Source organism: Rugosimonospora acidiphila, from assembly GCF_039543385.1.
In the GTDB taxonomy this organism is placed as follows: Bacteria; Actinomycetota; Actinomycetes; order Mycobacteriales; family Micromonosporaceae; genus Rugosimonospora; species Rugosimonospora acidiphila.
This window is the reverse complement of the sequence record NZ_BAABJQ010000025.1, coordinates 1-56,301: the sequence shown is the minus strand read 5'-3', so window position 1 is coordinate 56,301 and position 56,301 is coordinate 1. Positions and strand designations below refer to the sequence as shown.

The window sequence follows — 56,301 nt, the reverse complement described above, 5'->3', positions numbered from 1 at the left end:
CGTCACCACCACCGGCGGCCGGTCGACCCCTGCCTCATAGGGGAGAACGCAGAACGGCAGGCCGCCGGGCGAACGCAGAACCGCCCAGTCGCCGTACGGTGCGGCGACCGTCGCACCGAGCGCGCGGGCCCTGGCGACGGTCGCCGACACGTCCTCGACGTTCAGATCCAGGTGCGCCCCGCCCTCATCGCCCACGCCCTGCAACTTCAGGCACGCATCGCCTTGCGACGGCAACAGCGTCACGAACTCACCGCCGGTGCCGCGCCTCTCCGACAGGTGCGTGGCGGTCGCCGCCGTCCAGAACTCGGCGGCGCGGGCGAACTGGTCCATCGGACGGTCGATGAAGGCGTAGCTCCAGCGGATCACACCGGCCCCCGTTCCTGCCCCTCCGATCGTGACAGTCTCTCACGCGTCCTGCGCGGAGGCCGGCTCCCCTGCGTCAAGGGCCGGGGACGTCCGGGTCCGGAGTCTCCGGGAACCCGCCACACGCCCGATCGCGTGGCGGGTTCCCGGAGATTGGGTGGCGGCTCCGCGGCTACGCCGCCGCGCCCCACATCGCGGCGAAGGCGACCGCCTCGCCGGCCAGCCAGCGCTCGACGTCGTCGGGGCGGGTCTTCGGGTCCGGCCGGTGCGACTCACCCCGCCGCAGGTCGACCAGCACCGGCTCGGCCTTGGGCAGGATGCGCGGCATGTGCCGGTCCATCAGGTAGAGCGTGGCCACCACCAGTTCGGGCGGGGGTGGCTGCTCGTCGAAGTGCAGCCGCACGGCCTCGACGCGGCCGTCGGCATAGCGCAGCCCGAACTGCGGGTTGACCTTCACGGTCAGGCCGCCGATCACGCCGAGCGCGTCGCGGGCCTGCGCCAGCTCGACCTGCGCCGGGTCGCCGAGGGACTCCAGGTAGCGCGCGCCGCCGGCCTCGAGGGCCGCGTAGAGCGACCGCCAGCGGGGCGCGACCGCGTCGACGGCCGCCGCGATCGCGGTGCGCTCGCCACGGTTGCGGAACTGAATGTCGGCCTTGAGCGCCTTGACGAACTGGCCGTGCGGGTTGAAGCCGGAGTGGGCCTGCCGCGCCCGGCGCAGGCCCCCGACGAAGGTCGCCTTCGCCGGTCCGGTGCGACCGATGTAGCGGCTGAAGGAGAGCAGGGTGGCGTAGGGAGCGGGGGCGGTGGTGGGGGTGCCGGCAGCGGGAACCATGCGAGTCCTCCCAGCTAGGGAGCTGTTTTAGTACACCCATTCTAATAGATGACGGCCACGTTTGCCCACTCAACTTCCGTGATGAGCACCAGGTCTGGCACCGGACACCGGGATCAACGCCGACAGCACCGTAGGGCCCCTACTGCACCCGTTCCTCTCACCGGCGGACGCCGTCCCGCGCGGCGCGCTCGACGGGGCACCGGAGGTGCTCCCCGGCTTGTTCCGCTCCGACCGGAGGGGTGACATTGTCCTGGAGACCCGTGGCGCGATCGGTGACGTGCTGTTCGGGGTGCGCGGGCTCATCGACACCGATCGACCCTGATCCCTCGTGGCCGACCGTCACCGCGGCCCTCGTCAGAGCTCGCCGTCCTCGGCCCAGCGCTCCCAATCGACCTCGGCGAGGCCGGCGGCGGCCCGATCGGCGGTCGGCAGCGCGGCGTCCTCCTGAAACCAGGCGATCACAAGCTTCGAGCAGTACAGGTTGCGGTCGATGGCGCTCGAGGAGAACCGACCGATCACGGTCACGGCCGGGAGCAGTTCGACGGGCCCGAACGATGGGCGGACAGGCTGCTCGCCGTCCCGCCGGGTACGCGGCGGATCGATGACGTGAACCGGCGCGCCGGGCAGGACGCTGGCGGCTCGCCGTGCCAATCGATCCACGATCCGGCCGTTCAGCCCGGCGTTCGGGTAGCCCTCGAGCAGGCCCCCGTACGTCATTGACAGGTGCGCCTCGGTCAGCTCGATCCGGCGCCCACTCCGCAACATCAGCCGGGCCAGGAACACGGGACCGAAGAGTACACCGACCGCCGAGGACAGGCTTGGCAGCCGGGTGCGGATCGTCTACCTTGCATGGAAGCGCTCCCATCGATGCTCGCCACTACGTCTCTCGAGAGAGGTAACCCACGTGTCCCAGCACCCCATCCGCAGACCCCGGCGCGCGGCGGCCATCGCCGCGGTCGCCGTCGGCTGTACCGTCCTGGCCGGAGCCTGGCTCAACGCCGGCTCCGCGTCGGCGGGAGCGATCTCCGGCAGCCTGTACCGCGACCCCAACTCGCCGGTGGCCCGGTGGGTCGCGGCCAACCCCAGCGACTCCCGCACGCCGGTGATCCGCGACAAGGTCGCCAGCCAGCCCGCGGCGCACTGGCTGAGCACGTTCAACCAGTCGACCGTGCAGTCCGAGGTCGCCACGTACGTCGGCGCGGCGGCGGTCGGCCAGCTCCCGGTCCTGTCCGTCTACGAGATCCCCAACCGCGACTGCGGTGGCGCCAGCGCGGGCGGCGCGCCGAACCTCACCCAGTACCAGAGCTGGATCTCCAGCTTCTCGGCCGGGTTGGGTGGCCGGCCGGTCATCGTCATCCTGGAGACCGACGCCATCGCCCTGCAGACCTGCCTGTCCGCCAGCGACGTCACGGCACGGGACCAGGCCCTGGCCACGGCGGTACAGACCATCAAGGCGGCCGACTCCGGTGCGAAGGTGTACCTCGACGGCGGGCATTCGGCGTGGAACAGCGCGTCCGATCAGGCCAACCGGCTGAAGGCGGCCGGTGTCGGGGCCGCCGACGGGTTCTTCACCAACGTGTCGAACTTCAACTCCACCGCCAACGAGGCGGCCTACGGGCGCTCGATCATCTCGGCGCTCAACGGGCTCGGAGTGCCGAACAAGCACCAAATCATCGACACCAGCCGCAACGGCGGCGCCAGCGGCGACTGGTGCGCCGATGACAACACCGACCGGCGCATCGGCCAGTACCCGACCACGAACACGGGCGACGCCAACATCGACGCGTACCTGTGGATCAAGCCGCCGGGAGAGGCCGACGGCTGCGCGTACGCGGCGGGATCCTTCCAGCCCAACCTCGCCTACAGTCTGGCCAGCAGCGCCCCGTACCCGCCGAGCGCACCTCCGACCACCACCCCGCCGACGACGACCCCACCCACCACGACGCCACCGACCACCACCCCGCCCACGACAACCCCGCCGACCACCGTCCCACCCACCACTACCCCACCCACCACGACGCCACCGACCACACCTGGCGGCGGCGCCTGCACGGCGACCTACCAGGCGACGAACTCGTGGCCGGGCGGGTTCCAGGCACAGGTGACGGTGACGGCGGGCGGCTCGGCGATCAACGGATGGACGGTCCGCTGGACGCTGGCCAGCGGCCAGTCCATCGCCCAGCTGTGGAACGGCACGCTGTCGGTCAGCGGCTCCGCCGTGACCGTCAGGAGCCTGTCCTACAACGGGGCCCTCGCCGCCCACGCCTCCATCCAGTTCGGCTTCACCGGCAACGGCGCCGCGTCGACGCCCGCGCTGACCTGCACCAGTCCGTGATCCTTCGACGGCCCTGAACGGGGCGGGCCCGGCACCGCGCGCCGGGCCCGCCACCGGGTCCGCCCGGCGCACCCGATCACCGTCGGGGTCGGCCGCGCTCAGGCTGTGCCCCCGCTCAGGCTGGCCGCGGCAGCAGGTCCTCCAGCGTGATGGGCAGGTGGCGCGCCCGGTACCCGGTGGCGTGGTAGACGGCGTTGGCGATGGCCGCGGCCACCCCGACGATGCCGATCTCCCCCACGCCCTTGACCCCGAGCGGGTTGACCACGTCCTCCAGCACCTCGACGGTGTCGACCACGACATCGGGCGCGTCCGCGTTGACCGGCACCAGGTAGTCGGCCAGGCTCGCGTTGGCCCACCGGCCGCTGCGCGCGTCCATCCGGGTGGCCTCCTGCAGCGCCTGGCTCAGCCCCCAGATCATGCCGCCCATCAGCTGGCTGTGCGCGGTGGCCCGGTTGAGCACGCGGCCGGGCGCGAACACGCCAACCAGCCGCCGTACCCGGATGAGCCCCAGATCGGCGTCCACGCCGACCTCGGCGAACTGCGCCCCGAAGGTGTGCATGCCGTGCCCGGCGTCCTGCGCGGGCGGGATCCAGTTGCTGACCGCCTCCAGATCCGGGAGCATGTGGCGCTGCAGCAGCTCGGCGTAGGCCTCGCCCGCCTCGGGCCGGTCGCGCCGGCACATCCGTCCACCCTCCACGATGACGCCGGCCGGATCGGCGCCGTGCAGCGGCGACTTCTCGTCCGACACGGCCAGGCCGATCAGCTGCTGGCGCAGGGCGGTCACCGCCAGATGCACGGCCGCGCTCGTGGCGCCGGCGCCGGCCGAGCCCACGGCGGCGGTGATGTTGGGCAGGTCGGTGCTGCCACCGAGGAACCGCACCTGCTCCAGCGCCGCTCCGAGGCCATCGGCGGCGACCTGGGTCATGGCGGTGGTCACGCCGGTGCCGAACTCGGAGACGCCGGCCTCCACCACCACGCTGCCGTCCAGGTAGATCCGGGCCCGGGCCCGCTGCGGGTTGACCGGCTGCGCGTGCGGGTACGCGGCGGCGGCCATGCCGGTACCGATCAGCCAGTTCCCCTCGCGCCTGCGCCCCGGCCGGGAATCGCGCCCCGACCAGCCGAACAGCTCCATCCCCCGCTGGTAGCACTCGCGCAGGCCGCAGGAGGACCACGGGTCGCCGGTGGCCGGGTCGGTCTCGGTGAAGTTGCGCAGCCGCAGCTCCACCGGGTCGACGCCGACCCGCTCGGCCAGCTCGTCGATCGCGGTCTCCAGGCCGAACATGCCGCTCGCCTCGCCCGGGGCGCGCATGAACGTGGGGGTGTTGGTGTTGCCCCGGATCAACCGGTAGACGCCCTCGTAGTTCGGGCAGGCGTACATGATCGCGGCTGACTGCAGCGACGGCTCGGCCCAGTCGTCGAAATGGGAGGTCACCGAGAGCTTGTGGTGGCGCAGCGCGGTCAGCCGCCCGTCGGCGGTGGCGCCGAGGGTGACGACGTGCTCCTGCTCCTCGCGGTGCCCGCAGGAGGTGAACATCTGCTCCCGGCTCAGCGCCAGCCGTACCGGCCGCCGGACGTGCCGGGCGGCGAGCGCCGCCAGCGCCGCGTGTGGCCAGATCATCGCCTTGGACCCGAAGCTGCCCCCGACGAAGTGGCTGACCACCTTGATCATCGCTGGCGGCATGCCCAGCAGCTGCGCCAGGGTCATCTGGGTGGCGGTCGGCCCCTGGGTGGAGTCGTAGACGGTCAGCCGGCCGCTGTCGTCCCACTCCGCCGTGGTGGTTGAGGGCTCGATGGGGTTGTGGTGGTTGGCGGCGAACCGGTACGTCGCGTCGATCCGGATCTCGGCCTGCTTCAGGCCGGCCTCGACGTCGCCGCGCGCGTCCTGGCCGGGCAGCAGCCCGCCGAAGATCTTCTGGGGCACGTACGCCTGATCCCGTGCCTGGTCGATGAGGGTGGTCGGCGACGACTGCTGGTAGTCGATACGGACCAGGGTGGCCGCGTGCTCGGCGCGCTCCAGGGTGTCGGCCACGACGACGGCCACGTGCTGCCCGGCGTAGTGCACGGTGTCGTCCTGCATCGGGAAGAAGGACTGCCCCGGCGCGGCCATGCCGGCCAGCGACGGCAGCAGCGACGGCTGCGCCGCGACCTTGGGCAGGTTGAGGTGGCTCAGCACGGCCAGCACTCCCCCGGCCCGCTGCGCCTCGGAGCAGTCGATGGCGGCGATCCTGCCGCTGGCGACCGGCGCGCCGATCAGCACCGCGTGCGCGAGGTTGGTCAGCGGGATCTCGCCGGAGTACCGGGCCGCGCCGCTGACCTTCGCCCGGCCGTCGACCCGGGCCACGGTGGCGCCGATCGCCGGGCTCATCGCGCCCCCGCCCCGTCACCGGAAGGGCCGCCGGCGACGGTCTCCAGCACCCGGACGATGGTGCGCCGGGCAAGCTCGATCTTGAACTCGTTCATCCCGTGCGATACGGCGGAAGCCAGCTCCTCCCGGGCGGCGGCGGCGAAGTTCTCGGTGGTGGCCGGGCCACCGGTGAGGATGCGCTCGGCGCGCCGGGCCCGCCACGGTACGGTGGCCACGCCGCCCAGCGCCAGCCGCACCTCGCCGACCGTCCCGCCGTCCACGCGCATGGCGACCGCGGCCGAGGCCAGGGCGAACTCGTAGGACTCCCGGTCGCGGACCTTGAGGTACAGGCTGGTGGCCGCCGCGGGCGCCGGCGGTACCTCGACGGCGACGATCAGTTCTCCGTGATCCAGCGGGTGCTCGACGTCGGGAGTGTCCTCCGGAGGCAGGTAGAAGTCATCGATCGCGACGCGGCGCCGGCCATCCGGGCCCTCGGTGACGACCTCGGCGTCCAGCGCCACCAGGGCGACGGCCAGGTCGGAGGGGTGGGTGGCGATGCAGTGCTCGCTGGTGCCCAGGACGGCGTGCCCGCGGTTGATCCCGTCGAGCGCGGCGCAGCCGGTGCCCGGGGTGCGCTTGTTGCACGCGGTCGAGATGTCGCGGAAATACGTGCACCGGGTGCGCTGCATCAGGTTGCCGCCGATCGAGGCCATGTTGCGCAGCTGCGGCGAGGCTCCCTGCAGCAGCGACTGCGAGATCAGCGGGTGCCGGTCGGTCACCGAGGGATGCTCGGCCACCTCGCTCATCCGGGCCAGCGCCCCGATGCGCAGGCCACCGCCGGGAAGCTGCTCGATCTCGCCCAGCGGCAGATCGTTGATGTCCACCAGCCGGGCCGGCTGCTCGACGTAGATGCGCAGCAGGTCGACCGCGTTGGTCCCGCCGGCCAGGAACGCACTGGCCGGATCGGCGGTGACCGTGCCGACCGCGGCGGACACGTCGGTCACCCGGGAGTAGCTAATGGGTCGCATCGGACCGGGCCCCGCTCGCGCCGTCGCGGACCTCCCGGATGGCCGCCCGGATGTGCGGGTACGCCGCGCAGCGGCACAGGTTGCCGCTCATCCACTCGCGGATCTCCGCGTCGTCCGTGGCGTGCCCTTCGTCGAGCAGTGCCACCGCCGACATGAGCTGGCCGGGGGTGCAGTACCCGCACTGGAAGGCGTCGTGGCTGATGAAGGCGCTCTGCATGGGGTGCAGCGTGTCGTCGTCGGCCAGCCCCTCGATCGTTGTCACCTCCCGGCCCTCGCAGGCGATGGCCAGGGTCAGGCAGGACAGCACCCGCCGCCGGTCGACCCAGACCGTGCACGCCCCGCAGGCGCCCTGGTTGCAGCCCTTTTTCGTGCCGGAAAGGGCGAGCCGGTCGCGCAGGGCGTCGAGCAGGCTGACCCTTGGTTCGATCGCCAGCCGCCGGGCGACCCCGTTCACCGACAGCCGGACCTCGACCTGGTCCGGGCCCCGCACCACCGCCGTGTCCGGCACGGTCGCCGTGGTGGTCGTCTGTGCATGCGATCTCAACGCCCCTCCTCGCAAGCCGCGCTTCAGCCTACCGACGAACATCACCAAATCATCCAATATCGCCTTTTATTCGACGGTGACGCGGGTCATGCCCGATTCGGAGGAGGAGGGGAATTGAGTCTGGTCGGCTCAAGTTGTAGCCACTGACGCGCCGACGAGGCCGGCGCGGTGAGACTGAGGAGAAACAGCATGAGCACCTTGTCGCTGTGGGCGCGCCGCGATCCCTTCGCCGAGTTCGACGCCCTGGTGCGCAACGCTTTCGGGCCGGTCGCGACCTGGCCGGCGCGTCGGACGACGGCCTTCACCCCGGCCGCCGAGGTCAGCCGGGACGGCGACGACGCGGTGGTCCGCGTCGAGCTGCCGGGCCTGGACCCGACCAACGACGTGACGGTCGAGCTCGACCGGGGCCGCCTGGTCATCCGCGGCGAGCGCCGCGATGAGCGGACCGAGGAGCAGGACGGACGAGGCCTGCGCGAGGTCCGGTACGGCTCGTTCCAGCGCTCGTTCGACCTGCCGGCACACGTGGCGGCCGACGCCATCAGCGCGTCGTACGACGCGGGCGTGCTGAGCATCCGGGTCGCCGGGGCGTACGCGGGCAACCAGGCGCAGCGGATCACGATCGCGTCCGGTACCCCGAGCACCAACCTCGCCGTCGAGGCGGCCGACCAGCCGACCGCCTGACGGCCGGGCACCGATGAACACCGCGAAACGCGGGCCGGCGAGCAAGCCGCCCGCGTTTCGGCCGTTCCGGGCCCGGCAGCCGGTAGCTCGGGGTGCCGCGGGCGATCCCAACCCCCGGCACCCCGACCCCCGGCGGTGCCGGCCGGGGCATCCCACCGCCGCGTTCCCCGTACCCGCTTTGGTGAGCCCCCGTACTCCTCACCAAGGCGGCATAGCCGCTGTCCGGCAGGCGGCCCGGCCGTCCCCTCAGCCGATAGTCTCGCCCGGCCGACTGGATCCGGACTGGACGGCGACTGGACCACCGGGGCGGGGTGGGTTGGCGCGCCTGTTGAGCACGCCGTCAGAACTGCGCCATGAGGTACGGGCGCCGGTGCGGGAAGATCCCGCGCAGCTCACCGGCCGCGTCGTCGGGTACGGTGCCCAGGCCGCGCAGCGCCAACTCGGCCGGGTCGAGGACTCCATAGACGAGGCCGGACAGCCCCGGAACGGTCAGGGTCGCCGCCGGGACCCGTGCCCCCGGCACGGTAGCGCCCACCCGGGACACGCCCAGCTCGCCGGAGGCACCGTCCAGCAGGTACTCGCCGGCGATCAGCGGATCGTCGACCACCGTGACCGTGACGCGGCCCGGGCCCACCGGCATCCCCGCCAGCGCCTCGATCGACAGCACCCGGGCCATCGGCGCGGCCGACATGGGGAACGCGACCCGCGACTCGCTGACGAAGGTCAGGTCGGTGAGCCACTGCTCGGGTGCCTCATCCGGGTCCACCGTGACCGACACCCGTGCCACCTGGTCGACGTGCCGGGCGAAGAACTGCAGCAGCAACGCCCTGCCCAGCGGGCCGGTGGTCAGCAGGTCGTCGCCGATCAGGTCGGCACCGTGATCGGAGATCCGGTACGTGAGGGCGCCGACCAGTTCGCCGTCCACCCGGGCGGTCACCAGCCACCGGTCGACCTTGTCGCGCAGCCGGGCCGCGTGGTGGTCGGGCAGCCGACCGAACCCGTGCCGCCGCGACAGCAGGTGGTCGACGAATCCGCGGTAGCCGTCGAACCCGTCCCTGATGTGTTCCCAGCCGATCTCGCCGGGCAGGTCGGCCCGCAGCAACGGAGCGAGGTCGGCCGGCGAGAAGCTGACCGTCGGGGGCTTGGGCAGACCGATATAGCCAAACCGTTGATAGAACGAGGACCTGAACGGGTACAGCGCGCTGATCGGGTGCCCGTCGTCGCGCAGCTCGCCCAGCAGCCGGGGCAGCAGTGCGCGGATGTGCCCCTGCCGGCGCGCCAACGGATGGGTGGACACCGAGGCGATGCCGGCCATCGGGTACACCCGGCCGCGTACGTTCTGCCGCATCGGTATGGCGGTGACCGTGGCGACCGTGCGGCCGGCCTCCTCGGCGATCAGGGTCACGTTTCCGGCGCCGTACGACACGTGGTCCCTGGCCTGCGTCGCCAGGGTCTCGGAAGGCACCGGGGAGGGAAAGAACGCGTACGCGCTCAGCGGGAGATTCGTCACCGGGCGCTCTTCCGCGGATACCCGCCTGATCTGCATGCCCCCATTCCACCGGCCGCGCCCGTCCGGATCAATGATTTTCGGGCGGTGGCCGACCGACAGAATGCCGCGCCCCACGCGAACGTGGGGCGCGGCGCTCGTCGCGTCAACTAGTTGACCGCGTCCTGAAGGTTGTTAGCGGGCGCGCCCGGGGCGAAGGCTCCGTCAGCGGAACCCTGCCCGTAGGTCGAACCCTGGCTGTCGGTCGAACCCTGGCCCGTCATCGGACCCTGGCTCGGTGCCGGCGCCTCGCTCGCGGTCGGCCCCTGGCCGGTCATCGGGCCCTGGCCGGTCATCGGGGCCTGGCTCGGTGCCGGCGCCTGGCTCGCGGTCGGCCCCTGGCCGGTCGTCGGCCCCTGGCCGGTCGTCGGCCCCTGGCCGGTCATCGGACCCTGCTGGTCGGATCCACCCTGGCCGTACTGGCTCCACGGACCCTGCTGGTCAGATCCACCCTGGCCCCACTGGCCATGCTGGTCGGATCCACCCTGGCCATACTGGTCGGACGGACCCTGGCTGTCGGACGGACCCTGCTCGTCGGACGGACCCTGGCTGTCAGACGGGCCCTGGCTGTCGGACCCACCCTGGCCATACTGGCCACCGTTGTCGCCGCCCGGCGCCGTGCCGTGCGACTCGTCCTCGGAGCACGGAGCGCTTCCGCCCCACGAGCCCTGGCCGTGGTCGTCGCCCTGCATCTCGGACGCACCCTTGCTGTGGTCAGCGTCGCTGCCGCCACCCTGCGGGTCCCACGAGCCCTGGCCGTGGTCGTCGCCCTGCATCTCGGACGCACCCTTGCTGTGGTCAGCGTCGCTGCCGCCACCCTGCGGGTCCCACGAGCCCTGGCCGTGGTCGTCGCCCTGCATCTCGGACGCACCCTTGCTGTGGTCAGCGTCCTGGCCCTTGTCATCCGACTTGCCCTTGTCGTCCGACGAACCCTTGTCCTCGGTCGCACCCTTGGTCTTGTCGTCGGACTTGCCCTTGTCGTCGGACTTGCCCTTGTCGTCAGACTTGCTCTTGTCGTCAGACTTGCTCTTGTCGTCAGACTTGCTCTTGTCGTCAGACTTGTTGTCCTTCGGGTCCGACGAACCCTTGTCCTCGGTCGCACCCTTGGTCTTGTCGTCGGACTTGCTCTTGTCGTCAGACTTGCCCTTGTCGTCGGACTTGTTGTCCTTCGGGTCCGACGAACCCTTGTCCTCGGTCGCACCCTTGGTCTTGTCGTCGGACTTGCTCTTGTCGTCAGACTTGTTGTCCTTCGGGTCCGACGAACCCTTGTCCTCGGTCGCACCCTTGCTCTTGTCGTCGGACTTGTTGTCCTTCGGGTCCGACGAACCCTTGTCCTGGGGCGCACCCTGGCTGTGGTCGTCGCCCTGCATCTCGGACGCACCCTTGCTGTGGTCAGCGTCGCTGCCGCCACCCTGCGGGTCCCACGAGCCCTGGCCCGGGTCCTCGCCCTGCATCTCGGACGCACCCTTGCTGTGGTCAGCGTCGCTGCCGCCACCCTGCGGGTCCCACGAGCCCTGGCCGTGGTCGGAATCCGCCGAGCCGCCGCCCCATGGGGCCGCCCCGTCCGGTGTCGTCGCGTCGCACGAGGGCGCTCCGCCCTGGGCCACCGCGTTCGTCTGCGCGCCGCCGACCGGGTCGCTACCCGCCGCGGCCGCCGCACCGGCCGCGCCGCCGATCGCCACTGCCGCGGAGACCGCGATCGCCAGCATCCGCCTACGTGTGTTGAACATGCTGCTCCTTCCGATGAGCCTTGTCGGGGGCCACGGTCCGTCCCGTCAGCGAAGGTCCACTTCGGACACACACCAGACGCGCACGCTGGGCAGGAGGGTGTTTGTAGCGATTCAAGCCACTAGTGTCGACTAGCCCCGTATGACAGGAGTGTCACAGACCGGAGGCGCGGGCATCGGGGTTTCTGAGAGATTTACGCGTTCTCGTCCTGACATGCCCCCCGTGTGGGTGATGCGGGGCGTCTCGGCCGTCCGGAGGCGTCTGGGTGCGACGGCGGAGTCTGGATCACCCCGCGTGGTTCCGGAGGCGGCGGCCAGGTTGAGCGGGATGGCGATGTTTGGGGGGACGCGACAGAGTCAGGACAGGGCAATGATGGATTGGGTGTTTTTTCGGGGACACGCCGCAGACCTCACCGGATGTGGTACGGATTCGTCAGCCCCGCGGCCACGAAGATGCCCGCGAGCAAGATCCAACCCGGTACTCCAACGCGATCACCAGCGCGGTCAGCAGGGGCGGCGCGGCCATATGGCCGCCCATTCTGCATCAAGTGTCATCGATGCGCCGAATTCGTCACTATGATTCGCCTGGCCTTTGAGCCGTTTCAAACACGCTTAACGATCTCACCGGATCGCCGTCCCTGAATTGCCTCGGCGGACGGGATCGCCGGCCGCCCGGACGCCCCCACCCGAGGGGTGGCGGCAATCGCAGGGTGGCAACGAGGGTCGCCGGGGTTTCCCGCTCTTGTGCAGTTGAGCACCGATGTGCGATCGTCCCTCCAATCGTCGTTAGTCGATAGATGGAGGACGACCGGCGGATCGGCGCGCGCCCGCTTGGTTACTCAACTGACATTGATTAACGTCATTTAACTAATTCCGGCGCGGGGGCCCGCAACAGCGGTGACCCGCGCCGTCTGGGAAAAGGGGCACCCTTGAAGTTCACACCACGCTTCGCTATGGCAGCGGGTGCGCTCGCGGTCGGGCTGGCTACCGTCGGCACCGCCGTAGCTGTCCAAGCCTCGCCGCCGTCACCCACCAGCACAGCGGCTGTCCAGGCCCAGGCCGCGAGCGCGGCCACCGCGTTCCTCTCCACGCGCCCGGCCGTCGTACACCCGAGCGCCGACGACGCCTTCATCCAGCACCCGGTGATCTCGTCGGGCACCATGCAGTACGTCCCCTACGACCGTACCTACAAGGGCCTTCCCGTCGTCGGCGGTGACTTCGTCGTGGTCACCAACGCGGCCGGCCAGGTCACCAACACCTCGGTCGCCCAGCAGCAGTCGATCGGCAGCCTGTCGGTGACGCCCACGATCACCCAGGCCGCCGCCCAGGCGGTGGCCCGCAAGCAGGTACCCACCGCCACCAGCGTCGAGGGCACCAAACTGGTGGTCGACGCGCTCGGCGCTCCCCGGCTGGCCTGGGAGACAATGGTGGACGGCACGAACGCGGACGGCCCGAGCCGGTTGAGCGTCGACGTGGACGCCGTCACCGGTGCGGTCCTGAACACCCAGGAGCACGTGCTCTACGGCTCCGGTACCGCCGCGTGGAACGGGCCCAACCCGGTGCACATCGACACCAGCGGCTCGGGTAGCAGCTTCTCGATGACCGACCCCAACATCCACAACCTCAGCTGCCAGGACTTCACCACCCACGCGACGCTGACCGGCACGGATGACAACTGGGGCACCGGCAACGCGACCAGCAAGGAGACCGGCTGCGTCGACGCGATGTTCACCGCCCAGACCGAGTACAAGATGCTGGCCAGCTGGCTGGGCCGCAACGGCATGGACGGTAGTGGCGGCGCCTGGCCGATCCGCATCGGCCTCAACGACGAGAACGCCTACTACGACGGCACCCAGGTCGCGGTCGGCCACAACACCGCCAACCAGTGGATCGGCGAACTCGACGTGGTCGGCCACGAGATGGGCCACGGCGTCGACGACCACACCCCGGGTGGCATTTCCGGCAACGGCACCCAGGAGTTCGTCGCGGACACGTTCGGCGCCGAGACCGAGTGGTACGCCAACGAGCCCTCCCCCTACGACACCCCGGACTTCCAGGTCGGCGAGAAGGTGAACCTGGTCGGCTCCGGCCCGATCCGGTACATGTACAACCCGTCGCTGGCCGGCGACGACAACTGCTACTCCAGCTCCACCCCGCGCGAGGAGGTGCACGCCGCGGCCGGACCGGGCAACCACTGGTTCTACCTGGTCGCCGAGGGCACCAACCCGAGCAACGGCCAGCCGACCAGCCCGACCTGCAACAGCACCTCGGTCACCGGCCTCGGCATCCAGACCGCCGCGAAGATCATGTACAACGCGATGCTGATGAAGACGACCGGCGCCTCGTACCTGCGCTACCGCGTCTGGACGCTGCAGGCGGCCAAGAACCTGACCCCGGGCAACTGCGCCGCGTTCAACACGGTCAAGGCCGCCTGGAACGCGGTGAGCGTACCGGCGCAGTCCGGCGAGGCGACCTGCACCGGCGGCGGTACCCCGCCGCCCACGTCCTCGTCGCCCACTCCCACCCCGACCGGTGGCGGCGGAAACTGCTCCGGCCAGCGGCTGACCAACCCGGGCTTCGAGTCGGGCACCTCCGGTTGGACCTCCAGCACCGGTGTCATCGGCCAGAACGCCTCCTCTGGCGAGCCGGCGCGCACGGGCACCTGGAACGCGTACCTGGATGGCTACGGCACCACCCACACCGACACCCTGACCCAGTCGTTCTCGATACCGGCAGGCTGCCACGCCACGCTGTCGTTCTGGACGCACATCGACACGTCCGAGACGACCACGACCACGGCATTCGACAAGCTGACCGTCCAGGCCGGCTCGTCGACGCTGGTGACGCTGTCGAACCTCAACCGGGTCACCGGCTACGCGCAGCGCAGCTACGACATCTCGTCGCTGGCCGGCACCACGGTGACGCTGAGGTTCACCGGCACCGAGGACTCCTCGTTGCAGACCTCGTTCGTCGTCGATGACACGGCGGTCAACCTGAGCTAGCACTCGGTAATCCCCGGAGGATGGTGGGGCCCGTGGCGCGCACGGGCCCCACCATCGCGCTGACCGCTGACTACTCCGGGTCGTACGCGAGGTTGGGGCGCAGCCAGCGCTCGATCTCGGCGACCGTCACGCCGCGCCGTGCGGCGTAGTCCTCCACCTGGTCCCGGCCGATGCGCCCGACCGTGAAGTACCGCGACGACGGGTTGGCGAAGATCAGTCCGCTCACGGCGGCGGCCGGGGTCATCGCGAACGACTCGGTGAGCCCGATGCCCACCTGCTCGGCGCCCAGCAGGTCGAACAGCACCCGCTTCTGGGTGTGGTCCGGGCTGGCCGGGTAGCCGAGGGCGGGGCGGATGCCCCGGAACCGCTCGGCGTGCAGGTCCTCGATGGCGGGCTCGGCGTCCGGCTCGAACCAATCGCGCCGCGCCTGAAGGTGGATGTACTCGGCGAACGCCTCGGCGAGGCGGTCCGCGAGAGCCTTGACCATGATGGCGCGGTAGTCGTCGTTGCGGGCCTCGAACTCGGCCGCGAGTTTCTCGGCGCCCTGAATGGCCACGGCGAACCCGCCGAGGTGGTCCCCGGCCGGGGCCAGGTAGTCGGCGAGGCAGCGGTTGGGCCGGCCCTCGGGCTTGACCGTCTGCTGGCGCAGCATCGGCAGGCTCGGCGACTGATCCGTGTCGATCAGGATGTCGTCGCCGTCGGAGTGCGCGGGCCAGAACCCGTACGCGCCGCGGGCATTCAGCAGCCCGTCGGCGATGATCCGGTCGAGCAGGGTGTTGGCGTCGTCGAACAGCTCGCGGGCCACCGGCTGGTCGAGGATCGCCGGGTACTTGCCCTTGAGCTCCCAGGCGAGGAACAGGAACTGCCAGTCGATCATCTCGCGGAGGGCGGTCAGGTCCGGCTCGACGATCCGCACCCCGGTGAAGGCGGGGACGGGCAGGTCCTCGAACGGGACGCGCTCCGGGTTCGCGCGGGCCTGCGCGATGCTGAGCATCGGGGTGCGCCGGGTCGCCGCGTGCTGTTCGCGCAGCCGCTCCTGATCGACGCGGTTCGCCTCGATCATCTCCTCGACGCGCTCCGGCGCGAGCAGGTCCGAGACCACGCCCACGACCCGCGAGGCGTCCAGCACGTGCACCACCGCGTTGTCGTACGCCGGGGCGATGCGCACCGCCGTGTGCTGGCGGGAGGTCGTCGCGCCGCCGATCAGCAGGGGCAGCTTCAGGCCGCGCCGCTGCATCTCGGTGGCGACCGCGACCATCTCGTCCAGCGACGGGGTGATCAGGCCGGAGAGCCCGATGGCGTCGGCATTCTCGGCCACCGCGGTGTCCAGGATGTTGGCGGCGGGGACCATCACGCCGAGGTCGATGACGTCGTAGTTGTTGCAGCCCAGCACGACGCCCACGATGTTCTTGCCGATGTCGTGCACGTCGCCCTTGACCGTCGCCATCACCACCTTGCCCTGGCCCCGGCTGACCTCGGCGCGCCCCTCGCGCAGCGCCTGCTCCTTCTCGGCCTCCATGAACGGCTCGAGGTAGGCGACCGAGCGCTTCATCACCCGGGCGCTCTTGACGACCTGCGGAAGGAACATCTTGCCGGAGCCGAACAGATCGCCGACGATCTTCATGCCGTCCATCAGCGGGCCCTCGATCACCTCGAGTGGGCGGGCCGCCTCCTGCCGGGCCTCTTCGGTGTCCTCCTCGATGAAGTCGACGATGCCGTGCACGAGCGCGTGCGCCAGCCGCTGCCGAACCGGCGCCTCGCGCCAGGACAGGTCGACGGTGCGCCGGGTACCGGTGCCGCTGACCGTCTGCGCGAACGTGACGAGCCGGTCGGTGGCGTCCGGACGCCGGTCGAACAGCACGTCCTCGACGAGTTCCAGCAGGTCGGCGGGGATGTCCTGGTACACGGCGAGCTGGCCGGCGTTGACGATGCCCATGTCCAGCCCGGCGCGCACGGCGTAGAACAGGAACGCCGAGTGCATCGCCTCGCGTACCACGTCGTTGCCGCGGAACGAGAACGACAGGTTGGAGATGCCGCCGCTGGTCCGGACGCCCGGGCAGCGCTGCTTGATCAGGGGCAGCGCGTCGATGAACGCCTTCGCGTACCCGTTGTGCTCGGCGATGCCGGTGGCGACGGCGAGCACGTTGGGGTCGAACACGATGTCCTCGGGGGCGAACCCGACCTTCTGCGTGAGCAGGTCGTAGGCGCGGCCGCAGATCTCCACCTTGCGCTCGGTGGTGTCGGCCTGCCCCTGCTCGTCGAAGGCCATCACGACGACCCCGGCGCCGTAGCCCCGGATGCGCCGGGCGTGCTCGAGGAACGGCTCCTCGCCCTCCTTGAGGCTGATCGAGTTGACCACGCCCTTGCCCTGTACGCACTTGAGCCCGGCCTCCAGCACGCTCCACCGCGAGCTGTCGATCATGATCGGGATGCGGGCGACCTCGGGCTCGGTCGAGATCAGGTTCAGGAACTTGGTCATCGCCCGCTCGCTGTCGAGCAGGTCGGCGTCCATGTTGACGTCGAGCAGGTTGGCTCCGCCGCGCACCTGCTCCAGCGCGACGTCCACCGCCGCCTGGTAGTCGTCGGACTCGATGAGCCGCCGGAAGCGCGCCGAGCCGGTCACGTTGGTGCGCTCGCCGATCATCACGAACCCGGTGTCGGGGCCGATCGCGAAGGGCTCCAGGCCGCTGAACCGGGTGGCGGCCGGCGGCGCCGGCACCGGGCGCGGGGCCTGGGCGGAGACGGCGGAGGCCAGCCGCGCGATGTGATCGGGCGTCGTGCCGCAGCACCCGCCGACGACGTTGACCATCCCGGACCCGGCGAACTCCGAGACCAGGCCGGAGAACTGCTCGGGCGTCTGGTCGTACCCGCCGAACGCGTTGGGCAGGCCGCCGTTGGGGTGACAGGCGGTGTACGTGCCGGCCAGCCGCGCCAGGTCGGCGACGTACGGGCGCATCTCCTCCGCGCCCAGGGAGCAGTTCACCCCGACGACCAGCGGGTGGGCGTGCTCGATCGAGCGCCAGAACGCCTCGACCGTCTGCCCCGACAGGGTGCGCCCGCTCAGGTCGACGATGGTCACCGAGATCCACAGCGGCAGCTGTGGCGCGACGTCGCGGGCGGCGGCGATCGCGGCCTTGGCGTTGAGCGTGTCGAAGATCGTCTCGATCAGCAGCAGGTCGACGCCGCCGTCGGCAAGCGCCTGGATCTGCTCGGCGTACGCGGCGTAGACCTGGTCGAAGGTGACCGCCCGGTAGGCCGGGTCCTCGACCCGGGGCGACAGCGACAGGGTCACGTTCAACGGACCGATCGAACCGGCGACGAAGCGGCCGCCGAACTCGTCGGCGGCCTGGCGCGCCAGCTGGGCGCCGCGCAGGTTCATCTCCCTGACCAGCGGCTCCAGGTGGTAGTCCGCCTGGCCGATGCTGGTGGCGGTGAACGTGTTGGTGGTGGTGATGTCCGCGCCGGCCGCAAGATACTTACGGTGTACGTCGAGAATGATGTCGGGGCGCGTCAGGTTGAGCAGATCGGGATCGCCGGCCACGTCGTACGGGTGGTCGGCCAGCCGATCATTGCGGTAGTCGGCCGGGGTGAGCCCGGCGCCCTGCAGCATCGTGCCCCAGGCACCGTCGAGCACTGCTATCCGCTGATCCAGCAGCCGCCTGAGGGCCTGCGTTGCGTCACGATCCACCGATGTCGGCAACTGAACCACCTCCGATGTGTCGGAGGCGCCCTTGCCGGAACACTCAGGCCGAGCGTGGCGGACCCGAGTCCGTTGCAGCGCCTCTCGGCCTGGGCCAAGAATACCAGAGCCGATGCGGCATTCCGGGCCATGCGACCCCTAACCGGCGGCGCCCTCGATAGGGGGCGGCGGGCTGTGAACGCCCTCACTCGCCGGGCGGGCCGCCTCGTCGGAGCGGCCGGACAGCTCGAGCAGGTGAGCCCGGGTCGCGAACAGCCGGTGATGGCGCGCCATCCGGCCGTCCGCCGCCAGCGGGGCGATCAGCTCCAGGGCCGGCGCCGGCCCGTGCACCATGGCGAGCGCCACCGCCCGGTTGAGGGTCACCATCGGGTTGGGCGACACCCGCTCCAGCAGGCCGTACAGCGCCAGGACCTGCGGCCAGTCCGTGTCGTCCAGGTGCCTGGCCTCGTCGTGTACGGCGGCGATCGCCGCCTGCAGCTGGTACGGGCCCACCGGCCCGGCGGGCAGCGCCTCGGTGATCAGCGCTACCCCCTCGGCGACGCGGTGCCCGTCCCAGGCGCCGCGGTCCTGCTCGGCCAGCGGCACCAGGCTGCCGTCCTGGCGTCCTCGCACGCGTCGAACCGCCCGTACCGGCGCACGGGCGCGCCGAGTACCCGCGGCGCCAGCTCGCGCAGCAGGTCCTCGACGCGCCGATCCTGATCCACGTGCCGATCCTGTTCCAGGTGCCGCCCTACGCGGACTCGTGCAGGATCGGCCACAGCTCGACCGGCTCCGCGTCGGCCCAGGGCATGTCCGCCGCGATCCGCAGGGCACGCTGTTCGCTCTCGCAGTCGACCAGGTAGAAGCTCGCGAGATACTCCTTGGTCTCCAGGTACGGCCCGTCGGTGACGACCGGCATCCCGTCGGCCCGCCGGACGAGCCGGGTGTTGACCGCGTCGGCCAGCCCGTAGGCCCCGAGCAACTCCCCCGTCTCGCGGTACCTGGCGTTGAACGCCTCCTGCTTCGCGATCGCCTCCGGCCACTCCTCGGCCGGCAGCGAGGCCCACTTCTCCTGGTTGCCGTAGGTCAACAGCAGGTACTTCATCTCGGGCTCCTCAGGATCCGCGCGCCCGGTGGCGCGCCCACACCCCTTGGTCGGAGTGGGCGCCCCGCCCTCGACATCCGCGTACCGCGATCCCGGCGCCGGTTACGGCCGACCCGGCGAGGCCGCCTGGTCGGGCTGGGCCGCCTGGTCGGGCTGATCGGGCTGGGCGGCCGGGGCTGGCTGCGCGGCGCCGTCCCGGGCGAGCCGGTACTCCCGCCACCGCCGCTGCATCCTGGGCATCTCCTGGCGCAGGAACTCGAAGAAGTCCAGCGTCTCGGCCAGCCGGTCGCCGGCCAGCGTGTCGGCTCCCACCGCCGCGATCCCCTCCTCGAGGGTGCGCTTCCAGCGGAGGAGCATCTGATCACGGCTGATCACGAGCTCGTACCAGACGTCCTTCTCGACCCGGTAGACGTCGCGGCGTCGGGCCGGGTCGCGCTCCCGGGTGATCAGGTGGACCTGGAGCAGGTAACGCACCGCGCCGGAGATAGCGGCCGGGCTCACCCGGAGCAGGTCGGCGAGTTCGGCGGCGCTCAGCCGGCCGGAGTCGGTGGCGAGCAGGCCACAGAAGACCCGGGACGGCATCCGGGCCATGCCGGCGTCGATGAGGGCCGACGCGAACCGCTCGATGAAGCCCAGGACCGCCTCGGGGTCGCGCTCGACCCCGCCACCACCCGTACCGCCCGGCCCGGCGCCGCCGGGCGCGGCGCGCCACGGATCCGTGCCGCTCGGGGTCCCATTCGGGCCGGCCGCGCCGTCGCGCGCCGGGTCGGGCAGGGCGGTCATGGACACACCATCTCCTTCGGATCTTCCCTCGGCATCTTGACAGACTCTATATGTTTCAGAATCTTCACGGATTTGTGAATCAAGTGTAGCTTCGCGAATATGACTACCGCGATTGACGTATCGGGGCTGGTCAAGTCGTTCGGTCGCACCCGCGCCCTGGACGGCCTTGACCTGTGCGTGCAAACCGGTGAGGTGCATGGCTTCCTGGGGCCCAACGGGGCCGGGAAGTCGACCACCATCCGCGTACTGCTGGGCCTGCTGCGCAAGGATGCCGGCTCGGTTCGGCTGCTCGGCGGCGATCCGTGGCGAGACGCCACCACCCTGCACCGCCGGCTGGCCTACGTGCCCGGCGATGTCATGCTGTGGCCCAATCTCTCCGGCGGGGAGGTCATCGACCTGCTCGGCCGGCTGCGCGGCGGCCTGGACCCCGGCCGCCGGGCGCAGCTGCTGGAGCGCTTCGACCTCGACCCGACGAAGAAGGGCCGCGCCTACTCCAAGGGCAACCGCCAGAAGGTGGCCCTCGTCGCCGCGCTCGCCTCCGACGCGGAGCTGCTGGTCCTCGACGAGCCGACCTCGGGGCTGGACCCGCTGATGGAGGCGGTCTTCCGCGACTGCGTCGCCGAGGAGCGGCGGGCCGGGCGCACCGTGCTGCTGTCCAGCCACATCCTGGCCGAGGTGGAGGCGTTGTGCGACCGGGTCAGCATCGTGCGCAACGGCCGCACGGTGGAGACCGGCACGCTCACCGAGCTGCGCCACCTCACCCGCACGTCGATCTCGGCCGAGCTCGCCGCCGTGCCGGCCGGCCTGGCCGGGCTGCCCGGGGTGCACGACCTGGACGTTCAGGGCGACCGGGTACGCCTCGAGGTGGACAACGCGCACCTGTCCGAGGTGCTGGTGGAGCTCACCCGGTCGGGGGTGCGCGGCCTGGTCAGCCAGCCGCCCACCCTGGAGGAGCTGTTCCTGCGGCACTACGAGCGGGACGGCGCCGCCACGGCGCCCGCCGGCCTGACCCCGACCCAGTCCCCACGCCCCGGCACCCAACCGCCGGACGCCCAGTCGCCGGTGAACCGGTCTTCGGCGGGCCGGCGATGAGCGCGCTGGCCGGCACCGGCACGCTGACCCGGCTGGCGCTGCGCCGCGACCGGCTGATGATCCCGGCCTGGGTGGCGGTGCTCGCCGTCGTCATGGTCGGCTCGGCGTCCAGCGCCGTGTCGCTCTACCCCGACGCCGAATCTCTGCGCAAGCTCGCCGCCGGGCTGGCCGGGGACTCGTCCGTGCTGGCCATCTACGGGCCGGCCACCGCGCTGGACACCATCGGCGGCATCACCATGTGGAAGCCCGGCGGCCTGGTGTTCGTCCTCGTCGGGCTGATGAGCCTGCTCATCGTGGTCCGCCACAGCCGGGCCGAGGAGGAGAGCGGCCGGCTGGAACTGGTCGGCGCGGGGGCGGTCGGGCGGTACGCGCCGCTGACCGCCGCGCTGCTCACCGCGCTCGTGGCCGACCTGGTGCTGGGCGCGCTGATCGCGCTGGGCATGATCGCCATCGGTACCCCGGCCACCGGTTCGATCTCGGCGGGGCTGTGCTTCTCCGCGTGCGGCCTGGTGTTCGCCGGGATCGCCGCGCTGACCGCGCAGCTGAGCGAGGGCGCCCGGGCCGCGAACGGCCTGGCCGGCGCCGCGCTCGGGGCGTCGTACCTGCTCCGGGCGGCCGGCGACTCGGCGGGCGCGAACGGTCCGTCGTGGCTGTCCTGGCTCTCCCCGATCGGCTGGTGCCAGCAGGTCCGCTCGTACGCCGACGAACGCTGGTGGGTGCTCGCCCTGCCGGTGGCCTTCGCACTGCTGGTACTCGGGGTCGGGTACGCGCTGGCCGCCCGGCGGAACCTCGGCGCCGGCATGTTCGCCGCGGGTACCGGCCCGGCCACGGCTTCGGCCCGGCTGCGCACCCCCATCGCGCTGGCCTGGCGGCTGCAGCGGGGCGCACTGCTCGCCTGGACGGTCGTATTCGCCGTGGTGGGCGTGGTGGTCGGGTCGATCGCCAACGGCATCAACGGCCTGCTGAGCGACAATGCCGACATCACGGACGTGCTGTCCCGGCTGGGCGGCAAGGGCGACGCGATCAACGCCTACCTGTCCGTCGTGCTCGGCGTGCTGGGGCTGGTCGCCGCGGTGTACGCGGTGCAGGCCACGCTGCGGCTGCGCGCCGAGGAGACCGGGCTGCGCGCGGAGCCCCTGCTGGCCACCCGGGTGAGCCGGATCGCCTGGGCCACGAGCCACGCCACGTTCGCCGTGGTCGGCAGCGCGTTCCTGCTCGCCGTCGCCGGGCTGCTCGCCGGCCTCACCTACGGCGCCGAGGTCGGCGACGTGGGCGGGCAGCTGCCGCGCCTGCTCGGCGCCACCCTCGTCCAGGTGCCCGCGGTGTGGGTACTGGCCGGGATCTCGCTGGCCATGTTCGGTCTGGTGCCCAGGCTGGCGGCCGGGGCGTGGGCGGCCTTCGGGCTGTGCGTGCTGCTCGGCGAGTTCGGGCCGCTGCTGCGGCTGAGTCACTGGGCGGTGGACGTCTCGCCGTTCACCCACCTCCCGAGGTCACTTGGCGTCGCGCCGGCGGCCGGGCCGCTCATCTGGCTGCTGGTGATCGCCGCGCTGCCCGGCGTCGACGGGCTGGCCGGCCTGCGCCGCCGCGACATCGGCTAGTCCGCCGCCGGCCCGGCCCCGAACGGAAGGCCGGGCCGGCGGCATCGGGCCCAGATCGGGCGCGGCCACGGGCGGTCAGTCGCGGCCGGTCAGTCGCGGCCGGTCAGTCGCGGCCGGTCAGTCGCGGCCGGTCAGTCGCGGCCCTGCCAGGTCGTGACGCACACCTCGTTGCCCTCCGCGTCGGCGAGCACCCAGAAGGCCGGCGCTTCGAGGTCGGACACCAGCACACCGCCCGCGTCGAGGGCGGCCCGGATCCGGTGTCGCGCCTCGTCCTGCGGCACCGAGATGTCGAAGTGGATCCGGTTGCGCTGCGGGCGCGGCGCGTCCATCTGCTGGAACCAGACGGCCGGGCTCTGCCGGCGGGCGTCGATCAGCGCATCCGTCGGCCCGGACGCTCCCGCCTCATCCACATGGCCCAGCACCGCCTTCCAGAAGGGGCGGATCGACGCGATATCCAACGCGTCGATCGCGATCTCGAGGACCTGGATCGAGCGCGGGGCGTCCGTGCCGACGTCGGGGCTGGTGCCCAGCCCGCGGGCGGCGAGCGCGGCGTTGACGGCGGCGGCGAGCCGGACGTCCACCGGCGTCACCCCCGCGAGGGCCAGCGTCTGCAGGTGGAGCAGCGCCCGGTCGGCGCGCACGTCCACCCACAGGTGGCCGTCGGCGTCGTCGCCGCACGCGGCACCCGCGATCGCGGCGACCTCGGCCGCCTGCGTCACCGAACGCACGGGCACGCCGGTGCACGCGATGCCCAGGATGTAGCGCCAGCCCAGCGGGTCGAGCGCGGCGGCGGCCTCGGGCCGACGCAGCACGGTCGTTGTCGCGTCGTCAGTCATGGGGGCATCATCACACCCGCCCCCGACAAGTTTGGGCGCCGCGACCCGCCGCCCAGCCTCGACCCGGCGCCACTCAACCGTTGCCGCGGATCGCGGGCAGCACCAGCTCGGTATCGACGCCGTAGTGGTCGGACAGGTACCCCGGCCGGCCGTCGGCCAGCATCACCGCGTCGCGGAAGACAATGCGGGACCGGGCGGTCAACTCACGATCCGGGGCGGGCCGGACGAGCACATGATCGAACGCCGGTGGCGCGGGCAGCTCCGGGGTGGGCCGGTACGTCGGTTCGGCGCTGCCGGCCAGGGCATCGCGCAGCCGCGCGGCGGCCCGGAACCGCGCCAGTACGGGCGAGTCGCGCGGCAGGTTGAAGTCGCCGGCGACCACCACGGGCAGCGCCGGGTCGATCCCCGACATCAGGGCGCCGAGCCGATCCAGTTCGTCGGCCGCGACCCGGCTGTACCGGTTGCCCGCCGACCAGTCGTGGTCGCGGTTGGCGGACAGGTGGGTGTTCACCACGGCGAGGTCGCCGCCCGGCACCGCCACCCGGGCCAGTTGGGCGCCCTTGCGCATGAGCAGCTCCGGGCGCAGCGGCCGGGATACCGGGTACCGGCCGAACCGGCACCGCACGATCGGCCAGCGCGACAGGATGACCAGTCCGCCGCCCAGCGCCACTGCTCCGGTGCTGGCGTGGTGCGGGTACGACCGGGCAAGGCGCCACAGCAGGCGGGCGTGGTGGCGGTACATCACCTCCTGCAGGCAGACGACGTCGTACCCGGCGCGGTCGAGGATCCCGCCCAGCGCTCGCAGCCGCGCCCGGACGTCGCCCCGAAACAACGCGTTGAGGGTCAGCAACCGGAGGGTCGTCGGGTCTGCCGTCACGCCACCCATTGCATCATCCGACCCGTGGGTCCACCGGGGGCCGGGCCGGCGTTACCGTCTGTCCATGGACGTGGCGCGCGACGGTGAACGGGTGGCGGCCTCGCTGACCGACTGGCTGGCGGCGCTGACCTTCGCCGAGCGCGGCCCGGACGAGGTGACCGCGCTGGTGGTGAACTCCATCGTGGAGTGGGCCACCGGCCAGGGCTGGCGGGTGTACCGGAGGGCGCCGAGCGTCCTGCCGCTCCCGCCGCCGTACCAGCACCGGCACTCGTACCTGGACGTGGCGTGCGCCCGACCGGGCGGGGCGCCTATCGCGATCGAGGTGGACCACACCGACCGCCGGCGCACGGTCGACAAGCTGCTCGCCGAGGCCGCCGAGGGGCGGATAGCCATCTGGGTGCGGTGGGGCAGCCGCGGGTTCGCGCCGCCGCCGCCCCCGGTGCTGATGGTGACCTGCCCGGTGACCTCCGTACCCGGCCGGGCCTACTCCCGGCTGCCCGCCACCTCGCGCCCGGCGCCGGATCACACCGCCGTCGACCTGGGGTTCGCCGAGCAGCCGGACCTGTTCGCCTGACCCGGATCGGGTCGCGACCCGTGCCCCGAATCGGGTGCCAGGACGGGCGCTCGCCCGCCTGGCACCCGAGGCTGGCGGATCACGCCAGGCCGCCGGATCACGCCAGGCCGCCGGATCACGCCAGGTTCGCGGATCAGGCCCGGTTGGCGGCGGGGATCCGGACCGGGGCGAACGCCGCCTGGATCCAGTTCGGGTAGGCGACCGGCGGCCGGCTGGCCTCGTCGAGTTCGGCGAGGTCCTGCGCGGTGAGGGTCAGGTCGCTGGCGGCGATGTTGTCCGCGAGCTGGTCCAGCTTGCGGGCGCCGACGATGACGCTGCTGATGGCGCGCTGGGCGAGCAGCCAGGCGATCGCGACCCGGGCGGGACTCGCCTCGTGCCGCGCGGCGACCGTCCGCAGCACGTCGACCACCTGGTACCCCTTCTCCTCGTCGAACTGCACGAAGTCGACGCCGCTGCGGGCCCGGCGGGAGTCCTGCTCGGTGGTGACTCCGCCGCGGTCGAACTTGCCCGAGAGGAACCCGCCGGCCAGCGGGCTCCACACCGTCAGGCTCAGCCCCGCGTCGTCGGCCATGGGGATGAGGTCACGTTCGGCGTCGCGCGACACCAGCGAGTAGTGCACCTGGTTGGTGACGAACTTCGCCTGGTTGTGCAGCGCGGAGATGCCCAGCGCCTTGCTGATCTGCCAGGCGGAGAGGTTGGAAGCGCCGATGTAGCGGACCTTGCCCTGCCGTACCGCGTCGTCGAGCGCGCCGAGGGTCTCCTCGATCGGCGTCACGTGGTCGTAGTTGTGGATCTGGTAGAGGTCGATGTAATCGGTCCGCAGCCGGCGCAGGCTGTCCTCCAGCGCCCGCATGATGTGCAGCCGGGAAAGTCCCTGGTCGTTGGGCCCTGGCCCGACCGGAGCCATCAGCTTGGTGCCGAGCACCACGTCTCGCCGGCGCTGCCCGATCGCCCGGCCGAGCAACTCCTCGGACTCGCCGTCTGAGTAGACGTCGGCGGTGTCGATGAAGTTGATCCCGCCGTCGAGTGCCGTGCCGACGACGCGGTCCACCTGCTCCTGATCGAGCGCGCCCAGCGTGCTGTACACCGGGTGAGCCTTGCCACCGAACGTCATGGTGCCCAAGGAGATCTCGGAGACCCACACCCCCGTGCGACCCAGCTGTCGGTATTTCACTTATTGCTCCCCTTTTGCCCGCATCTATCCGGATCCCCCCAGTGCACCCGCGCACCCGGCGCCAAGCGGTCACTGTGTCCGGATCATCTGTCCGGAATTAATGCTACACAGTGTCCGGGCAGTGTGTAGTGTGGCGTTCATCGGCACGGGCCCCGGTCGACCGCAATCCCGGGGCAGGGCCGCGACACTAGGATCCGGAGATGCCTTCGATCACCCGACGACGCGCCCCGAACCCCGGCCGACGCAACTCAGCCGAGGCCGAGATACTGGCCGCGACGCAGCGCCTCCTGATCGACGGCGCGAACTTCACCGAACTCGGCATCCAACAGATCTCCGCCGAGGCCGGGGTCGCCCGCTCGACCTTCTACGCCCACTTCCGCGACAAGACCGAACTCCTCCTGCGCCTCGCCGCCACCATGCGGGAGACGTCCTTCGCCATCGCCTCGGCCTGGGAGCCGACGGCCGGCCTCGACAGCCTCACGGAGGCATTCCTGGGGGTGGTGGGGGTCTACCGGGAGCACGCCGCCGTGCTGCGAGCGGTCGCCGAGGTCGCGACGTACGACGCGATCGTGCGTGATTTCTGGAGCGAGGGGCTCACCCGGTTCACGGACCGGACGATCGAGGTGCTCCGCGAGGATCAGAAGGCGGGCCGCACCCCCGCCGACGTCGACCTGGTCGGCGCCACCCGGGTGATAGTGATCGGCGGCGAGCGGGCGATCTTCGACCAGGCCACCGCGGGAGACCCGAGCGGCGACGCCGCGTTCGCCCGCGAGCTGGCCCTGATCTGGTGGTACGGCGCCTACCGCCGCCCGGCCGACCCCCGCTGACGCACGGCTCAGATTCCGAGCAGGTCGACGAGGTCGTCGGCGTGCTCCTCCTCCTCTTCGAGGATGTCCTCCATCAGCCGCCGGGTCGTCGGGTCCGCGGTGCCGATCCACCGCACGATCTCCTGGTACGAGGCGATGACGATCCGTTCGGCCACGAGGTTCTCCCGCAGCATGGTGTTGAGGTCGGTCGGCTCCGGCGCCGAATACTCCGTGTGCGCCCGCTTGGCGAGCGTGGCGGGGTCGAAGTCGGGGATGCCACCCAGCTGGTTGATCCGCTCGGCGGCGCGCAGCCCGTGCTTCAGCTCCTCCGCCGCGTGCTCCTGGAACTCCGCCGACACCTGCGCGCGGTCGATGCCGGCGGCGACAATGGCGTTCTGGCTGTACCGCAGGTAGCAGACGATCTCGGTCGCCACCACATCGTTGAGCACGCCGATGACCGGGTTGGGATCGCCGCCATAGGTCGGGGTGACGGGGCCGTCCTCCATCTTGCGACGGGCGTCCTCCCGGATCTTCGTCACGTCCAGCTCGAACTGGTTCGGCACTTCTCGCTCACTTCCCTTCCGAGGCAACTCGACCATATAGCCGCCAATGAGGGAATTAGTGAGATTTGCGCTGATATACCCCGTCGGTCGTCGGGGCCGCGGTCCGGGCGCCGGTCAGGCGGTCAGGCGGTCAGCGGCGTGAGGGTGGTCAGCACGCCAGTCAGGTCGAGGACCCTGCGCACCAGGCCGCGCGGGTTGATGACCTGGTACCGCTGGCCGCGGCTGCGGGCGGAGCGGTATCCGGCGACCATGACCGCGATGCCGCTGGAGTCGAGGAACTCGAGGTTTTCCAGGTCGACAACGAGCCGGCGGGTCTCGGGTGCCTCCAGGGCCACGCGCTGGGCGTCTTCGAGACGGTCCACATCGGACAGATCCGCGTTGCCGGTCAGGCGCAGGCGCACCAGCCCGTGGTCGAGGTCTTGCCGACTGATTTCCAAGCGGGGCATGCCGATCCCTCTGCCGGGGCCAGAACCCGCTCGACGCTACTCGCGCGGGCGAGGTGGCGCAAAGCCCGCCGGTGGGATCATTCCCGGAATCTGGGGATGATCTCGTCGCGGTACAGCCGGATCATCTCCTCGTAGTGCGGGCCGACCGCGCCGACGTGCAACGTGTCGTAGCCGGCCTTCCGGTACGACTCGACCATCGCCAGGTGCGGTTCGAGATCGGGCCCGTACGCCATCATCAGCATGTCCGGGGTGACCAGCTGACTGGCCTGTTCGAAGTGCTCCGGGGTGGGCAGCACCTGAGCCAGCTCGCCCGGCAGGCTGTCGCTGGCCCACAGCCGGTGCGCGAGCTGCCTCGCCTCGTCCCTGGTGGGAGCCCAGCACGCCTTGGTACCGGCCACCGCCGGCTTGCTCCCGCCGCCGTCCTTGCGGAACCGGGCCACGCCGTGCGGGTCGGGCTTGGTACTCACGTAACCGTCGCCGACGCGGGCGGCCAGTTCGGTGGCGGTGCGGCCGAGACCGGATACGTACACCGGGATCGGCTGCTGCGGGATGGTGTACAGCCGCGCGTGCTCGACGGTGTAGTGCGCGCCGTGATGGGTGACGACCCGCCCGCTCCACAGCTCGCGCATGATCTCGATGGCCTCCTCCAGCATCGCCAAACGGCGGCGTGCCTCCGGCCACTTCTCGCCGATGATGTGCTCGTTGAGCGCCTCCCCGGTGCCCACGCCGAAGATGAACCGGCCGCCGGTCAGTACCGCAGTGGTCGCCGCGGCCTGGGCCAGGATGGCCGGGTGCATCCGGATGATGGGGCAGGTCACGCCGGTCATGATCGGTATCGTGAGGGTCCGGCTGAGGGCTCCGATCATCGACCAGACGAACGGCGACTGGCCCTGCGCCCCGGTCCAGGGGTGGTAGTGGTCGGCGATCCACAGCGAGGCGAACCCCGCCTCCTCGGCGAGTTCGGCCTGCCGGATCAGGTCCGCCGGCGCGTACTCCTCACTGTTCAGCGAGTAGCCGATGCGCATGGTCTGCTCCCCTCCCTCACCCGGCGGTCCGCCGCGCGGCCCGCCCGCCAGCACCTGTGCAACTCCTCGAAGTACGGCAGGACCCCGAACACCGCCACCCCGCCGAGTACGCCCACCAGATAGCGGGCCGGCAGCGGCGGGTGCTTGCGGCGCAGCCGCCACCCGGCGGCACCCCCGCGCAGGCGCAGCAGGGCGCCCACCTGCCGTGGGTGCAGGCAGCCGACCGCACCGATGGCGATGAACGGCAGGGACTCCAGGAAGCTGTGGATGTTCTGTTCGGCCGGGGTCACCTCACGGGTACTGTGCGCGGCCAGCCGCACATCCCACATGGCGGTCGTCTCGTGCAGGAGCGCCGCGCCGCCCATCAGCGCCAGCATCAACGGATTGATCTCGAGCAGCAGCGCCAGCAGCAGGGGCCCGCCGATCTCCGAGATCATCGCCAGGTGGAGCAGCGACTCACGGGTTCCCGAGGTGCGTTCGATGCCGGAGCGGCGGTGCATCCACCAGTCCAGCAGCCCGGGAACGAACCAGGCCGGCAGCAGCACGTGGAGCAGGTATCGCGCGGTGGCCGTCTCGACGTCCAGCGTTCCCGGCCGCGGGCTGCGCACGTCGCTTCCGGCCCGACCGTCGTCCATGATCTCGACCATCCGATCCGCTTCGGCTCCCCGCGACTGGCCCTACCCCGCGCGGGGAACTCGCATGCCTGACCGGCGGCCACCCTCCCGATCGGGCGGAAAGGCCCCGCGCTTTCCGTGGGCACCGTGATTGTTTGTGCCAGGGACGCCGGGGCACCTACCTGCGGTGTTGAGCCGCTGGTGGGCGATTTTCTGGTGGGCGTACCTCGTCTGGACCGTGTTGAGCTGGACGCTCAGCGCCGAGCAGGTGATCGTCGGCCTGGCGCTGTCCGCGCTGACCGCGTCCGTGTGCGCGCGGCTGGGTCCGGCCGCCGGGCCGTGGACGCTGCTGCGGCCGAGGCGGATCGCCGCGCTGGTCCGGCTGGCCGGGATCGTCGTGGCCCGGGTGGTGGTCGCCAACGCCCGGCTGTCCCGGCGCATCTGGTCGCCGCACATCCCGCTGCGCAGTGGGATGCTCATCGTACCGACCGGCGTGTCGGGCGACGCCGCGCTGGCCACGGTGGGCGTGCTGACCTCGGTGATCGTGGACTCGCAGTTGGTGGACCTCGACCGTGACCGGCGGCAGCTCCAGTACCACGCGGTGTGGATCGACCTGGCCGAGGCCCGCCACAACCACGACCGGATCAATGGACCGGTGGAGCGGCAGCTGCTGCGAGCGGGCCTGTGATGATCGCGGCCATCGGCGTCGCCTGCCTCGTGGAGATCCTCATCGCGGGGCTGCTGCTCGTCCGGGTCGGGCTGGGGCCCACGGTGTGCGACCGGATCGTCGCGCTCAACACCCTGTCCACTCAGGTCACGCTGGCAGTGCTGCTGTTCGCGGCGTTCGCCGATCGGTCGATCTACCTCGACGTGGCGATCTGGCTGGCCTCATTCAGCTACCTCGCCACCATCGTGTGGTCGCGCTACCTCGAACGGGGGTTGCTGTGAGGCAGATAGCCGTGATCGCGCTGCTCGCGCTGGGGCTCGCGGTGTCGCTGTCCGGGGCGGTGGGCATCCTGCGCATGCCCGACGTGTATCTGCGCATCCAGTGCTCCAGCAAGACGGTCACGCTGGGCGCGATGCCGGTGCTGCTGGCGCTGGTGGTCGCGAAGGGACCGGTGACCAGCTACGGCGGCCGGGCGCTCATCGTTGCCGCGCTGCTGCTGGTGATGAACCCGGTGGCGACGCACGCGCTGGCGCGGGCCGCGTACTCGGTGGGCATCCCGATGTGGCCCGGCGCGGTAGTGGATCAGGCCGCCGCGACGGCGTCGGGTGCCGAACCGCCGCCGGGTGACGCCGGGTCCGGCAGGGCGGCGGCCACGGGCGGCGCCGGAGCTGACGGCACCACCGAGGATCGGGGCCGGTAGGTGTTCTGGGCCATCGACTACACGTGCCTGGTCCTGGTGGTGGCCGCCGCGGTGCTGGTGGTGCGACTGCGCAATCTCAACGGCGCGGTGATGGCGCTGTCGGCGATGGGTACCGTGCTGGCGCTGCTGTTCATCGTGCTGGGCGCGCCCGACGACGCGCACGCGCAGATAGTGGTCGGGTCGATCGCGCTGCCCACGCTCTACCTGGTCGCGATCGGCAAGATCCGCACCGAGGTGGTCGACGAGCCCGAACTCGGCGAGCAGGACGACACCGACGCGAACGACACCGGCCCGGGCGCCGGCGGCGGACGGCGGCAACCGACCGGCGGCGGCAACCGATGACCCCGGCCCACCCGACGAGCCCGGCCCACCCGACGACCCCGGCCCAGCCGACGAGCCCGGCCCACCCGAGGAGCCCGGGCCAACCGGTGGGTGGGATCGGCCACGAGCGGGGCCGGGCCGCGGTCGGGGCGCGGCCATGAGCCAGCCCGAGCCGTTCGAGCGGGAGCCGCGGCACCGCCTGGTCCGCGGCCTCGTGCTGTCCGGCGGCGTCGCCGCGGCGCTGATCGCCGCCGTGCTGAGCCTGCCCCGGGGGAACAATCCGCTCCCCGGCATCGCCAGGCGCGCGATGACCGTGGCGCTGCCCGACTGGCACACCACCGAACCGGTGAGCGAGGTCGTCTACGGTACCCGGGGCTTCGACACCTTCGGGGAGACGTTCCTGCTGCTCGCCGCGGTCGTCGGGGTGGGGCTGATCACCAGGGCGCGGGAGCCGCGCCGCGGCTTCATCGGCGAACAGCTCGCCGGCCGGCGCGAGCAGCGGCGCACCGACCCGGCCCAGGTCCAGGGCAGCACCGACCAACGGCAGGCGGAGCAGGCGGAGGCCGGCGAGTCGGGGCGGGGCCGACGGCCGGCGTCTCCGGACAATGAGCCGCTGGGCGCGCCGGGCCTGGAGAACGCCGAAGCGATGACGGTGGTGGTGCGCGCCGCGGTACGCACCGTCGCGCCGCTGCTGACCATGGCCGGCCTGTACCTGGTGGCCTGGGGGTACACCCCGGGCGGCGGGTTCCCGGGCGGGGCCGTGGCGCTCGGGGTCGTCATGCTCACCTACGTCTCGCTCGGGTACCGCCGGGTGGAGCCGTGGCTGCGCCCGGGGGTGATCGAGCCGATCGAACTCGGCGGGGCCCTGGCCATAGTGCTGATCGGGGCGCTCGGGCTGGCGCTGTCCGGCTCGTTCTCGGCCAACTTCCTGCCCCTGGCGCCGGCGGCGACGATCCGCAGCGGCGGGGTGATGCAGGCGTTCTCGGTCGTCGAACTGGTCGAGGTCGCCACCGGGCTGGTGCTGGCCGTGTTCGGGCTGCTGGGCATGGGGCACGACTGGGAGCCCAGGGACTCCGGCACGGCGCGGACCGGCCGCCGGGCCGGTGGGCGATCGGCCGGCCGCGGCGAGCACGGGGAGCGGCCGTGATCGTCGTCAACTACATCGCCGCCATGATCCTGTTCGCGCTCGGCCTGTACACGGTGCTGACCAGGCGCAACATCCTCAAGATTGTGATGGGGATGTCGCTGATGGAGGCGTCCGGCTACCTGTTCCTGCTCTCCCTGGCGTACCGGAACGGCTCCACCGCTCCGGTACTGGTGACCCCGCCGCACGGGCAGAGCCCGGCGCGGTTGGCCGACGGGAACGTCGCCGACCCGGTACTGCAGAACTTCTGCCTCACCGCGATCGTCATCGGGGTGGCGGTGACCGGGGTGTTCCTCGCCGTCGTGGTGCGCATCGCCCAGCACTACCGGACGCTGGACGCGGACCGCATCCGCGACATGCGCGGATGACCGCTGCGTCGTTGGCCTCGCTGGTGCCGCTGCCGGTGGCCATTCCGCTGGCCGGCGCGGCCGTGGCCCCGCTGGCCGCGCGGCTGTACCGGCCCGCGCTGACCGTGGTGTCCGTGCTCGCCCTGCTCGCCTCCGCCGCGGTGCTGGTCGTGATCGCGCCGACCGTGTACGGGGGGCACGTGCTCGTCGAATACCTCGGCAAGTGGGGGCCGGTCAACGGTCAGGTGCTGGGCGTGACCTTCGGCGTGGACGCCTGGGGGCTGACCTTCGCCCTGGTGGCGGCGTCGATCGGCGCCGTACTGCTGATCTTCATGGTCTCCGACCAGGCCACGCTGGGCCGGCGCGAGGCGGGCGCGTCGGCCTGCCTGTTCCTGCTGCTCGACGCCGCCCTCATCGGCGGCGCGCTGACCGCCGACCTGTTCAACCTGTTCGTGTGGTTCGAGGTCGCCGCGCTGGCCAGCTACGCCCTGACCGCGTTCTTCCTGGAGCGGCCGCCCGCGCTGGAGGCGGCCTTCAAGGTGCTCGTGCTGACCAACGTGGCCAGCTTCCTGATCTTCATCGCGACGGCGCTGCTCTACACCAGGCACGGTGCGCTCAACCTGGGGCAGCTGCACGACGCGCTGGTCGGTCACACCGACAGCGCCGACCTGATCGCCCTGGGGCTGCTGATCGCCGGGTTCGCCACCAAGGCCGGCCTGGTGCCCTTCCACGGCTGGCTACCGGACGCGCACACCGTCGCGCCGGGGCCGATCTCGGCACTGTTCTCCGGCCTGATGGTCAACTTCGGCATCGCCACGATCGGCCGGATCGTGTTCAGCCTGTACCCGGGCACCGGCGCCCAGGTACTCGGCCTGTTGATGGTGCTCGGGCTGGTCTCCGCCGTCGGCGGCGCCATCTTCGCTCTGCTGCAGGACGACCTGAAGCGCCTGCTCGCCTACGACACCATCTCCCAGATGGGAGTGCTCGCCATCGGCCTGGCCACCGCCAGCCCGACCGGGCTCGCCGGCACGGCGTACCACCTGGTCAACCACGCGCTGTTCAAATCGCTGCTGTTCCTGTGCGCGGGCGCGATCGTGCACGCCACCGGCGCCACCAACCTGTCCAACATGCACGGCCTGGCCCGGCGCATGCCGTGGCTGGTGGGCGCCTTCACCGTGGGCGCCGCGGCGATCGCCGGCATCCCGCCGCTGAACGGGTACGTGTCGCTGGGCCTCATCCACCAGGCCCTCGAGCGTGGCCACCAGACCGTGCCGTACGTCCTGACGCTGCTGGCCCAGGCGATCACCGTAGCGGCGCTCGGCAAGGCGGTGCTGGCCTTCTTCCGCCGCCAGCGCAACCCCTACGCCCGCGACGAACGGCTGCGCCCGGGCATGCGGGCGGCGCTGCTGCTGATCGCCGGCGCCTGCCTCACGCTGGGCGTGGCACCCGAGTGGGTGCTGAACAACCTGATCGAACCGGCGTCGGCGGCGCTGTCCGACGCGCCGGCCTACACCCACGCGGTGCTCTCGGGCGGCGGTCAGGTGGACCCGCACCGGATCTCCTACCACTATCTCAACCCACTGGAACTGGCGCTCCTGCCGGCCACGGTGGTGCTGGCCGCACCGCTGATCTGGCTGGCGCGGCGGTACCGCGACAGCCAGGCGATCAGGCGGGTCCGTTCGGTACAGACCGGTTCGGTCAACGACTACGCCAGCTACCTGGTCGTGGGCCTGCTGGTCACCGTCGCGTCGACCGCGCTGGTGCCGCTCGTGCGCTGACGGCTGACGGTGGCCGGGGCGGCCTCGTCCCGGCGTGGCGCGGCCACCCGGCCCGGCTGGCGCAGCGTGGCGACCGTGACGAGCAGCGCGGCCACGAGCAGGGCGGCACCGACGGCGAAGGCCAGGTGGTACCCGCCGGTCAGCGCCGCCGACTGGCCGGCGCCCTGGGCGAGCAGGTCCCCGGTGCGCCGGGCGGCGAGCGTGGACAGCACCGCGACGCCCGCCGCCATGCCCACCTGCTGGGTGGTGTTGAACAGCCCCGAGGCGAGTCCGGCGTCGGCGTCGCCCGCCCCGGACATGCCCAGGGCGGTCAAGGCCGGCAGGGCCAGGCCGAAGCCCCCGGCCAGCAGCATCACCGGCAGCAGGTCGGTGACGTAGTGCGCGTGCACGGGCACGCGGGTCAGCAGCCCGAGCACCCCGATCAGCAGCACGAGCCCGGCCAACAGGACGTTGCGCTGGCCGTAGCGGCCGGCCAGCCGGGCGGAGACGCCCAGCGACACGGCGCCGATCGCCACCGCCGCGGGAAGCATGGCCAGCCCGGTCCTGGCGGCGCCGTACCCGAGCACCTTCTGCAGGTAGAGCGCGACGAGGATCTGGAACGAGAACAGCGCGGCGATCATGAGAATCTGCGCCGCGTTGGCGCCGGAGACGTTGCGGGACCGGAACAGCCGCAGCGGCATGAGCGGGGTCGTGGCGGTGGCCTGCCGTACGACGAACCCGACCAGCAACGCGGCGGCGAGCCCCGCGGAGCCGAGCGTGGCGGCGGAGGTCCAGCCGCGCTGGTCGACCTCGACCACGGCGTAGATGCCCAGCACCAGCCCGGCGGTGACGAGCACGGCGCCGGCGACGTCGGCACCGGCCGCCAGTCCGAGCCCGCGATCGGCGGGCAGCACGACCGCGGCGATGGCGAGCACGGCGAGCCCGATCGGCAGGTTGATGAAGAAGATCCAGTGCCAGTTGAGCGACTCGGTGAGCACGCCGCCGACGACCTGACCGATCGACGCGCCGGCCGCGCCGGTGAAGCTGAACACGGCGAACGCGCCGGCCCGCTGCCCGGGCTCCGGGAACAGGGTCACGAGGATGCCCAGGCTGACCGCCGCGGCCATCGCGCTGCCGATGCCCTGCGCGAACCGGGCGGCGATCAGCACGGCCGGGGACCCGGCGACGCCGGCCAGCAGCGAGGCGGCGGTGAACACCGCCGTACCGGCCAGCAGCATCCGCTTGCGACCGATCAGGTCGCCGAGCCGGCCGGAGAGCAGCAGCAGGCTGCCGGACGCGATCAGGTAGGCGTTGACGACCCAGCTGAGGCCGGCGGCGGAGAACCCGAGGTCGCCCTGGATGACCGGCAGCGCCACGCTGACCACGCTGCCATCGAGGATGATCATTAGTGTTCCCGCGGAGATGACCCCGAGGGCCAGCCAGCGGGAGCGGGCGGCAGTAGCGGACATGGTGTCCTCCCATCGACTTCAGCGACAGGAGCGACGTTAGCAGATGGTTTTGTTGCAGACTATCTGCCTGAGACTTACCTCTCGTGCTGGCGCGCGCGCCGGACCGGGCCGGGAGCCTCGACGGGCTTGGCCAGGTGCCCGGTGACCAGCTGATTCATGACCCTCAGGAAGACCTCGCGGTTACTCGTGGCAAGCGTGCCCAGCGCCTCCTCGTGCACGCGGTCGACGATCTCCTGGCTCTGCCTGGCCACCCGGGCGCCCTCCTCGGTGACCGCGATGATCCGGGCCCGCCGGTCGGTACTCGACGGGCGGCGCTCGGCGAGACCCGCCTTCTCCAGGGCGTCCACGGTCACCACCATCGTGGTCTTGTCCATGTCGCCGATCTCGGCGAGTTGGATCTGGGTGCGCTCCGCCTCCAGCGCGTGGACCAGCACGCAGTGCATGCGCGAGGTGAGCCCGATCTCGGCCAGCGCCGCCGCCATCCTGGTGCGCAGGACGTGGCTGGCATGGTCCAGCAGGTACGACAGGTCGGGGCTGGTGCGGCTCGGTGCCATGGCGGTCATGCCGACCAGCTTAGCAATTCGATCCGTCACAGATCATCCGACAGGGAACCTATCGGACACCGCGGTGAAACCGGGCGGCGAGCGGACCCACCCGGGCGTGCCAGAGCGCGGTCGGGATCGCGCCCGCCACGATGACCGCCGAGACGATGGTGATGCCGGCGAACCGGGACAGCACGTCGCTGAGCACGCCCACGCCGATGGCGGACACGCTCACCCCCAGGTACACCATGGTGATGAACGCGGCGGTGACCTCGCCCCGGCGCTGCCCCGGCGCGAGCCGGTTGATCTGGGTCTGCGCGCCCACGAAGCTCATCCCCAGGCCGAGGCCGGCGAGCACGGCGGCGACCACGAGCGCGGGGGGCGACGCCAGCGGGTTGGCGGCGACCAGCACGACGAGCCCGGCCACCATGGTCAACAGGCCGGCCAGCTGCCCGGTGTCCGGATGCACCCGCATCCGCAGCGAGAACCACTGCGCGGCGCAGGTGGCGGCGAGCGCCACCGCGCTGATCCCGCCGAGGACGGCGAGGTTCTTGGTCTTCAGCAAGGTACCGGCGTAGGCCGGTACCACCGACAGGAACAGGGCACCCACCGCCCACACCAGCGCGGCGGTCAGGCCGGCCCGGAAGAACTCGGCCCGATGCTCGGCCGGTACCGAGGGGATCTGCGGTCGCCACTTCCCGGTCGGCGGGTGCGGCTCCGGTATCCGCAGCACGAGCAGTCCGGCCGCCACCGCGGCCAGGACGCCAACCAGGAAGGACAGCGTCCGCGGCAGCGGCGCCCACTGGTCCAGCACGCCGCCCAGCAGCGGACCGAGCGCCCCTCCGCTGGCCTGCCCCAGGACGGCGCCCAGGGCGGCACGGCGCCTGTCCCCGCGCGGTTCCAGCTCGACCAGGGCCGCGGTGGCGGTACCGGTGATGACCCCGACCGCCAGCCCCTGCACCCCGCGCGCGGCGAACAGCCACCCGGTGCCCTGCGCCGCCGCGAACAGCCCGTCGCCGACCGCGGCGGCGCCCAGGCCCATGGCGATCACCCGGCGCCGCCCGACCCGGTCCGACAGCTGCCCGAAGGCCAACAGCGACGGGATCAACACCAGGGCGTAGGTGGCGTAGATCAGCGTGAGTACCGAGTTGCTGAAGCCGAACCTCTGCTTGTACACCTGGTACAGCGGGGTCGGGAGATTGGCGCTCATCAGGGTGACGAAGAGCGCGGCCGAACCGGCCCAGAACGCCGCCCGGGGCGGCAGGCGCGCGCTCCTGGGCGGGTTCACTCGCCAGTCTTACCGCCGCGCCGGCCGCCCAAACCTCGCCGCGCCGCCGCCTCGGCCGGTGCGCGGCTCCTCGGCTGGTCCGCGGCTCCTCGGCTGGTCCGCGGCTCCTCGGCTGGTCCGCGGCTCCTCGGCTGGTCCGCGGCTCCTCAGCTGGTGCGCAGCTCCTCCGGTGCCGTGCTGGCCCGCAGGAACACCATGCCCAGGCCGGCGGTGAGCACCGTGGCGCCCAGCGCCCAGCCGCCGATCACGCCGAGCTGGCCCCAGGGCACCGGGACCTGCTCGGTGATGTGCGGCGGCTCGATGACCTTGGCGCCCAGCTGCCTGGCCTGCCCCAGCGGCAGGTTGCACGCCTGCGGCGCGTCCGGCGGCGCCGTGCAGGAGTAGGTCCCGCTCTCGTCGCCCACGGTCGACCCCTCGACTCCCCGTCCCAGCGCGACTCCGGTGGCCATCGCCAGGATGAGCGCGGGCACCGCCACGCCGACGGTCTGCCACAGGACGGCCCGGCCCAGCACACCGCGCGGCACGCCGCTAGCGGTCAGGCTGGCCAGCGCCCGGCGCCGCTCCACCACCGAGTTGGCCACCGCCACCGCGAGCCCGGCCGCCGCGATCAGGCCGGCGAGCAGCACCCCGTACCCGGCCAGCTGGGCGGCGCGCAGATAGAAGTTGTTGGGCGAGTCCACCACGGTCGGCTCGCCGAACGCCACGGCGGCCAGGTGGTCGTTGATCGCGTTGACCCGCTGGTCGGTGCGGGACCAGGACGCGTACCAGGCCGCCGCGCCGGCGATCAGCACGGCGCCGAGCAGTGCCGCCAGCGCCCGGCTGCCGTGCCAGGGGTCGGCCTGCAGCCGCCGGGCGGCGATCAGCGCGGCCGGCCGGCGCGCGTACCGGGCCAGCAGCCGACCGACGGTGTACGAGATCCAGCCCGCACCGCTGACCACGCCGACGGCGGCGGCCAGGCCGCCGAGAAACACCACCAGCGGCAGGGCGTAGCCGGCCAGCGCGGTGTCGTGCCGCTGCACCGCGGGGATCAGCGCGTACCCGACGACGCCCAACACGATCAGCACGCCCGGCAGCGGCCGGGGCGGGCGGGTACGGGTGCGGCGCGCCACGCCGAACGGGGTGACCGCGACCCGGCGCAGCAGCAGCGCGGTAACCAGCGTGGCGATCAGCGGCAGCCCGAACACGATGGCGGCGATCGCGCCCGGGGCCGGCAGGACGTCGGTGGGCAGCGGCCGGAGGCCGTGCGCGTTGGGCTCGTCGAACACGTGCCGACCGGCGAGGTAGCAGAGCAGTCCGGCGACCGCACCCAAGAGGGTGGCGGCGCCGGACTCGACCGACGCCATCGCCAGCCCCTGCCCCGGGGTGGCGCCGGCCAGCCGGATGGCGGCCAGCCGCCGGTCCCGGGCCGGCGCGCCGAGCCGCGCGCACTGCCCGACGAACAGCAGCACGGGAACGGTCAGCAGGATCAGCGCGAACGCCAGCCCCGGACGCAGCCCCGACTCGCGCAGCAGGCCGTTGGTGTACGGCGCGTCCATCATGCGCCCGGGCTCCGTCGGATCGGGAACGGACCGGATGGCCAGCACCGTGGCGGCGCAGAGCAGCGCGAGGGCGCCGAGCGCCGAACCGAACCCGGTCAGCGCGATGCGCGTGGTGTCGGCGCGGGTACCCGTGACCGCCAGCCGCAGCAGGGTGCCCGGCCTCATCCGGCCACTCCCGACAGGCCCAGCCCGGACAGCCCCAGCCCCGACGGGTCGAGCGCGCCGTCGCGCAGCATGATCTCCCGGTCGGCGTACCCGGCCACCCGCGCGTCGTGGGTCACCAGCACGACCGTGGTCCGCTGCTCGCGGGCCAACCGGACCAACTGGTCGAGCACCTGCTCCCCGGCCAGCGAGTCCAGCGCCCCGGTCGGCTCGTCGGCGAACAGGATCCGCGGCTCGGTGACCAGCGCCCGGGCCAGCGCGGTGCGCTGCTGCTCGCCGCCGGACATCTCGCCCGGCCGGGAGTCCGCGAGGTGCGCGATGCCCAACCGCTCCAGCCAGGCGATCGCGGCCGTGCGCGCCTCCCGCCGGCGGGCCCCGGCCAGCAGCAGCGGCAGGGCGATGTTCTCCGCCGCCGGCATCTCGGCGACCAACTGCCCGAACTGGAACAGCACCCCGAACTCGCCGCGGCGCAGCCGGGCCCGGGCCGCCTCCGACCAGCCGTCGATGCGCCGGTCGCGGTACCCGATCTCACCGGCGTCGGGCCGCAGGATGCCGGCCAGGCACAGCAGCAGCGTGGACTTGCCGCAACCGCTGGGCCCGGTCACGGCGACGATCTCCCCCTCGCCGACCTGGACCGTGACCCCGCGTAGGGCCGGCGTCTTGCCGTAGGACTTGACGATCCCCCGGCCGTAGAGCAGCTGGGTCATCCGGTGACCTCCAGGTGCAGTTGGGCGACCCGGTCCAGGGTGGTCTGCAGCCACCTCAGGTCGGCGTCGAGGTGGGCGATGGCGTAGTCGGCGGCGATCAGGTCGGCGAACCCGATGCCGTCGGCGGTCTTCAACTGGGTGTACTCGCGCAGTCGGCTGGCGTGCGCCTGCCGCTGGGCGATCAGGTACGCGCGGCCCCGCTGCTCCCCCGCGACGAGCAGCGCGACCGTCACCTTGGTGAGCAGCGCGCTGGTGACGTGCGGTGCCGGTGGCTCGACCTCACCCAGCCAGGCGTCCAGGGCGACCCGGCCCTGCTCCGTGATGTCGAACGCGGTGCGCTCCGGCCCGCCGGCCCGGTCGTGGCCGCTGGGCGTGACCATGCCGTCGCGCTCCAGGCGGCCGAGGCTCGCGTACACCTGCCCGAACGCGGCCGGCTTGGCCCGCGGCATGCGCTGGTCGTGGGCGCGCTTGAGCTCGTACCCGTGCAGCGGACCGGCGCAGAGCAGACCCAAGATCACGTAGCTCAGGGACATGACCCACACTATTCATCGAATGAATAGTGGCTGTCAAACCCGGAGCGTGGGAGCCTGAACGGATCACGCCCGAGGGAGGTCGGCATGGGTACGCGCGCCCGGAGAAGGGTCCTGACGGTACTGGCGATCGTGGCGGCGGCGGCCGGCCTCGTCGCGGTGAGCCGTGCCACGGCGGGTACCGGGGCGGCACGGGACCGGGGCTATGCGCGGGGGTACGCGGCCGGCGTGACGGCCGGACACGCCGCCGGGCTCCGGGAGGGACGGGCCATCCAGCTGACCCAGGCGCTACCGACCGACCGGCAACAGGCCGCCCGCGCCGCCTTCGACGACGGGTACGCGGCCGGCGCCAACGACGTGTTCGACGGGTACGACGGCGGGTGGGGCCTGTCCGCCCCGTACGTGATAGTGCTCGCCCCGGCCGGCGACAGCATCACGTACCGGATCGCCTCCCGGGTCGGGCTGGACCCGAACACGGACTACTACCTCTGCCCGGGCTCCACCCGGCTGTGCCACCGGCCCCGCTGACGCTGTCCGGCCGCCGTGACCCGGGGGCGGGCGCGCAGCACGCCGGCGTCCGTCACCCGGCGCGACCGGCGCGGCCGGCCCTGCCGAGGCTACCCGCGTCCACCCCTGATCAGTGGGACTCTCCTCACGGTTCAGCGCGGGCCACACCGTGGACTAGGCTCATAAAGGTCATGAGAACAAAGGGTTTCGGGATGCCGACGCGCTCACAGCGTGCGCGCGAAGGACGACGATGAGCGACCCGGCACCCGACCCAATGGTGGACGAGTCGGATTTTCTCGCCGTGATGGCCGAGGTGTGCACGCCGGTCACGGTGGTCACGAGCCTCGATGACGCACTCCCCTACGGCACGACGGTCAGCGCCTTCGCCTCGCTGTCGCTGCGACCCCCGATGGTCCTGGTGGCGCTGGAGCGATCCTCCACGCTGCTGGCGAAGCTGCGCCGCACCCGACGCTTCGGCGTCAACATCCTGGGCAGCAACCAGGACGCCGTGGCCCGCCGCTTCGCGTCCAAGGGGATCGACAAGTTCCACGGGATCGCCTGGACCGAGAGCGACGGGCTACCCCGCCTGCGCGACGCGACCGGCTGGATCGCCTGCCGGGTGCAGTCCTTCTTCGAGGGCGGCGATCACATGCTGGTGACGGGCGTGGTCGAACGGGCGGTGGCCACGCCCGGCGCCCCGCTGGCGTACCACCGGCGGACCTTCGGTACGCACTCCGAGATCGCCGTCTCGCCACGCTGACCGCCCGCGCCGCCGCGCCTGCCGCGTGGCGGCGGCGCGCATGGTTGACCGGGGACGCCCGCGCCGCGATGGTGGACGGATGAGCGGAGACGGCGAGCGGGACGGGGTGGCGCTGACCAACCTCGACCAGCCGCTGTTCGACGGGGCGGGGGCCACCAAGCGGGACCTGGTCGACTATCTCGACGCGGTGGCGGACCGGATGGTCCCCGCGCTGGCGGACCGGCCGCTGTCGGTGATCCGGGTGCTGCGCGGCCAGGCGCCGTTCATGCAGAAGAACGTGCCGCGGTACACGCCGCCGTGGGTGGCCACGGTGCCGCTGTGGGCGGAGGCCTCCCGGCGCGAGGTGTCGTACGCGCTGTGCAACGACCGGCGTACCTTGCTGTGGTTCGCCAACCAGAGGGCCGTCGAGTACCACCCCACGCTGGTGCGCGCCCACGCCGGGGAGTACCCCACGCACCTGGTACTCGACCTCGACCCGCCGACCGCCGACGCGTTCCGGCTCGCGGTCCACGCCGCCCGGCTGGTCCGCGAGGTCCTGGCCGGGGTCGGCCTCGCGGGCGTGGTGAAGACCAGCGGCGCCAAGGGCGTACACGTGTTCGTTCCGCTGGACGGGCGCGCCCGCGTCGAGGACGTGGCCGCGGCGACCCGGGCGGTCGCGGCGCGCGCCGAGCGGCTGGACCCGGCGCTTTCGACCACGGCGTTCATCCGCGAGGACCGTGGCGACAAGGTGTTCCTCGACTCGACCCGGGCCGGCGGGGCGACCGTGGCGGCGGCCTACAGCCCGCGCGTGCGGCCGGGCGCGCCGGTCTCCTTCCCGCTGCGCTGGGAGGATCTCGACGATGCCGGCCCGGCCGACTTCACGCTGCGCACGGTCCCCGGGCTGATCGGTGGCCACGATCCGTGGGCCGAGCTGATGCCCGCCCCGCAAGGGTTGGACGCTGGCCTGGTCGAGGAGGGGCACGCGATCCCGATCGCCCGGGTGCAGGCGATGCACGAGGGTCGGCGGCGCGCCCGGGCCCGCCGCCAGGGCGAGCGCCCGGCCGGGACGTAGCCGCCCCTGCGCCCCCTCACGCGCGGCGGGGCTGGACCGGCCGACGTCCGGCGGGGCGTACCTCGCTGGCTGGCCGGCCGCGTCAGGTGACCGCCTGCCGTCAGGCGACCGGGCGGTTGCGGTACCGGCCGACCAGTTCGCGGGCGGCGACCTGCATCCTCGCCGGCGGCAGCCCGCGGGCCATCAGGCTGAGGTCGTCGACAACCATGTCGCCCACCTCGTGGAAGGCCGCCGGGATGCCCCCGGCCCGGTGCGCGGACAGCACCAACCCCTCCAGCCCGCGCGCCGGATCGCCGGGCGCCACCGGCTCGTCGGGCCAGACGTCGATCGCGGCGGTCAGCCGGCCGGCGTCGACCCGCTCCAGCAGCGCCGGATAGTCCACCACCGGGGCCCGGCTGACCAGGATGAGCCGTCCCCCCTCGGGGATGAGGTCGAGTTGCTCGGCGCCGATCAGCTGCCGGCTCTCCTCGGTGACGGTGGCCAGGACGAACACGAACTGGCTGCGGCCGAGGGTCTCCTCGATGGTGGCCGGAACGACGTCGTGCGCGCGTAACACGGCCGGCGGCAGCCACGGGTCGAACACCCGCACGGTCGGCTGGAACGGCGCCAGCAGCGGGCGCAGCGCCCGGCCCAGGTTGCCGAAGCCGACCAGCCCGACGTCGGCGTGGCGGAGCAGGATGGAGTCGGTGTTGCCGGCGAGGACGTAGCGCTCCCTGCCGGCCCGGAACGCGCGGTCCTCACGGCTGATCCCGCGCGCCAGGTCGAGCGCCAGCCCCAGGGCGTACTCGGCGACGGGCTGGGCGTAGGCGGGGCCGCACCCCAGCACGTGTATGCCTTGCTCGAAGCAAGCCTCGTAGTCGACGTTGGGGAAGAAGTTGCCCTCGACGTTGAGCAGGGCCCGCAGCGCGGGCGCGCGGCGCAGCCGTGCCCGGGGCAGGTCCGGCTGTCCCACGATGGCGAAGGCTTCCGGCAGCCAGGCGTCCAGGGCAGCCGGCGACGGATCGTCCTCCAGGTCGACCACGGTGAACTGGTCGCGCAGCCGGGCCATCGTCTCGACGGAGAAGATCCGGTCACTGCGCTGCGGGGCCGGCCGCAGCACGACCAACGGCTTGCCCGGGTCCTTCTTCCCGGCCCCGTCGTCCGCCTCGGAATCGGCGGGTCCGGCCGTGGGCTGCGTGGGGGTCACAAGCGTCTCACCTCTGGTCCGGGCCGCGCGTGTGTGACCGGCCCCGATCGCCGACTTCTACCGCCTCAGCGTAGACAAGTGCCTACGGCCCGTCGCGCCGGGCCGCGGGCGGGTAGTCGACCGACTCAACCGGTGGCCGGGCTCGCCACCACCGCGCCGCCCGGACGGAGGCACGGCCCGACCATTGTCAAGCGCGCTTGACATCGACGCTCGCCCAGGCGACCCTGGGGTCACGCGCACAAGACATCGGGGACGGGAAATGGCTCGATTCGTGGTCCGCCGGCTGGCGGCCGTCGACATGTACGGGACCGTGGGTTCGCCGCTGCGGCGCCGCGTCATTCTCGTGGAGTTCTGGGCCGGCGTCGTGCTCTGCGCGAGCGGCGGTGCGGCGCTGGCCGCGGTCGGCCAGGGCGGCAACCGGGTGTTCGGGTGGTGGCTGCTGAGCGTGGCGATCAACTACGTGCCGCTGGCGCTGTCCGCGACGTCCCTGTCCCGCCCGGGGGCGCTGGACACCGAACTGGCCGGCGTCGATGTCCGGGCGCAGCTGCGCTACTACGGCGTCGCGCAGCTGGTGATCGCCGTGCCGCTCGCGGTGGCAGTCCTCGCCCTGGCCCAGAGTTTCCGGTCGCGGCGCGACGATCGCGGGAGGTAACGGGCGGCGAATTGCGACCTTCGCCACACCGCCGGCGGGCCGGCTCGATTTGACGGACCGGGTGGTTGGGGGAAACGTGGGAAGCCAGACGGCCGTTTCACCTGCCCGCTAGCCGGAGAGGATTTTCCGTCGTATCGCAGTTGAGCCTGCCCGGCGGCCGGGCCCGCATCGCGCGGTGCCCCGCCGCTCAGACCCAGGGCTGTGCCGCAGCGCCCGGCGCCGGTACCCGATGGGGTGCCCCGCCGAGCCGGACCTGAGTTCCGGCGGATCGACGCCGGGGCCCCGGCGTGCCCGCGCAGTTTCATCGACAGCAGTCTCATCGACAACCGAATTCGCATGAGGAGTCTTTCACCATGCTTACCTTGACCGACCACGCTGTGACCGCCGTACGGGGCCTGACCCACCAGCCGAACGTCCCGGACGGCACCGGCCTGCGCATCTCCACCGACCCCAGCCGAGGAGCCCTCACGCTGACCGTCGCGGCGGCGCCCCAGATGGGCGATGAGGTCATCGACACCGCCGGCGCCCGCCTGTTCCTCGACTCGGAGGCGGCCACGATGCTGGACGACAAGTCTCTCGACGTGACCACCGACAGCCAGGGCGGGCTGGAGTTCAGGGTCGGCGAGCAGCAGCCCTGACCCCCGCCCCGGAGTCACGCTCCCGGATCGCCTCCCGGGACCGTGCGGGGTGCCGCCGGATGTTCGGGCGCCGGCGGCACCCCGGCCTCAACGCTCCGCCAAGGCTCCCGCGGCGCATCAGGGGTTGAGCGGATCGAGGCGCGCCGTTGGACCCGTGGACCCTTCGTGTTTGGCTGCCCTCGGTAGGATGCAGCCCGTGGTGGATCGCGCACCGAAGCCAGCACCACTGTCCACACAGGACACTGTCCGGCACCGGTTCGTGGTGTGCGGCGACAACCCGCTCGCGCTGCGGCTGGTCGACGAGCTGATCGTGCGCCACGACGCGGACGTCACGGTGATCCTGCCCTCCCGCGCGCAGCACCAGGGTCCGAGCCTGGCGGCGTTGCCCGGCATCAACCTCGTCGAGGCGCCCCGGCTGTCCGTGGAGGCGTACGCCCGCGCCGGCCTGGCCGGCGCCACGGCGCTGGCGCTGGTCTCGCAGGACGATGCCGGCAACATCGACGCCGCGCTGATGGCCCAGGAGATCAACCCTGGGATACGCATCGTGCTGCGGATGTTCAACCAGAAGCTCGCGACCGGGGTCCAGGCGCTGCTGACCGACTGCGCCGTGCTGTCGGAGTCCGCCATCGCGGCACCCGGGTTCGTGGCCGCCGCGCTGGGCGAGGGCACCCCGACGTACCTGCGGATCGCCGACCGCACCCTGGTCGTCGCCCGCCGCGCGGACGTGCCGCCCGAGGACGTGGTGCGCGGGCTCGCGATCGTCGAGCCGGTCAACCCGGCCGGCGACGGCGACGAGGCGGACGAGCCCGAACTGCTTCCCAAGTACGACGAACTCGCCGACCTGGTGCTCGCCGACGTGCCGTCCGCCGCCCCGACCGCGACGCGGCACCGGCGACACAAGCACCCGCTGCGCACCATGTCGGTGTACGTGGGCCGGCGGCTGCGGGCCATCCTGGCCGCGGTGGCCGGGCTGCTCATCCTCGCCACTCTGCTGTACCAGTGGATCGACAAGCTGGGCTTCCTGCCGGCGCTGTACGTGACGATCCTGACCACGCTCGGCGGGGCCAACCCGGATCAGACCCTGTCCTGGCCGGAGCAGCTGCTGCAGACCGCGCTGGTGGTGCTGGCCGTCGCGCTGATCCCGGTGCTCACCGCGGCGGTCGTGGAGGCCACCGTGCGCGCGCGGCTCGCGCTGGCCAGCGGCGGCCCGGTCGAGCCGATGCGCGACCACCTGGTGGTGGTGGGCCTCGGCAACATCGGTACCCGGGTGATCAGCGCGTTGCACGAGGCGGGCATGGACGTGGTCGCGGTCGACCATCGCGACCAGGCCCGAGGCGTGCAGGTGGCGAAGGACCTCGGCATCCCTGTCATCATCGGCGACGCGACACAGGAGGGGGTGCTGCGCGCGGCCTGGGTGCAGACCTGCCGCACCCTGCTCGTGCTGACCAGCGACGACGTGCGCAACCTGGAGACCGCGCTGCTGGGGCGCACGGTCGCCGGGCAGCTGCGGGTGGTGATGCGGCTGTTCGACGGGGACTTCGCCACCCGGATCGAGCGAGCCTTCGGGCTGGCCAGCTCGCGCAGCGTGTCGTACCTTGCCGCACCGACCTTCGCCGCGGCCATGATGGGCGAGTCGGTACTGGACACCATTCCGGTACGCCGCCGGGTGCTGCTGGTCGCCGAGCTGCCGGTGGGCGCCGGCTCACCGCTGGAGGGTCAGCTGACCCTGGACGTCAACCAGCCGCACGAGACGCGGCTGCTGGCGGTACGCACCGGCCGGGGCGCGCAGACGCTGTGGTCGCCGCACCAGGGGCGCCGGCTGGTGCACACCGACCGGATAGTGGTGGTGTGCACCCGCGGCGGGCTGGCCCGGCTGCTGGCCCGGTGTACGCCGACCCCCGAGTCGCCGCACCACCTGGACGCCCTGGACCTCGATCAGTTCCCGCCCACTCACGCGTTCCGGCGACCGGACGCCGACCCACCGCGCGTGTAGGGCCGGTCCCGCGCCGATCATCGTGGCCACTGGCTACGACGGCCGTCGTCCCGTTTCGCGATGGGCTTCCACGCCGGCGCGCTCGGCCCGGGGCGTCAAGGGTTTCAGCGGTCTCGGGGTCGCGGGCTCTCGTGGAGCACGGCGAGTTCGGCGATGGTCTGCTCGGCGCGTTCGTGGTCGCCGAGTTCGGTGAGGGCTTGGGCGAGTTCGCGCAGCGAGTGGATCAGGTTGGGCCCGAACGCGTCGGGGCGGGCCCGCGCCAACCCACGGTAGACGTCGACGGACTCCTCGCTCGCGGCCAGCGCCTCGTCCCACCGTCCCAGGCTCCCCAGCACCCTCGACAGGGTGTGCAGCGACATGGCCAACGCGACCTGGAACAGATCGGAACCCGCCCGCGCCAATCCACGGTAGACGTCAACGGACTCGATGCTGGCGGCCAGGGCGGCCTCCCACCGCCGGCGATCCGACAGCTGAATGGACAGGTTGTTCAACGACGTGGCGAGATTGGGCAGGAACTCGTCGGGGTGGGCTCGCGCCAACTCACGGCGGATCCGGACGACCTCCTGAATGGTGGGCAGACCCTCCTCCCACCGACCCAGATCTCTGAGGTCCGCCGACAGGTTGTGCAGGGACGCGGCCAGGTCGGGCAGGAACTCATCCGGGCGGGCCTGCGCCAACCCGCGCCGAATCCCGACGGCTTCGGAAACCGCGGCCACGGCCTCCTCCCACCGCCCCCCGTCCGCCAGGTCGACGGACAGGTTGTTCAACGAGGTGGCCAGGTCGGACAGGTACTCGTCCGGGTGGGTGCCGGCCAACCCGCGGTAGACGAGGACGGACTCTTCGCTCGCGGCCAGCGCCGCTTCCCACCGCCCCACGTCCGACGGATCGACGAACGGGTCGTTCAGCGACCTGGCGAGGTCGGACAGGAACTCGTCTCCGCGAGCCGGCGCCAACCCACGGTAGATGGCAACGGCCTCCTGGCTGGCCGCCAGGCCATCTTCCCGCCGGCCCAGATCCGCCACGTTGGTCAACGCTCGCAATCCACGGGACGATCGATCGCCGCGGCCATCCGGTCCACCACCTCGGTCAGCAACTCCGGCGAGGTGGCCAGGTTCAGCCGGACGTGGCCGGCGCCGCCGGTGCCGAAGTCGGCTCCCGAGTTGACGGCCACCCGCCCGCGTTCGAGGAACACCTCAGCCGGGTCGGCGGGCAGGTCCAGGGCGCGGCAGTCCAGCCACGCCAGATAGGTGCCCTCCGGCGCCCGGTACCCGATGCCCGGCAGCCGCTCGGCGAGCAGGTCACCGAGCAGGCGGCGGTTGTCGTCCAGCCCGGCCAGCAGCGCGTCCAGCCAGTCCCGGCCGTGCCACAGGCCGGCACAGTGCGCGATGACTCCCAGGTGGCTGGGGCCGTGGCTGACCTCCTCGGGCATCCTGGCCAGATCCTTGGCGGAGGCCGGCCCCGCCACCGCGACGGCCGCCTTCAGCCCGGCCAGGTTCCATGCCTTGGACGCGGACAGCAGCGAGAACGCGTCGTCGGTGCCGGGCAGCGACAGGTACGGCAGGTGGGTGGCGCCCGGGTACACGATCGGCGCGTGGATCTCGTCGGCCACCACCCGCATCCGGTACCGGTCGGCCAGCGCGGCGACCGTGGTCAGTTCGTCCCGGGTGTGCACGGTGCCGGTGGGGTTGTGCGGGCTGCACAGCAGGAACGCCGCGGCACGGCCGCCACCCGGGCCGGTCCCCTCACCGGAGGTGGCCCCGGCGGAGGTGGCCTCGGCGAAGGCGGCCTCGAGCGTGACCGGGTCGATGCGGTGCCCGGCGGTCAGCGGGGCCTCGACCACCCGGCGGTCCAGGTGCTCGACGAACTGGTAGAACGGCGGGTAGACCGGGGAGTTGACGACCACCGCGTCGCCGGGGCCGGTGATCAGCTTGAGCACCTCGACGATGCCGAGCATCACGTCCGGCACGATCGCCGTGCGCCCGACGTCGATCGTCCAGCCCCATCGCGACGCGGCGAAGTCGGCCAGCGCCTCGGCATAGCCGGTGCCGGCCGGGTAGCCGGTGTCCCCGAGGGCGATGGCGTCGGTCAGCGCCCGCGCGATGGGCTCGGCCAGCGGCACGTCCATCTCCGCCACCCAGGCCGGCAACACCTCCGGGGGGAACCGCCGCCACTTCATGCTCGTCCGGCGACGCAGGTCATCCAACGACAGCACGCGTAAGGGGTTCGTCATGTCCCGGTAAGTTACTCCGTCCGCGCGTCCAGGGCGTCGGAGAGAACTTCGGCCAGGTGCCGCCCGCGCCGGCTGGCCAGCTGGTCGAGCTGGATGCGGCAGGAGAAGCCGTCGGCCATCAGCACGGTGTCCGGCCCGGCCGCCCGTACCGCCGGCATCAGCGCGACCTCGGCGACGGCGGTGGAGACCTCGTAGTGTCCGCGCTCCATGCCGAAGTTGCCGGCCAGTCCGCAGCACCCGCCGAGCACGTCCACCTCGGCGCCGGCGTCGCGCAGCAGGGACTGGTCGGCCTGCCAGCCGAGCACCGCGTGGTGGTGGCAGTGCGGCTGGGCGACGGCCTTGACGCCCGCGAGCGACGGTGGTGTCCACTCAGGACGGTCGGTGAGCAGTTCGGCGAGGGTACGGGTGCCCTCGGCCACCGCGGACACCGCCCCGTCGCCGGTACCGAGCAGCTCCGGCAGGTCGGAGCGGAACACGGCGGTGCACGAGGGCTCCAGCCCGACGATCGGCACGCCCGCCTCGGCGTGCGGAGCGAGCGCGTCGACCGTGCGGCGCAGGATGCGCTTGGCCGCGTCGGTCTGGCCGGTCGAGATCCAGGTCAGCCCGCAGCACAGCCCGGGCTCCGGGATGCGCACGGCGTACCCGGCCTCCTCCAGCACCCGTACCGCGGCGATGCCGACCTCGGGGCTGAAGTGGTTGGTGAAGGTGTCCACCCACAGCAGCACCGGGTCGGTGCCGGTGCCGGCCGGCGTGTGTCCGGCGAACCACTGCCGGAACGTCTGCGTGGCGAACGCGGGCAGCGGGCGCCGGGCGTCGACCCCGGCCAGCCACTTGCCGATGGCGGCCAGCGGCCGCACGGTGAGCGTCCGGTTGGCCAGCCCCGGCATCCGGGACGCGAGCCGGGCCCAGCGGGGCAGCCAGCCGAGACTGTAGTGGGTACGCGGGCGCAGCCGTCCCCGGTACGCCTGGTGCAGCACCTCGGCCTTGTAGGTCGCCATGTCGATACCGGTCGGGCAGTCCGAGGCGCAGCCCTTACAGGACAGGCACAGGTCCAGCGCCTCGTGCACCTCGGGCGAGCGCCAGCCGGAACGCACCAGGGTGCCGTTGACCATCTCCTGCAGCACTCGGGCCCGGCCGCGGGTGGAGTCCTTCTCCTCCCGGGTCGCCTGGTAGGAGGGGCACATCACGCCGCCCGAACCGGTCGTGTTGGCCAGGCACTTGCCGACCCCGGTGCAGCGGTGCACGGCCTGGGACAGGTCGCCGCCGTCGTGCGGGTACCGGAAGGTGAGCTGCTCGCGCAGCGGCCCGGCCGCCGGTACCCGCAGGTCGGCGTCGACCGGCCGGGGCCGGACGATCACGCCGGGGTTCAGCAGGTCCTGCGGGTCGAAGGCGCCCTTGAACTCGGCGAAGGCGGCCAGCATGGCCGGCGAGTACATCCGCTCCAGCAGTTCGCCGCGGGCCCGGCCGTCGCCGTGCTCGCCGGACATCGACCCGCCGTGCGCGGCCACCAGCGCCGCGGCCTCCAGCAGGAACGCCCGGAACCGCTTCGCGCCGTCCGGCGCGCGCAGCGGGAAGTCCAGCCGCACGTGCACGCACCCGTCGCCGAAGTGCCCGTAGGGCATCCCGGTCACCCCGTGCGTCTGGGTCAGCGCCTCGAACTCCCGCAGGTACCCGCCGAGCCGCTCGGGCGGTACGGCGGAGTCCTCCCAACCGGCGTGCGCGGGCAGACCCGCCGGCGAGCGTCCGGACAGCCCGGCGCCGTCCTCCCGGATGCGCCACAGCTCGGCCGCCTGCGTCGGGTCGGTCACCACCATGGCCGCCCGGGTGCCGGCGTCAGCGATCAGCGGACCGGCGGCGGCCTCCAGCTCCGCGGCGTTGTCGCCGGCCAGCTCGACGAACAGCCAGCCCCGCCCCTCGGGCAGCTCGGGCACCGCGGCCGCGCCGCGCCGCCCGCGAACCGCGTCGACGATGCGCGCGTCCAGCCCCTCGATGGCGATCGGGTGGTGCTTGAGCAGCGGCGGCACCGCGTCGGCGGCGGCGGCCATGTCCGGATATCCCAGCGCCACCAGCACCGTGGCCGGTGGCGCCTGAACCAGCCGCACCGTGGCGCCGAGCAGCACCGCGCAGGTGCCCTCGGTGCCGACCAGCGCCTTGGCGAGGTCGAAGCCGCGCTCGGGCAGCAGGTGCTCCAGCGAGTACCCGGAAATCTGCCGGCCGAACCGGCCCGACTCGGTGCGGATGGTGGCCAGGTTCGCGCGCACCAGCCGGTCCACCGAGGCCAGCACCGGCGATGAGCCGGCCTCGACGCCCTTGCCGGCGCGCAGCCGTTCACCGGTACCGGTGAGCACGTCCAGCGCGACCACGTTGTCGGCGGTGCGGCCGTACCCGAGGGCCCGGGAACCGCACGCGTTGTTGCCGATCATGCCGCCGAGCGTGCACCGGTTGTGCGTGGACGGGTCGGGGCCGAAGCGCAGCCCGTGCCGCCCGGCCTCGCGCTGCAACTGGGCGAGCACCACGCCGGGCTCGACGACGGCGGTGCGCGCCTGCTCGTCGATGGACACCACGTGCCCCAGGTGCCGGGCGAAGTCCAGCACCACGCCCGGCCCGACGGCATTGCCGGCGATCGAGGTGCCGGCCCCGCGCGGGGTCAGCGGCACGTTCAACCGGCGGCAGACGTCCAGTACGGCGAGCACCTCGTCGACGTGGCGCGGCAGCACCACGACCCGGGGCACCACCCGGTACAGCGAGGCGTCCGAGGAGTATTCGGCGCGGCGCAGGGTCGAGTCGTCCACCTCGCCGACCCCGGCGGCGCGCAGGGCCGCCACCACGTCCTGGGACGACGGGCCACCCGTCGCGGCGGGCGCGGACGCGACACCGGCGGTCACGGGCGTACTCCGGCCGGGCAGGTGCGCTGCTTCGCCATCGTCGTCCCCTCGGGTCGGCCAGTCTGCTATCGCTTGATTCTCCTACTCGGATTTGTCCGCCCCGGGACCGGCCCGCTCCTTACCGGGCTCACCCGGGTAACGGGTACCGTGCCGTGACCCGCGCCATGGCGCGGGTCGGCCGGCGGCGGGGAAGCTGGACGCGGGAAAGCTGGACTCCGGGGGCGAAACAGCGACCAAATGGGCCGCGGGAGCGTCCGCCGGTGGCGAGCGGTGCGGCGACGAGAGGTGACGGATGATTGAGATCACAGGCGTCCGGCAGGTGCAGGCCTGGCGCGACCGGGTCATGCCACCGGTCGAGCGGGTGGCCGGCGGCGTGTGGTCGATCCCGGTTCCCCTTCCCGACACCCCGCTGCGGTACGTGCTGGTGTACCTGCTCGAGCTGCCGGACGGCGTGGCCATCATCGATGCCGGCTGGGACTCCGATGACGCCTGGCAGGCGCTGCTGACCGGCATCGACCAGACCGGGCACTCGATCACCGAGGTGCGCGCCGTGCTGGTGACCCACGTGCACCGGGACCACTACGGCCTGGCTGGCCGGGTACGGGAGGCCTCCGGCGCCTGGCTGGCCATGCACCATCAGGAGGCGGCCACCCTGCCGCGCCGGCAGGGTACGGCCGCCGCCCTGGTAGCGGACTCCCGGCTGTGGCTGCGCCGCTGCGGCGCCCCGGACGACGAGGTACCGGGGCTGCTGGGCACCCCGGAGCTGTACGAGCCGCTGCTGGCCATGCCCGAACCGGACATTCTGCTCAGCGACGGCGACAAGGTCGACCTGCCGGACTGGGACCTGCGTACGGTCTGGACGCCCGGCCACACCGCCGGGCACGTGTGCTTCTACGACCCCACCCGGGAACTGCTGTTCACCGGCGACCATGTGCTGCCCCGGATCAGCCCCAACATCTCGGTGCACCCCGGCTCCCCCGGCAACCCGCTGGAGGCGTTCCTGCGGTCGTTGGCCACGGTCGGCGAGCTGCCGGTCGCCGAGGTGCTGCCGGCACACGAGTACCGCTTCCGGGGCCTGGCGGACCGCGTCGAGGACCTGGTCGCGCACCACGAGAGCCGGCTGACCCAGCTGACCGCGCTGGTCGCCGATCGGCCGGGGCAGACCACCTGGCAGCTGGCCGCCGGGCTGACCTGGTCGCGCGACTGGTCGCAGATCCAGGGGTTCATCCGACGCTTCGCGGTGGGCGAGACGCTGGCGCACCTGGTGCTGCTGGAGCACCGGCACACCATCGCCCGGATCGGTTCCATGCCGGACCGGTGGGCGCTGGCCGCATAGCGGCCCGCCTCGATCGGGCGGTACTCCGGTCGCGGTCCGCGCGCCGGGCGCGCGGACCACGCGCCACCATCGATATATTGAATGCCGCCGGCACACTCCACACTATCGACGTCGATGAGAATGGCGATGCCGGGGCGGCGGCAGGGCCCGGGCCATAGCTGCATCTCCCGCATTTGCAGCAAATCTCCCGTGCGCCCGCACAAGCGCGGCTGCCCAAACGTTCGCAATCGTCCAGGTAGCCCCACATCCGAATTTGATAAGCCGTAGCATGGGGCCCACTGGTGGATCGTTACGGATCGTTCGGAGATAGAGATGGCCCGGAAGCTCGAAGTCAAGCTCCTCGACGACATCGACGGGAGCGAAGCCGACGAGACTCTGAAATTTGGTCTCGATGGCGTGAACTACGAAATCGATGTCAACGCCGACCACGCGGAAGACCTGCGTGCCTCTATTGCCAAATTTATCCTCGCCGCTCGCCGGATGGGCCGCGGCGGCATCACCACCGCCAGGCGGGGACGGGCCGCCACACCGGGTCAGGGCGATCGCGCCCAGAACCAGGCGATCCGCGACTGGGCCAAGCGGCGAAAGATCCCACTGGCCGGCCGGGGCCGGATTCCCCGCCACCTGGTGGAGCAGTACGAGGCCGAGGCCGGTCGCTGACCCGGCGCGGGGGCGTTGACCCGGCAGGAATGCCAACGCCCCCGAGCCGGCGGCCACGTTCCGCGAGATGCGTTCCAGACCAGTTACGGCCAAAACGCGCGTCGACATCCGGTCCCGTCGACCCGATAGAAGACAGTGCCACCAAGTAACGCGCCGAACCCTTCGAGGAGTTCGTCTTCGGTCAGCCCATCGCGCGACTCAATTGATCCGTTCACGGTTCGTTCCGTTGAAATGTCGCGCAATGGCTCGCGTGGCCAACGCAGCGGCCAGCCGATCCGGTTCAGGCGCCATTTTTTGCCCTGCGACGCGGGTTGCCCGACGAAGCTAACCTGCTGGCATGACTGTCAACGTCGGCGTGCTCGCCCGCTTCGAGTTCAAGCCCGGGTACGACCAGGAGATCGCCCAGTTCTTTGCCGAAGGACGGGCGATTGTGGCGAGCCAACCCCGACAGACCTGCTGGTATGCCTTTCGCCTGGGCGCCACTACCTATGGAGCCTTCGCCGCCTTCGCGAGCGAGGCTGATCGTGATGCGCTGCTGTCCGCGGGCGGCCCGAAGCTCTCCGCCTCCGTCGCGCACCTCTTTGCCGCGCCACCGACGTTTGACAAACACGACATCGTGGAATTTCGTCCGTCGCAGCCGTAGGTACGCCCGGCAAACCGGCGTTGAACGCGGCGTCCGAATGCCGCCAGCCATCGGTGCGCGCTACGCACAGACTCGGTGACGGCTCGCCGCCACGGCGGCCGGCGTTCGATCGAATCACGCGAAAGGCGAGACACATGCATGTGGTCCCGGGGCTCAAGGTGCTCTACTTCGGAACTCCGGTAGTGCTGATCAGCTCGCGCAACCCCGATGGCAGCGCGAACCTCGCCCCGATGTCCTCCGCTTGGTGGCTGCACCAGTCCTGCATGCTCGGCCTGGCCAACAGCGGCCAGACAACGGCCAACCTGCTGCGCGAGCGCGAGTGTGTGCTCAACCTCCCGTCGTCGTCGTTGGTGGATGCCGTCGACCGGCTCGCACTGACCACCGGCAAGCCGGAGATCTCGGAGTACCGGCGGGCGCAGGGTTACCGGTACGAGCCGAACAAGTTCGCCGCGGCGGGGCTGACCGAACAGGCGTCGGAGTTGGTCTCGCCGCCCCGGGTCGCGCAGTGCCCGATCCAGTTGGAGTGCAGGCTGGTCGCCGTGCATCCCTTCGCCAGCGCCCCGAATCTCAACGCCTTCGAGGTCGAGGTGCTGCGCGCCCACGTCGAGGAGAGTCTGGTGATCCCGGGAACGCACTATGTGGATCCGATCGGGTGGGACCCACTGATCATGAAGTTCTGCGAGTTCTTCGGGGAAGGGCACAACCTCCACCCGTCGAGGCTCGCCGAGGGGTGGCAGATGCCGCACCAGCTCCGGCAGCCGGCCGGCTGAGGCGGCCACGCGGCCGTTGGGCCGCCGCGCAGGCGGACGGCGAGCCGCCCCCGGCAGGGACCCGGGGGCGGCTCGGGCCCGGCGACGATCGGCCTACCGGTAACCGGCGGCGACGACGTTGGCCTGTACCGAGTTCTCGGTGGCGTCCGACGGGTAGCCGGAGGTCATCACTCCCTCGTAGAAGGTGCCGGCGGAGCCCTTGCTGTTGTCGCCGCCGATCCCGAGGATGATCGCCCCCTCCTTG

54 protein-coding genes and 1 riboswitch (1 of these 55 only partly in view) are annotated in these 56,301 nt (G+C 72.1%); of the genes, 24 read left to right on the top strand and 30 right to left on the bottom strand.

Annotation, left to right across the window (positions count from 1 at the left end):
- The 3 genes from ABEA87_RS31825 to ABEA87_RS31815 all read right to left on the bottom strand — a co-directional run.
- Positions 1-366, bottom strand: the 5' portion of a protein-coding gene (locus tag ABEA87_RS31825; protein WP_345635917.1) for a VOC family protein. Its footprint begins 393 nt before the window's first position; 366 of the gene's 759 nt are visible here — the first part of the coding sequence; it begins with the start codon at positions 364-366; its stop codon lies beyond the left edge, outside the window.
- A 169-nt stretch (positions 367-535) separates the two neighbouring features.
- Positions 536-1,195, bottom strand: a complete 660-nt coding sequence (locus tag ABEA87_RS31820) for a hypothetical protein (protein ID WP_345635915.1) — start codon at positions 1,193-1,195, stop codon at positions 536-538.
- Between the two features lie 354 nt (positions 1,196-1,549).
- The gene (locus tag ABEA87_RS31815; RefSeq protein WP_345635914.1) at positions 1,550-1,978 is read right to left on the bottom strand and encodes a hypothetical protein; all 429 of its coding nucleotides are present in this window, start codon (positions 1,976-1,978) and stop codon (positions 1,550-1,552) included.
- A gap of 121 nt (positions 1,979-2,099) precedes the next feature.
- On the opposite strand from ABEA87_RS31815, the gene ABEA87_RS31810 reads away from it, so the two are divergent.
- Positions 2,100-3,530: a glycoside hydrolase family 6 protein gene (locus ABEA87_RS31810; RefSeq protein ID WP_425570992.1), complete on the top strand. Its 1,431-nt coding sequence runs from the start codon at positions 2,100-2,102 to the stop codon at positions 3,528-3,530.
- 115 nt (positions 3,531-3,645) lie between these two features.
- Here the strand turns inward: ABEA87_RS31810 and ABEA87_RS31805 are convergent, their stop codons facing one another.
- From ABEA87_RS31805 to ABEA87_RS31795, 3 genes are read right to left on the bottom strand one after another with little or no spacing between them, the layout of a single operon-like run.
- Positions 3,646-5,895, bottom strand: coding sequence for a xanthine dehydrogenase family protein molybdopterin-binding subunit (locus ABEA87_RS31805; RefSeq protein WP_345635913.1), 2,250 nt, complete (start codon positions 5,893-5,895; stop codon positions 3,646-3,648).
- On the bottom strand, positions 5,892-6,902 hold the full coding sequence (locus tag ABEA87_RS31800) for an FAD binding domain-containing protein (RefSeq protein ID WP_345635910.1): 1,011 nt from the start codon (positions 6,900-6,902) through the stop codon (positions 5,892-5,894). Before ABEA87_RS31800 ends, ABEA87_RS31805 begins: the two co-directional genes overlap by 4 nt.
- Positions 6,889-7,395, bottom strand: a complete 507-nt coding sequence (locus ABEA87_RS31795; RefSeq protein WP_345636057.1) for a (2Fe-2S)-binding protein — start codon at positions 7,393-7,395, stop codon at positions 6,889-6,891. The genes ABEA87_RS31800 and ABEA87_RS31795 overlap by 14 nt, the downstream gene beginning before the upstream one ends.
- A 240-nt stretch (positions 7,396-7,635) precedes the next feature.
- On the opposite strand from ABEA87_RS31795, the gene ABEA87_RS31790 reads away from it, so the two are divergent.
- Positions 7,636-8,127, top strand: coding sequence for an Hsp20/alpha crystallin family protein (locus ABEA87_RS31790; protein ID WP_345635909.1), 492 nt, complete (start codon positions 7,636-7,638; stop codon positions 8,125-8,127).
- A gap of 340 nt (positions 8,128-8,467) precedes the next feature.
- Here the strand turns inward: ABEA87_RS31790 and ABEA87_RS31785 are convergent, their stop codons facing one another.
- Entirely contained in the window at positions 8,468-9,637 is a 1,170-nt protein-coding gene (locus ABEA87_RS31785; RefSeq protein WP_345635907.1) for a GNAT family N-acetyltransferase, read from the bottom strand.
- 146 nt (positions 9,638-9,783) lie between these two features.
- Positions 9,784-11,403, bottom strand: coding sequence for a hypothetical protein (locus tag ABEA87_RS31780; RefSeq protein WP_345635905.1), 1,620 nt, complete (start codon positions 11,401-11,403; stop codon positions 9,784-9,786).
- Between the two features lie 950 nt (positions 11,404-12,353).
- On the opposite strand from ABEA87_RS31780, the gene ABEA87_RS31775 reads away from it, so the two are divergent.
- Complete coding sequence (locus ABEA87_RS31775; protein ID WP_425570994.1) at positions 12,354-14,402, top strand: M4 family metallopeptidase; 2,049 nt, start codon at positions 12,354-12,356, stop codon at positions 14,400-14,402.
- Positions 14,403-14,472: 70 nt separating this feature from the next.
- On the opposite strand, the gene metH is transcribed toward ABEA87_RS31775, so the two are convergent.
- The 4 genes from metH to ABEA87_RS31755 form a co-directional block, all read right to left on the bottom strand.
- Positions 14,473-18,090: a methionine synthase gene (gene metH / locus ABEA87_RS31770; protein ID WP_345635901.1), complete on the bottom strand. Its 3,618-nt coding sequence runs from the start codon at positions 18,088-18,090 to the stop codon at positions 14,473-14,475.
- A gap of 27 nt (positions 18,091-18,117) precedes the next feature.
- Positions 18,118-18,194: riboswitch (S-adenosyl-L-homocysteine riboswitch) on the bottom strand.
- A gap of 46 nt (positions 18,195-18,240) precedes the next feature.
- Positions 18,241-18,714, bottom strand: coding sequence for an RNA polymerase sigma factor (locus ABEA87_RS31765; RefSeq protein ID WP_345635899.1), 474 nt, complete (start codon positions 18,712-18,714; stop codon positions 18,241-18,243).
- 118 nt (positions 18,715-18,832) lie between these two features.
- Positions 18,833-19,186, bottom strand: coding sequence for a YciI family protein (locus tag ABEA87_RS31760; RefSeq protein ID WP_345635897.1), 354 nt, complete (start codon positions 19,184-19,186; stop codon positions 18,833-18,835).
- A gap of 102 nt (positions 19,187-19,288) precedes the next feature.
- A complete protein-coding gene (locus ABEA87_RS31755; protein ID WP_345635895.1) occupies positions 19,289-19,975 on the bottom strand; it encodes a GbsR/MarR family transcriptional regulator in 687 nt (228 codons plus the stop codon).
- A gap of 93 nt (positions 19,976-20,068) precedes the next feature.
- Here ABEA87_RS31755 and ABEA87_RS31750 point away from each other — a divergent pair, with 93 nt between their 5' ends.
- Positions 20,069-21,061 carry an ABC transporter ATP-binding protein gene (locus tag ABEA87_RS31750; protein WP_345635894.1) on the top strand — a complete coding sequence of 331 codons (993 nt, stop codon included), beginning with the start codon at positions 20,069-20,071 and terminating at the stop codon, positions 21,059-21,061.
- Positions 21,058-22,659, top strand: coding sequence for an ABC transporter permease (locus ABEA87_RS31745; protein WP_345635893.1), 1,602 nt, complete (start codon positions 21,058-21,060; stop codon positions 22,657-22,659). Before ABEA87_RS31750 ends, ABEA87_RS31745 begins: the two co-directional genes overlap by 4 nt.
- A gap of 131 nt (positions 22,660-22,790) precedes the next feature.
- Here the strand turns inward: ABEA87_RS31745 and ABEA87_RS31740 are convergent, their stop codons facing one another.
- Positions 22,791-23,495: a VOC family protein gene (locus ABEA87_RS31740; RefSeq protein ID WP_345635891.1), complete on the bottom strand. Its 705-nt coding sequence runs from the start codon at positions 23,493-23,495 to the stop codon at positions 22,791-22,793.
- Positions 23,496-23,568: 73 nt separating this feature from the next.
- A complete protein-coding gene (locus tag ABEA87_RS31735; RefSeq protein WP_345635890.1) occupies positions 23,569-24,372 on the bottom strand; it encodes an endonuclease/exonuclease/phosphatase family protein in 804 nt (267 codons plus the stop codon).
- Positions 24,373-24,436: 64 nt separating this feature from the next.
- On the opposite strand from ABEA87_RS31735, the gene ABEA87_RS31730 reads away from it, so the two are divergent.
- A complete protein-coding gene (locus tag ABEA87_RS31730; protein ID WP_345635888.1) occupies positions 24,437-24,946 on the top strand; it encodes a hypothetical protein in 510 nt (169 codons plus the stop codon).
- A gap of 133 nt (positions 24,947-25,079) precedes the next feature.
- Here ABEA87_RS31730 and ABEA87_RS31725 read toward each other — a convergent pair whose 3' ends face one another.
- The gene (locus ABEA87_RS31725) at positions 25,080-26,120 is read right to left on the bottom strand and encodes an aldo/keto reductase (protein ID WP_345635886.1); all 1,041 of its coding nucleotides are present in this window, start codon (positions 26,118-26,120) and stop codon (positions 25,080-25,082) included.
- A 200-nt stretch (positions 26,121-26,320) separates the two neighbouring features.
- On the opposite strand from ABEA87_RS31725, the gene ABEA87_RS31720 reads away from it, so the two are divergent.
- Positions 26,321-26,947 carry a TetR/AcrR family transcriptional regulator gene (locus ABEA87_RS31720; protein WP_345635884.1) on the top strand — a complete coding sequence of 209 codons (627 nt, stop codon included), beginning with the start codon at positions 26,321-26,323 and terminating at the stop codon, positions 26,945-26,947.
- An 8-nt stretch (positions 26,948-26,955) separates the two neighbouring features.
- On the opposite strand, the gene ABEA87_RS31715 is transcribed toward ABEA87_RS31720, so the two are convergent.
- The 4 genes from ABEA87_RS31715 to ABEA87_RS31700 all read right to left on the bottom strand — a co-directional run bounded on the left by ABEA87_RS31715 (position 26,956) and on the right by ABEA87_RS31700 (position 29,595).
- Complete coding sequence (locus tag ABEA87_RS31715) at positions 26,956-27,489, bottom strand: ferritin-like domain-containing protein (RefSeq protein ID WP_345635883.1); 534 nt, start codon at positions 27,487-27,489, stop codon at positions 26,956-26,958.
- Between the two features lie 122 nt (positions 27,490-27,611).
- Entirely contained in the window at positions 27,612-27,935 is a 324-nt protein-coding gene (locus tag ABEA87_RS31710) for an STAS domain-containing protein (protein WP_345635882.1), read from the bottom strand.
- A gap of 77 nt (positions 27,936-28,012) precedes the next feature.
- The gene (locus ABEA87_RS31705; RefSeq protein ID WP_345635880.1) at positions 28,013-28,960 is read right to left on the bottom strand and encodes a TIGR03557 family F420-dependent LLM class oxidoreductase; all 948 of its coding nucleotides are present in this window, start codon (positions 28,958-28,960) and stop codon (positions 28,013-28,015) included.
- Positions 28,939-29,595 (bottom strand): hypothetical protein, encoded by a 657-nt coding sequence (locus ABEA87_RS31700; RefSeq protein WP_345635878.1) that lies wholly within the window; start codon positions 29,593-29,595, stop codon positions 28,939-28,941. Before ABEA87_RS31700 ends, ABEA87_RS31705 begins: the two co-directional genes overlap by 22 nt.
- 169 nt (positions 29,596-29,764) lie before the next feature.
- Here ABEA87_RS31700 and ABEA87_RS31695 point away from each other — a divergent pair, with 169 nt between their 5' ends.
- The 7 genes from ABEA87_RS31695 to ABEA87_RS31665 all read left to right on the top strand — a co-directional run bounded on the left by ABEA87_RS31695 (position 29,765) and on the right by ABEA87_RS31665 (position 34,531).
- A complete protein-coding gene (locus ABEA87_RS31695) occupies positions 29,765-30,262 on the top strand; it encodes a Na+/H+ antiporter subunit E (protein ID WP_345635876.1) in 498 nt (165 codons plus the stop codon).
- Positions 30,262-30,522: a monovalent cation/H+ antiporter complex subunit F gene (locus tag ABEA87_RS31690; protein WP_345635874.1), complete on the top strand. Its 261-nt coding sequence runs from the start codon at positions 30,262-30,264 to the stop codon at positions 30,520-30,522. Before ABEA87_RS31695 ends, ABEA87_RS31690 begins: the two co-directional genes overlap by 1 nt.
- Positions 30,519-30,941 (top strand): monovalent cation/H(+) antiporter subunit G, encoded by a 423-nt coding sequence (mnhG, locus tag ABEA87_RS31685; RefSeq protein WP_345635872.1) that lies wholly within the window; start codon positions 30,519-30,521, stop codon positions 30,939-30,941. Before ABEA87_RS31690 ends, mnhG begins: the two co-directional genes overlap by 4 nt.
- Positions 30,942-31,283: a Na(+)/H(+) antiporter subunit B gene (locus ABEA87_RS31680; RefSeq protein WP_345635870.1), complete on the top strand. Its 342-nt coding sequence runs from the start codon at positions 30,942-30,944 to the stop codon at positions 31,281-31,283. It begins immediately after the preceding gene.
- 136 nt (positions 31,284-31,419) lie between these two features.
- Positions 31,420-32,409, top strand: coding sequence for an MnhB domain-containing protein (locus tag ABEA87_RS31675; RefSeq protein ID WP_345635869.1), 990 nt, complete (start codon positions 31,420-31,422; stop codon positions 32,407-32,409).
- On the top strand, positions 32,406-32,774 hold the full coding sequence (locus ABEA87_RS31670) for a sodium:proton antiporter (protein WP_345635867.1): 369 nt from the start codon (positions 32,406-32,408) through the stop codon (positions 32,772-32,774). The genes ABEA87_RS31675 and ABEA87_RS31670 overlap by 4 nt, the downstream gene beginning before the upstream one ends.
- Positions 32,771-34,531, top strand: coding sequence for a complex I subunit 5 family protein (locus tag ABEA87_RS31665; protein ID WP_345635866.1), 1,761 nt, complete (start codon positions 32,771-32,773; stop codon positions 34,529-34,531). Before ABEA87_RS31670 ends, ABEA87_RS31665 begins: the two co-directional genes overlap by 4 nt.
- Here ABEA87_RS31665 and ABEA87_RS31660 read toward each other — a convergent pair.
- From ABEA87_RS31660 to ABEA87_RS31635, 6 genes are all read right to left on the bottom strand, one after another.
- Entirely contained in the window at positions 34,468-35,979 is a 1,512-nt protein-coding gene (locus tag ABEA87_RS31660; protein WP_345635864.1) for a DHA2 family efflux MFS transporter permease subunit, read from the bottom strand. The genes ABEA87_RS31665 and ABEA87_RS31660 overlap by 64 nt on opposite strands.
- A gap of 74 nt (positions 35,980-36,053) precedes the next feature.
- Positions 36,054-36,542 carry a MarR family winged helix-turn-helix transcriptional regulator gene (locus ABEA87_RS31655; protein ID WP_345635862.1) on the bottom strand — a complete coding sequence of 163 codons (489 nt, stop codon included), beginning with the start codon at positions 36,540-36,542 and terminating at the stop codon, positions 36,054-36,056.
- A gap of 49 nt (positions 36,543-36,591) precedes the next feature.
- The gene (locus ABEA87_RS31650; RefSeq protein ID WP_345635860.1) at positions 36,592-37,809 is read right to left on the bottom strand and encodes an MFS transporter; all 1,218 of its coding nucleotides are present in this window, start codon (positions 37,807-37,809) and stop codon (positions 36,592-36,594) included.
- Between the two features lie 146 nt (positions 37,810-37,955).
- Positions 37,956-39,512 (bottom strand): FtsX-like permease family protein, encoded by a 1,557-nt coding sequence (locus tag ABEA87_RS31645; RefSeq protein WP_345635858.1) that lies wholly within the window; start codon positions 39,510-39,512, stop codon positions 37,956-37,958.
- Positions 39,509-40,216, bottom strand: coding sequence for an ABC transporter ATP-binding protein (locus ABEA87_RS31640; RefSeq protein WP_345635856.1), 708 nt, complete (start codon positions 40,214-40,216; stop codon positions 39,509-39,511). Before ABEA87_RS31640 ends, ABEA87_RS31645 begins: the two co-directional genes overlap by 4 nt.
- Positions 40,213-40,749 carry a PadR family transcriptional regulator gene (locus ABEA87_RS31635; protein WP_345635854.1) on the bottom strand — a complete coding sequence of 179 codons (537 nt, stop codon included), beginning with the start codon at positions 40,747-40,749 and terminating at the stop codon, positions 40,213-40,215. The genes ABEA87_RS31640 and ABEA87_RS31635 overlap by 4 nt, the downstream gene beginning before the upstream one ends.
- Positions 40,750-40,833: 84 nt before the next feature.
- On the opposite strand from ABEA87_RS31635, the gene ABEA87_RS31630 reads away from it, so the two are divergent.
- From ABEA87_RS31630 to ligD, 3 genes are all read left to right on the top strand, one after another.
- Positions 40,834-41,274 (top strand): hypothetical protein, encoded by a 441-nt coding sequence (locus ABEA87_RS31630; RefSeq protein WP_345635852.1) that lies wholly within the window; start codon positions 40,834-40,836, stop codon positions 41,272-41,274.
- A gap of 229 nt (positions 41,275-41,503) precedes the next feature.
- On the top strand, positions 41,504-42,013 hold the full coding sequence (locus ABEA87_RS31625; RefSeq protein WP_345635851.1) for a flavin reductase family protein: 510 nt from the start codon (positions 41,504-41,506) through the stop codon (positions 42,011-42,013).
- 79 nt (positions 42,014-42,092) lie between these two features.
- On the top strand, positions 42,093-43,064 hold the full coding sequence (gene ligD / locus ABEA87_RS31620; RefSeq protein WP_345635849.1) for a non-homologous end-joining DNA ligase: 972 nt from the start codon (positions 42,093-42,095) through the stop codon (positions 43,062-43,064).
- Between the two features lie 100 nt (positions 43,065-43,164).
- Here ligD and ABEA87_RS31615 read toward each other — a convergent pair whose 3' ends face one another.
- A complete protein-coding gene (locus tag ABEA87_RS31615; RefSeq protein ID WP_345635847.1) occupies positions 43,165-44,250 on the bottom strand; it encodes an NAD(P)-dependent oxidoreductase in 1,086 nt (361 codons plus the stop codon).
- Positions 44,251-44,509: 259 nt separating this feature from the next.
- Here ABEA87_RS31615 and ABEA87_RS31610 point away from each other — a divergent pair, with 259 nt between their 5' ends.
- The 3 genes from ABEA87_RS31610 (at position 44,510) to ABEA87_RS31600 (ending at position 47,533) form a co-directional block, all read left to right on the top strand.
- Positions 44,510-44,902, top strand: coding sequence for a hypothetical protein (locus ABEA87_RS31610; protein WP_345635846.1), 393 nt, complete (start codon positions 44,510-44,512; stop codon positions 44,900-44,902).
- Positions 44,903-45,264: 362 nt separating this feature from the next.
- The gene (locus ABEA87_RS31605) at positions 45,265-45,540 is read left to right on the top strand and encodes an adhesin (RefSeq protein ID WP_345635844.1); all 276 of its coding nucleotides are present in this window, start codon (positions 45,265-45,267) and stop codon (positions 45,538-45,540) included.
- Positions 45,541-45,736: 196 nt separating this feature from the next.
- A complete protein-coding gene (locus ABEA87_RS31600; protein ID WP_345635843.1) occupies positions 45,737-47,533 on the top strand; it encodes a potassium channel protein in 1,797 nt (598 codons plus the stop codon).
- A gap of 104 nt (positions 47,534-47,637) precedes the next feature.
- Here ABEA87_RS31600 and ABEA87_RS31595 read toward each other — a convergent pair whose 3' ends face one another.
- From ABEA87_RS31595 to ABEA87_RS31585, 3 genes are read right to left on the bottom strand one after another with little or no spacing between them, the layout of a single operon-like run.
- Positions 47,638-48,555, bottom strand: a complete 918-nt coding sequence (locus ABEA87_RS31595) for a tetratricopeptide repeat protein (RefSeq protein WP_345636056.1) — start codon at positions 48,553-48,555, stop codon at positions 47,638-47,640.
- Between the two features lie 5 nt (positions 48,556-48,560).
- Positions 48,561-49,763, bottom strand: coding sequence for a MalY/PatB family protein (locus ABEA87_RS31590; protein ID WP_345635842.1), 1,203 nt, complete (start codon positions 49,761-49,763; stop codon positions 48,561-48,563).
- 11 nt (positions 49,764-49,774) lie between these two features.
- Positions 49,775-52,648: an FAD-binding and (Fe-S)-binding domain-containing protein gene (locus ABEA87_RS31585; RefSeq protein ID WP_345635840.1), complete on the bottom strand. Its 2,874-nt coding sequence runs from the start codon at positions 52,646-52,648 to the stop codon at positions 49,775-49,777.
- 292 nt (positions 52,649-52,940) lie between these two features.
- Between ABEA87_RS31585 and ABEA87_RS31580 the strand changes: the two genes are divergently transcribed.
- From ABEA87_RS31580 to ABEA87_RS31565, 4 genes are all read left to right on the top strand, one after another.
- Complete coding sequence (locus ABEA87_RS31580) at positions 52,941-53,984, top strand: MBL fold metallo-hydrolase (protein ID WP_345635838.1); 1,044 nt, start codon at positions 52,941-52,943, stop codon at positions 53,982-53,984.
- Positions 53,985-54,296: 312 nt separating this feature from the next.
- Positions 54,297-54,644, top strand: a complete 348-nt coding sequence (locus ABEA87_RS31575) for a histone-like nucleoid-structuring protein Lsr2 (RefSeq protein ID WP_345635836.1) — start codon at positions 54,297-54,299, stop codon at positions 54,642-54,644.
- A gap of 337 nt (positions 54,645-54,981) precedes the next feature.
- Positions 54,982-55,287 (top strand): hypothetical protein, encoded by a 306-nt coding sequence (locus tag ABEA87_RS31570; RefSeq protein ID WP_345635835.1) that lies wholly within the window; start codon positions 54,982-54,984, stop codon positions 55,285-55,287.
- A gap of 134 nt (positions 55,288-55,421) precedes the next feature.
- Positions 55,422-56,057: a flavin reductase family protein gene (locus ABEA87_RS31565; RefSeq protein WP_345635833.1), complete on the top strand. Its 636-nt coding sequence runs from the start codon at positions 55,422-55,424 to the stop codon at positions 56,055-56,057.
- 93 nt (positions 56,058-56,150) lie between these two features.
- Here ABEA87_RS31565 and ABEA87_RS31560 read toward each other — a convergent pair.
- On the bottom strand, positions 56,151-56,301 hold a 151-nt coding region (locus ABEA87_RS31560; protein WP_345636054.1), incomplete at its 5' end, for an arabinofuranosidase catalytic domain-containing protein.

Bases quoted from the DNA above. Each gene is read 5' to 3' on its own strand.
- ABEA87_RS31820 (WP_345635915.1), bottom strand. From the start codon at position 1,195: ATGGTTCCCGCTGCCGGCACCCCCACCACCGCCCCCGCTCCCTACGCC.
- ABEA87_RS31805 (WP_345635913.1), bottom strand. From the start codon at position 5,895: ATGAGCCCGGCGATCGGCGCCACCGTGGCCCGGGTCGACGGCCGGGCG.
- ABEA87_RS31800 (WP_345635910.1), bottom strand. From the start codon at position 6,902: ATGCGACCCATTAGCTACTCCCGGGTGACCGACGTGTCCGCCGCGGTC.
- ABEA87_RS31790 (WP_345635909.1), top strand. From the start codon at position 7,636: ATGAGCACCTTGTCGCTGTGGGCGCGCCGCGATCCCTTCGCCGAGTTC.
- ABEA87_RS31780 (WP_345635905.1), bottom strand. From the start codon at position 11,403: ATGTTCAACACACGTAGGCGGATGCTGGCGATCGCGGTCTCCGCGGCA.
- ABEA87_RS31775 (WP_425570994.1), top strand. From the start codon at position 12,354: ATGGCAGCGGGTGCGCTCGCGGTCGGGCTGGCTACCGTCGGCACCGCC.
- ABEA87_RS31760 (WP_345635897.1), bottom strand. From the start codon at position 19,186: ATGAAGTACCTGCTGTTGACCTACGGCAACCAGGAGAAGTGGGCCTCG.
- ABEA87_RS31750 (WP_345635894.1), top strand. From the start codon at position 20,069: ATGACTACCGCGATTGACGTATCGGGGCTGGTCAAGTCGTTCGGTCGC.
- ABEA87_RS31745 (WP_345635893.1), top strand. From the start codon at position 21,058: ATGAGCGCGCTGGCCGGCACCGGCACGCTGACCCGGCTGGCGCTGCGC.
- ABEA87_RS31740 (WP_345635891.1), bottom strand. From the start codon at position 23,495: ATGACTGACGACGCGACAACGACCGTGCTGCGTCGGCCCGAGGCCGCC.
- ABEA87_RS31730 (WP_345635888.1), top strand. From the start codon at position 24,437: ATGGACGTGGCGCGCGACGGTGAACGGGTGGCGGCCTCGCTGACCGAC.
- ABEA87_RS31720 (WP_345635884.1), top strand. From the start codon at position 26,321: ATGCCTTCGATCACCCGACGACGCGCCCCGAACCCCGGCCGACGCAAC.
- ABEA87_RS31710 (WP_345635882.1), bottom strand. From the start codon at position 27,935: ATGCCCCGCTTGGAAATCAGTCGGCAAGACCTCGACCACGGGCTGGTG.
- ABEA87_RS31705 (WP_345635880.1), bottom strand. From the start codon at position 28,960: ATGCGCATCGGCTACTCGCTGAACAGTGAGGAGTACGCGCCGGCGGAC.
- ABEA87_RS31700 (WP_345635878.1), bottom strand. From the start codon at position 29,595: ATGGACGACGGTCGGGCCGGAAGCGACGTGCGCAGCCCGCGGCCGGGA.
- ABEA87_RS31690 (WP_345635874.1), top strand. From the start codon at position 30,262: ATGATCGCGGCCATCGGCGTCGCCTGCCTCGTGGAGATCCTCATCGCG.
- ABEA87_RS31675 (WP_345635869.1), top strand. From the start codon at position 31,420: ATGAGCCAGCCCGAGCCGTTCGAGCGGGAGCCGCGGCACCGCCTGGTC.
- ABEA87_RS31665 (WP_345635866.1), top strand. From the start codon at position 32,771: ATGACCGCTGCGTCGTTGGCCTCGCTGGTGCCGCTGCCGGTGGCCATT.
- ABEA87_RS31660 (WP_345635864.1), bottom strand. From the start codon at position 35,979: ATGTCCGCTACTGCCGCCCGCTCCCGCTGGCTGGCCCTCGGGGTCATC.
- ABEA87_RS31655 (WP_345635862.1), bottom strand. From the start codon at position 36,542: ATGACCGCCATGGCACCGAGCCGCACCAGCCCCGACCTGTCGTACCTG.
- ABEA87_RS31645 (WP_345635858.1), bottom strand. From the start codon at position 39,512: ATGAGGCCGGGCACCCTGCTGCGGCTGGCGGTCACGGGTACCCGCGCC.
- ABEA87_RS31640 (WP_345635856.1), bottom strand. From the start codon at position 40,216: ATGACCCAGCTGCTCTACGGCCGGGGGATCGTCAAGTCCTACGGCAAG.
- ABEA87_RS31635 (WP_345635854.1), bottom strand. From the start codon at position 40,749: ATGTCCCTGAGCTACGTGATCTTGGGTCTGCTCTGCGCCGGTCCGCTG.
- ABEA87_RS31630 (WP_345635852.1), top strand. From the start codon at position 40,834: ATGGGTACGCGCGCCCGGAGAAGGGTCCTGACGGTACTGGCGATCGTG.
- ABEA87_RS31625 (WP_345635851.1), top strand. From the start codon at position 41,504: ATGAGCGACCCGGCACCCGACCCAATGGTGGACGAGTCGGATTTTCTC.
- ligD (WP_345635849.1), top strand. From the start codon at position 42,093: ATGAGCGGAGACGGCGAGCGGGACGGGGTGGCGCTGACCAACCTCGAC.
- ABEA87_RS31610 (WP_345635846.1), top strand. From the start codon at position 44,510: ATGGCTCGATTCGTGGTCCGCCGGCTGGCGGCCGTCGACATGTACGGG.
- ABEA87_RS31590 (WP_345635842.1), bottom strand. From the start codon at position 49,763: ATGACGAACCCCTTACGCGTGCTGTCGTTGGATGACCTGCGTCGCCGG.
- ABEA87_RS31580 (WP_345635838.1), top strand. From the start codon at position 52,941: ATGATTGAGATCACAGGCGTCCGGCAGGTGCAGGCCTGGCGCGACCGG.
- ABEA87_RS31575 (WP_345635836.1), top strand. From the start codon at position 54,297: ATGGCCCGGAAGCTCGAAGTCAAGCTCCTCGACGACATCGACGGGAGC.
- ABEA87_RS31570 (WP_345635835.1), top strand. From the start codon at position 54,982: ATGACTGTCAACGTCGGCGTGCTCGCCCGCTTCGAGTTCAAGCCCGGG.
- ABEA87_RS31565 (WP_345635833.1), top strand. From the start codon at position 55,422: ATGCATGTGGTCCCGGGGCTCAAGGTGCTCTACTTCGGAACTCCGGTA.